Raw genomic sequence first — 57467 nt, 5'->3', positions numbered from 1 at the left:
CCGCCTCGCCGCCGACCATCAGGCCGGTGCGCTGGTGCACACCACCATCGATGGCGATCTGCAGCGCTGGCTGGAGGGACGGGTGGCGAGCTATATCCGTCGTTTCCCCGAGCAGACCTCAGCGGCGTTGCTCTTGGTAGACAACAAAACCATGGCGGTGCGCGCCTATGTGGGCAGCGCCGAGTATGGCAATTTGCGCCGCCACGGTTACCTCGACATGGTGCAGGCGATCCGCTCTCCCGGCTCCACCCTCAAGCCCTTTATCTACGGTCTGGCCATGGATGAAGGGTTGGTGCACTCGGCCTCCCTGCTCTCCGATGCGCCAAGGCTGGGCTCTGATTATCGCCCCGCCAACTTTTCCGGCGCCTTTCAGGGGCCGGTGACGCTAGCCCAAGCGCTGCAGCAATCCCTCAACGTGCCGGCGGTGCAGGTGCTGGAGGCGCTCGGGCCCGACAAACTGGTCAGCCGCCTCGACAACGCCGGAGTGCGGCTGGCGCTCTCCGACAAACCCAATCCGGCCATAGCGCTGGGGGCGGCGGGGATTCGACTCGAGCAGCTTGTGGCGCTCTACAGTGCGCTGACCCGGCAGGGGCAGGTGGCGATGCCGGTCTGGCTGGCGGGGCAGCAGGCGGTGTCGCGCCCCTTGCTGAGTCCGGGATCGGCCTGGATCATCTGGCAAATATTGAGCGCACAGGGGCGGGCGGATCAGCCTTTTGCCAGTGAGGCGACCGGCCGGGTCAATCGGCTGGCCTGGAAGACCGGTACCAGCTATGGCTATCGCGACAGCTGGGCGATGGGGGTCTCTGGTCGCTGGACCATCGGCGTCTGGCTGGGGCGCCCCGATGGCACCCCCATGCCCGGTTTCTACGGCCAGAGTGCGGCAGTGCCACTGCTGCTCTCTGTCTATTCGCGGCTGGCTGACAACAGCCCTCTGCCGGCACAACCCAACACGGTGAGCGAAGCGGAGATCTGCTGGCCGCTGGGGCGCAAGGCGAACGCGACCCTGCCTGAAGCCTGTTTGCAGCGCCAGAGCGCCTGGTTGCTGGAAGGGCGCGATCCTCCCACCTTGCCGGATCCCATGGACTGGCCCTCGCCGCTGCGGCAAGTTGCACTCACTGCCGAAGGCAAGCCGACGCTGACCCGTTGCCCCGATGCGGCACAATCCGGTTTTCGGGCGCTCTGGCCATTGTCGCTGGAGCCGTGGCGGTCCCCCGGTGAGCGGCGGCAGTCGCTGCTCGCCAGCAGTTGTGCAGGGGAGGGGCAGAGCGCCGAGCTGCAGGCCCCCATTCGCATCGTGGCGCTGGGGGAGGGCAACCTTATCCGCAGCCAGCGCTATCGGTTGCAGCCCAAGGTGCTGGGCGGTGTCGGCAAGTCGGCTTGGTTTCTCAACGGCCAGCGACTGCGCTGGGACGGGGATCAGGTGCTGAGTGTGGCGGGTCGTTATCAGCTGGTGGTGGTGGATGAAGCGGGCAACAGCGATCGTATCGAGTTTCGCGTGGTGCATCCTGACAGTGATGCCGGCACCATCACCCGTTGATCGTTTTGCCGACAGCCATTGAGGTGAATGTAATTAACCATTTGAAATGCATCAATATTTGATTGGATGAATTAATTTGTGAATAATTACGAGTTCATTCAAATCCAATCGGGAGTTCTCTTTTGCTGCGTGTTCTGTGTCCCTTGCTGGTGCTGATGAGTTCGGGTTGTGCCACAACCAATCATGGTGATCACCATGTTTCTCCTGAACGTACCGGGTTCTATTCACCTTTCGAACCTGCTTCCGATAGTTTTGCGCGTTGCTATCAGAAACAGTTTGCCTGTACCCCTGCCAATATCCGCCGTGACAGGGCGATGGAGGCGCGCAGGCAGGCGCAAGAGCAGGCCAATCAACGGGGTGATGATTGGTAGGCCGCAGAAAACGAGAGGGGTTGGTAGATGCCAACCCCTTTTTCATTCCATCGGTTCAGCCCAGGTGGCGCAGATGGCCGAGCCGGGTGAAGAAGTGCTGGCTCTTGCGCTGGTGAAAGTGGCTCTTCTTGATGGGATGGAAGATAAGGTTGCTTTCGGGGTGGCTCGCCTTTAACTGGTGGAGCATCGCCACGGCGGGCAGGCTGGTGCTGACCAGGGTGGTGAGTGGCATGCTGAGGGTCTCGGGGCCGAGCAGTTGATTGAGCCCTTGCTGAGCCTGTTCAAAGCGGGTCAGGGCCGCCGGGTCGGCATAGCCGCTACCCAGCATGGTGAGCAGGTTGTCGAGGGCCAGATGAAATTCGGCCAACTGCTGGCGAAAGCCGCTGCGCCCGCGCAGGGCAATCAGCTCTGCAAACGGAATATCGGCCAGGTGAGTGGGCACTTGCAACGGGATTTCGAGGTGGAAGCAATCCTGACCGCCGCGATTGTGGTAGCGGGATTCGAGCAGATGGAGCAGTCGGTCGAGATAGTCGTGATCGGTAATAAGCGCCCCGTCATTGGCGAGTGCCCACTCACGGGCGAGACGCATGGAGAGCAGATTGGCAAAGCGCCGTGCCATTCTGATCCCACCCTCATCCCGGGTCGCAAAGCCGTGAGTCAGGCAAAAGCCGTGCAGCCGCTCCAGCCCCGCCTGCTCCGGGCAGAAGCAGTCGTGGTTGGCCTCCTGACGCCAGCGACCAATCAGCTCCTTGTTGCCAAACACCTTGTGGCGGACGAAATCGGGGGCCACCAGACCGCTTATCTGGCTCTCCAGCTGCGGGGTAATGGCGGCAAAGAAGGCGGCATCGGGCCGCTCGGCCAGCAGATCGGTCTGCTGTTGCAGGGTATCGAGCAGGGCGGTGAGGCCGCTCTTTTCGCTGACGGTGAAGACAAAGGCGAGCCGCTCCAGATAGAGCAGGGCAAATTTGAGCCAGAGCTCGTCGCGTACCTCCATGCCGGGGTAGTAGATGTAGGTCTTCATCGGATCAGTCTGTTGTCAAAAATCTGGCGAGGCGCAGGGTCGGGAATATACGCAAGATTGGCGCTGCACGGCAAACACTGCGTGGGGTAATGTGAGCAAACGCTCATCCAGTAGGCGCTGGCCACAAAGTTCTGATATAATTCGCGCCCTTAAATCAAGGTCACCCGAGTCATTACCATGAAGTTCATTATCAAGCTGTTCCCGGAAATCACCATCAAGAGCAAGTCGGTTCGCCAGCGCTTTATCAAGATCCTGCAGGGCAATATCCGCAATGTCCTGCGCCGCTTCGACGACGATGCCCGCGTACGGATGGATTGGGACAAGCTGATTGTGAGCTCCCGCAATGACCAGTTCCGCGAGCAGGCTATCGAAGCCCTGGCTTGTATTCCGGGCATTCAGGCTTTCCTCGAGGTTCAGGCCAGCAAGTTTACCGATCTGCACGACATCTTCGAGCAGGTGAAAGCCGTATGGGGCGACCAGCTCAAGGGCAAAACCTTCTGCGTGCGCGCCAAGCGCCACGGCAAGCATGAGTTCTCCTCCCTCGAGGTTGAGCGTTACGTGGGCGGTGGATTGAATCAGCACTGCGAAAGCAATGGTGTGCGCCTCAAGAACCCGGATGTGAAGATCAACCTCGAGATCGACGGTGAGGAGCTCTTTATCGTCAGCGCCATCCATCAGGGCCTGAGCGGCATGCCCATCGCGACCCAGGAAGATGTGCTGAGCCTGCTCTCCGGCGGTTTTGACTCCGGCGTGGCATCGTTCCAGTTCATCAAGCGCGGCTGCCGCGTGCACTACTGCTTCTTCAATCTGGGCGGTGCTGCCCACGAAATCGGCGTCAAGCAGGTGGCCTACCACCTGTGGAACCGTTTCGGCTCCTCCCACCGGGTACGTTTCACCGCTGTGGACTTCGAGCCGGTGGTTGCCGAGATCCTCGAGAAGATCGACAACGGTCAGATGGGCGTGGTGCTCAAGCGGATGATGATGCGTGCTGCCGCCAAGGTGGCCGATGAGTTCCAGATCCCGGCGCTGGTGACCGGCGAGTGTGTGGGTCAGGTATCCAGCCAGACTCTCACCAACCTGAACGTGATCGACCGGGTCACCGACAAGGTGATCCTGCGCCCGCTTATCACTTGGGACAAGCCGGATATCATCAGTGAAGCCCGCCGCATCGGCACCCTGGAGTTCGCCGAGACCATGCCGGAGTATTGTGGGGTCATCTCCAAAAAGCCGACTGTGAAGGCCGAGCTCTCCCGCATTGAAGAGGAAGAGGCCAATTTTGACTTCTCCATTCTGGACAAGGTGGTCTCCGAGGCCCGTTACCTCGATATCCGTCGTATCGGTGAAGAGACTGCTGCTGAAGTGCAAGAGGTGGAAACCACCCAGGTGCTGGGCGCTGACGAGGTGATCCTGGATATCCGCTCTGCCGACGAACACGACGAGAAGCCGCTGGTGGTGGAAGGTCGTGAAGTACTGCATATCCCCTTCTTCAAGCTGGCCACCGCCTTTGGCGATCTGCCCAAAGAGAAGACCTACCTGCTCTACTGCGATCGCGGCGTGATGAGCAAGCTGCAGGCGCTTTACCTGAAAGAGAAAGGCTTTGCCAACGTCAAAGTTTACCGTCCGTAATTTGACGCTCAATCTCCCATAAAAAATCCGGCCAATGTGCCGGATTTTTGTTTTATAGCTCGGAGCTTGGATTTATGGACAGGGAACGGGAGTGAAGGAGTGCTCCCCCAGGCAACGCCAACCCATTTCCGCTCCCCTCATTTGCCAAAGGTTATCGCTGCGATAGAGAGTCAGGATATAGAGCATGTCGTTCTTGCTGCCATCGAGGGCAACCGAGAGTACCAGATCATTATCCAGTTGCTGTGCATGGATGCGACTGGGGATGTCGCTATGACCGACAAAACGAAGTGCTACCTCACGGTAGTCATTGACCCATTTCTGATGTAGCTCGTTCGCCTGACGTATCTGCTGGTTGAACTGCTGCACTGGCGCCGATGCCAGTCGTCCAAAAACGGCTTGTGCTTCGGCATGTGCTGCTGTCACGTTCGCAAGGAGGAGAGTGGTAAGCATACCGATTTTGTGCATGAGAATATCCGGCTAACAACGACTGCTTCTATGACAACAGAAAAGCCCATTTGGTTCAACGCACAACCCACAGAGCCATATTCCACTGCGGGTGTGCTTTCAGTTGCGTTGCAGCGAGAAGGTTGGTAGCGACAGGTGCCAGTAGATAGCAGCTACCCGCAAACCGAACACGGCTGTCATACAGATGAGCATGGCGGTTACTCTGTCCATGTTCGCCTCCAGTGCCAGGGTGTAGAGGATTCCGCCCAAAATGCAGGCTGTTGCATAGATCTCTTTTTGCAACACCATAGGCACTTCCCTAGCCAGTACATCACGGATCATGCCGCCTGCTACCCCTGTCATGGTCCCCATCAGCACAGCGATCAGTCCCGGGGTACCGAAGTTGAGGGCTTTTTGCGCCCCAATCACCGTAAAGAGGGCCAACCCGAAGGCATCCGCGACGGGCAGTACATACCAGGGCATTCTGCGGGGCAGTTTGACCATCCACATCCCGATCAGCGCCGTTGCAATGACCACCCAGATATAGAGAGGATCGCGAACCCAGAACACCGGGGTTGCTCCCAGGATCATGTCGCGGATGGTACCACCGCCGATGGCGGTGACTGCCGCCAACACCATGACGCCAAATCCGTCCATTCTGAGCCGGCCCGCCACCAGAACCCCTGAAAACGCGAATACCGCAGTACCAAACATATCGCTGATGTAAACAATCTGCTCAACCAGTGTCTGCATGGAAAACAACTCACGCCAAATTGTTGATGGGGCCGCGATTTTAGGGGCTGGAGAGCCCAATCGCCAACTGTGCTCGACAAAATTGAGAGTCGACACCGCTTTTTTCTCGCATCATGGACAAGGAGGGGCTCGAGTGTGCCTGTTTACCTCCTTGTTGGAGGAGGGGCGCGATGAGTTTCTGCCACGTTTTAGTGGGCGTTTTTTTCCTTAAGTTTATCCCCGACCTGTCGATATATAGGTTAAGCGGCGTTAACGTGATGAAGCGTTGAAAAAAATGCTAAAGACATCGAAAAACGGGCCGTTAAATAAGACGCATCGGGCACAGAAAATAATAAAGCCAGAGCAAATAGAAGAGTAAATTTAATAGCTTAGGAGAATAGTCATGGGCCTTTATATCAACACTAACGTTTCATCACTCAACGCTCAGCGTAACCTGATGAACACGACCAAATCACTGGATACATCCTACACTCGACTGGCATCCGGTCTGCGTATCAACAGCGCCAAAGACGATGCCGCCGGCCTGCAAATTGCCAACCGTTTGACCTCCCAGATCAACGGTCTGGATCAAGGTAACCGTAATGCCAATGACGGTATCTCTGTTGCCCAAACTGCCGAAGGGGCAATGGATGAAATTACCTCCATGCTGCAACGGATGCGTACGCTGGCTCAACAGTCAGCCAACGGTTCCAATAACACTGATGACCGTACTGCGCTGCAGCAAGAGTATACCCAGTTGATGACTGAAATTGACCGGGTAGCCAAAGATACCACGTTTGGTGGTCAGAACCTGCTTAATGGCGGCTATGTGGGCACCTTCCAGGTGGGGGCAGACGCAGGGCAGACCATCACCTTCCGGATGACGACCGCCTTTACTATCTCGGGCATGGCCTCTGCCACCAGTGGTAGTGCGACAGTGGCAACCACGACCTCGGGCGAGCCGTATAACATCACGAAGACAGCAGGAACGCCGGTCACATCTACCAGTATGTCGACCATTACAGCTGCAAGCTCGGCCCAGTCGGCTATGGCCAACCTGGATTACATGATAAAGGTGGTGGACAGCAAGCGTGCTGAACTGGGGGCGGTACAAAACCGGTTTGACTCGACCATTCGCAACCAGGCGAACGTCTCCGAAAACGTTAGTGCTGCACGCTCACGTATCCGTGATGCAGACTTCGCCACCGAGACTGCAAACCTGACCAAGCAGAATATCTTGCAACAGGCCGCATCAACCATACTGGCCCAGGCGAACCAGCGCCCCCAGTCAGCTCTTTCGCTGCTGCAAGGCTAACAAAAGAAAACAGGGCGGTTGTTCAGGCCGCCCTGGTCAAGAGATGGAACAAAGGGGTGTTCGGTTCGCACTCTGTTCTATCGGGAGAGATATAATTCTCTACTAGTAATGCCAAGTGTTGTCCAGCTGTTCAGTTCTGTCACGCTTGGTCATATTCTCCTGAGCATATGCTCATCTTTAGGCCGGTTTACCGGCCTCTTTTTATTGTGTCGTCAAATCGACGTCACTCTACCCAACTTAAGCACAAATCGTGCCACAAAAATAATCCTGTCACACCATCCTGCAACCCCTCTATTACGTCTTGCACTATGTTTGCCATCTCGCTTTCCTTGCCATGTACCGGAGAAAAATTGCCGCGTTAGGCAACAATTTTCCTAAAGCTTGCCTCTGCACTGCCGTTAAACAAGGTGAAGCAATCGAGGGGTGTTCGGAATCCAACGTTTGCACTACTGCGGGTGACCTGTCCGTTCAAACAGACACCCGCCAGAAGACTCAGGCTCGTTCAACCTGTTCTTCTAACGGTGGGACGCCGCTTTGACGGCGCAACCCGCAGTCGCATGTTCTTCGGGAGAATATTTTATGGCCATGTATATCAACACGAATACTTCATCACTGAACGCCCAGCGTAACCTGATGAATACCAACAAGTCTCTGGATACCTCTTACACCAGACTGGCATCGGGACTTCGTATCAACACTGCCAAAGATGATGCTGCCGGTTTGCAGATCTCCAACCGTTTGACTTCCCAGATCAACGGTTTGGATCAAGGTAACCGCAACGCCAACGATGGTATCTCGGTTGCTCAAACGGCTGAAGGGGCCATGGATGAAGTGACCAGTATGCTGCAGCGTATGCGCACGCTGGCACAGCAATCTGCTAACGGTTCCAACAACACCGATGACCGTACTGCATTGCAGCAAGAGTTTGACCAACTGACTACAGAGATCAACCGTATCTCCAACGACACCACTTTCGGTGGCCAGAAGCTGCTGGATGGCAACTACAAGGGGTCGTTCCAGGTGGGGGCGGATGCTGGTCAGACTATCACCTTCAAGATGACTTCCGCCTTTACCATCAGTGGGATTGCGGCATCAACCAAGGGAAGCGCGACCGTTGCTACCAGTGCCTCTGGCGAGCCCTATACCGTGACCAAGGGAACATCTGCAGTAACCTCTACCAGCGTCAGCAGCATCAGCTCTGCCAGTGCTGCCCAGCTGGCCATGGCCAACCTTGATTTCATGATCAAGGCTGTGGACAGCAAACGGGCAGAGCTGGGTGCGGTGCAGAACCGGTTTGACTCCACCATTCGCAACCAGTCCAACGTCTCTGAAAACCTGAGCGCAGCACGTTCCCGTATCCGTGACGCAGACTTTGCGACCGAGACAGCCAACCTGACCAAGCAGAACATTCTGCAACAGGCTGCTTCCAGCATCCTGGCTCAAGCCAACCAAAGACCGCAATCAGCCCTGTCCCTGCTGGGTTAACAGGCTGTGATGAGATAAAAAAGGAGCGACGATATGGCCAATGAAATTGGAATTCCGTCATCGGTCACTCCTTCTTCTCTTCAGTCAAGTAGCAAGAGCGGCCAGTCGGCCGCTCAAGTGCTATCTGGCACAGCAGAAGAGCAGCGGGGGACGGCAAAGGACATGGAAAAGCAACAGGTGCTGCCTGAGCAGGAGAGGGCTGGCAAGCCGAAGATTTCAGACAAGGAAATTGAGAAAGGGGTACAAAACTTGCAAGAGTTCAGTCAGTTGCAAGGATGGACCGTCAATTTCAGTGTTGAAAAGGAACTAGAGCAGGTTGTTATCAAGGTAATGGATGCCGATACCAAATCAATGATCCGTCAGATACCAAGCGAAGAGTTGCTGGCTATCAGCAAACGAATCCAGGCTCTGCGCGAAGGTGATGTGATTGGCGGTGGCTCTCGAGTCGGGTTATTGCTTGATAAAGAGATTTAATAGTTACGTTTGCGAGGAGAGTGAGTATGGCCACAATTACGTCTGCTGGTGCGGGCTCTGGACTGGACTTGGAGTCTGTCATTGCTGCAAGTGTTGATGCCAAGAAGGCGCAGCTGTTGCAGCCAATTACCACCAAAAAGACCAACGCCCAGATCACTCTCTCAGGGGTAGGCCAGCTGAAGTCAGCGATCGCGACTTTTGTCACCACTCTGCAGGCTATGTCAAAGGATGATGCGTTTAACAAACGTGCGATAAACATCACCCAGGATAAAGATAATCCGGTTCTCAAGGTGGAGAGCAAGAGTGGCGCTTCCAACGGGCAATATGACATCAGTGTCGAAAAATTGGCGAAGACCAGCAAATTTGAAGGTAGTTTCGCCTCTTCGACCACGCCCATGATCACTCAAGATGGCACCCTGACATTCAAGGCAGGTGACAAGACCTTTGATGTGGATGTTAAAGCAGGGGATTCACTCCAGTCCATTCGCAAGCGGATCAACAATGATAGTGACAACTTTGGTCTTAGCGTCAATATCATGAATACCTCCGATGGCAAGGCGGCCCTTGTGATTGACTCCGGTGTCAGTGGAACAGGTAAAGATCTGCAGATAACCGGCAGTACACCTGAACTGACTGACAATTTCATCTCCAAGCTGACCCAGAAGCAACAAGCCCGTGATGCCGAGATAAGCGTGGATGGCAATAAATTGACCAGTGCGACCAACACCTTTGATGGCACCATTGTGGGTCTCAAGATTACGGTGTTGAAAGAGTCGGAGAGCACCACTACCACGAACCCGAGTGATGGTACCGTGACGACCACTTACAAGCCAAACAGAGTGGATGTGACGACAGACAAGGCTGGCATCAAGACCATGGTGCAGAGCTTCATCGATGGCTATAACGCTCTGGTGAAGAAGAGCACCGATCTGGGCAAACGCAGCTCTATCGTGGCCGGTGTCAGCCAGAATGATGGTGGAGCCCTGGCGGGGGATGCGACGACCAAGGCTGTGACCAACCTGATGAGTGGCACCGTCACCGAGCCTTCTAACAACTCTTCGACCTTCTCTACCATCTTTCAGTTGGGGGTCAAGATGGACAACAAGGGAGTGCTCTCACTTGATTCGACGAAATTCGATGAAGCGGTCGAGAAGAACTTCGACCAGGTAGTGGCTGTATTTGGTGGCAAGGACGGTGTTGCTGGCAAGTTGGCCAGCCAGCTTGAGACCTACTCCAAGACAGGGGGACTGCTTGCCAAGCGGGAAGAGACACTCAATTCTGATCTGCGTGATGTCAACCGCAAACAAGCAGATGTCGCGGCGCAGCTCACCAAGTATGAAGAGACGTTGAGGGCACGCTACGGCAGTCTGGATACCTTGCTGGCCAAGATGAACAAATCTGCCTCCTATCTCAACCTGCTCAATACCAACAACAAAACCAGTTAATTTGTAGTCAGGAGCTGAGTCTCGTATGTATCGAAAAACGATCAAGGCCTATACAACCCAGAGTTTGCAGTCTGAGCTGGCAGTGGCGGATCCCTATCGCGTGATCCAGTTATTGATGCAAGGGTGTCTCGAACGTCTCGCTCAGGCTCGCGGTGCAGTCGAGCGTCGCGATTTCGAGGGTAAGTCCCAATCTATCTCCAAGACGCTGGCCATTATCAATGGTCTGCAAGATTCACTTGATCTCTCTTATGGCAAGGTCCCCGAAGACCTGTTCGCACTTTATGACTATATGAAAGTGCGCATGATGGATGCCAGCCGTGACATGGATGTAGGCGCCATTGATGAAGTGATGAACCTGATGCTGACGGTCAAGAGCGGTTGGGATGCCATCCCTGTCGATGAGCGAGACAAGGCGCTGGCACAGCAAAAGGTAGGCAGACCGGCATGAATGAGGTCAATAGTACTTCTGTGTCTGCCTTGATGAGACAGGGCGAGCAGTTGCAGTCTCTACTGGTGCAAGGTGAGCTGGTTGCAGCAGAACAGCTGGCTGAACTTTATCTGCATGCTCTGGAAGAGGTATTCGGGTCACTGCCTTGGGGAGAGACTCTCAATGTGGAACAGCGGCAGGCACTGATGCAGTTCCAGCTTATTTATGATTGGGTGGGTCAGGAAAAGCAGCAGGCTGAAGCACAATTACGACAATTCTCCCAGGCCGGACGTGCATCCGGTCTTTACAAGCTGAATGCAGGTTAGTCTGACATGGATATCCATCACAAGATTCATGATGTAGAAAGTGAACTGGCACGCCTGGCTCTGCAAAAGCAGCAGGAGGCCGCCATGCTGGAAGTACTCCCCGTTCGTTATGAACTCAATATGGCTGCGTTTGCCAAATACATGCCCGCCATTCATGACTTTTTCAAGGAGTACCAGCCTGCCAGGCCTTTTCGTTTCTTCTGTAATGAAAACGGCGTTCCCAATATTCTGTGGCTCGACGAGGGTATCTCGCTTTATGGGGATGATCCATTTAGCGAGGTTCAGTCGCAGATTGCCGAGGTCATTGAACACAGTGTCTTGCAGTGCATCGATTTTGTGCCCCAGTGGTATATCGATGGCCAAATCCATATCAAATACAACAATGAAATCTCCAAATTAAAAGAGAAGTCAGCTCTGGAAGGGTTGCGTCTAAAGGCAGCATTACATACCGATATTCCTCTGGCACTGATGTATGGCATTGGTTTGGGCTACCAGCTCGGTTGCTTGTATGAACAGTGCAAGATCAAGAATCTGTTTGCTTTCGAGCCTGATCTTGACATGTTTTACGCCTCGCTCTTCTGTTTTGATTGGCATCAGCTGCTCGCCTACATGGAGGAGGAGTCGATCAGTCTGCACCTCTTTATCGGTGTTGACGAGCGATTGCTGGTCGCTGACATGATGGAGGCGCTGCATCGCAAGGGGGCATTCTGGTCGGCAAGCTATTTCTCGTTCTGTCATTACCATTCCCCCAAGCTGCACGCCTTGATAACACAGGTGGAAAGGGAGTTCTATCTGCTCAAAACGGGGTGGGGGTTCTTTGATGACAACATCTATGCACTTGCCCATAGCCACACCCATCTGCAAGACGGCACCCCCTTTCTGAAACGGTGGCGCGATAGCCGTGCCTTCGAGCAGATCCCTGTCTTTGTGGTTGGCAATGGCCCCTCGCTGGATCAGAGCATCGAGTTCATCCGGCAGCATCAGCAGCAGGCAATCATTATCGCCTGCGGTACTGCGGTCAGTGCACTCTACAAAGCTGGCGTAAAACCGGATATCTACGTTGCAGTGGAGCGCACCAAGAGCTCAGCCGATTTTCTGAGCATTCTCAATGCCGATGACTTTATCAAGGACACCGTGTTTCTGAGCGTTGATGTCATTCACCCTGAATGCAAGCGCTTCTTTCGTAAAACAGGGTTGGCGTTCAAGCCCAACGAGCCGATGTTCTCCATGCTGATTAGCGCGTTTGGTCAGGCATTTGAGTACGATACCATTGAATTTTCCAACCCGTTCGTCGGCAATACCGGCCTCAATTATGCGGCCTTGCTTGGTTTCAAGCAGGTGTATTTGTTTGGTATCGACAATGGCTATAAAACAGCCGGACAGCATCACTCCAGCCTGAGTCTCTATTACAACGACAAGCAAGAGGCGAAATACGAGGAAAATTTAAAGGATACTTTCCCGGCACCGGGTAACTTTGGCGACGAAGTGCGTATCAATCATCTGTTTGGGCTAGCCATTCACAATATGGCCAGTGTATTGCGTGATTATCCCGAGATGCAGTGCGTCAACAGTAGTGACGGCGCTTATATAGAAGGGGCAATCCCTCGTCGTGTTGAATCGTTGCAACCTGAATGGCCGGTACTCGACAAAATCCCGCTCATGGATGAAGTGATGGCCACTTGTTTCCAGTCCTTTGACATGAGCAGCGTTGATTTCGCTGCTGCATTGCAGGTGCCGCTGTTCGTTGAGCTGGTAGACAAGTTGCGCGATGACTGGCGCCAGGTAGCCTGTGAACACAATGCGGTATTGGCCATGATGCAACGCCATCACGACTATCTGCTCTATCTGCTGATGAGCCGCGAATCACATCTCTATCGTGTGTTGATTGGTTCAATTAACTATTTCTACGCCAATATCATCAGCCTAATGATGGCGCAGGTGACAGCAGAACCCGAGGTGCTGGCGGGCAAGATAAAAGAGGCGCAGGCAATTCTGGAGTTATTCTTCGAGGATAGCAAAGTGATGTATGCCGATGCGTTCGATGGCCATGATACCACCTATTTTACCGGCCTGGATGTGTTCAAGCGCTAGTCCTTGAATCGGATGGGGATGACTCTGTTCATCTCCATTCCCTAACAGTATGATATAGAAGTATTTAATCCTTTCAGGTGCATATATGGCCACCCTTTCCCTGGCATCCACCGCATTTCTCATGCCCGGTAATGTGGCATGGGCTCCTTTGGCCCGACATGCACAGTTGCAATTTTGCCCTCAAGGTCAATGGCAGCCGATGGCCGCTTGTGACGGACATCTGGTGCTCTGGTTTTGGGAGCAACTGCTGACCGACAGCGAATGCCAGCATTGGTACACCTTGGCTGAACCCGCATTGTCCGAGACCATCGACACCTGGTTGGAAGCATTGCTCTCGCCACTGCGGGGGCTCCCTCATCTTTATCTTGGTGCCTGTTCACTGCAAGGCGGTGGTGTGAGTAGCGCTCTTCATCCCTGGATGATGCAGCTGGATGTCTGCTTTACCCGAGCGCTTGCACGTCACCACATTAGGGATTTGGGGCTGGGTCGCTGGCTCTCTGAGCAGGGGCGAGCCCATTGTGTGGACGAGCGTAATCGTTACCTTCTTTCTTGTCCTCTCTCGATGCACGGCTTGACCAGCCTTGCCGACTGGATTGCCGCGCGTTGGATGCTTGATCAGGCGCCAATACGCAAGGTGCTGGTGCTCGATTGTGACAATACCCTGTGGGGGGGGGTAGTGGGTGAAGAGGGGTTGACTGGCCTTTACCTTGGTCAGGACGGTCTCGGCAAACTCTATCAGTCGTTTCAGGATGCGGCGCTCTACTGGTATCAGCGCGGCGTGTTGTTGGCATTGTGCTCTAAAAACGAGCCTGCAGATGTTTGGCTGGTGTTTGAGCAGCATGGCGCCATGAGACTCAAAAGGCGAAATATTGCAGCATCTGCCATTGGTTGGGGCTCTAAATCTCAAGGTTTGCGACATATTGCTGCCAGCCTCAATCTGGGGCTTGAGGCCTTGGTCTTCTGGGATGATTCCCCCCTGGAAAGGGCTGAAGTTCGCCATGCCCTGCCACAAGTCGATGTCATTGAACCACCAGCAGATATTTGGGCATGGCCTACAACCTTGCTCACTTATGGGGGGTTCTCGCGCATATTCAGTGGTGATGATGCTCTTCGTCAAGCCTCCTATCTGGCATTGGCAGACGCCGCCCGGTTACGTAGCGAGGTTGGCAGTGAACAACATTTTCTCGCCTCCTTGTCGTTGCGTGCGGCGATACAGCCGTTGGCGGTGGATAACCTTGCTCGTGCCGAGCAGATCATCCATAAAACCAACCAGTTTAATCTCTCCTGTCTGCGATATGAGGCGAGCGAGCTCAAACGGCTGGCGCAGTCTGGCTGGTGCTGGCTAGTGTCGTTGCAGGATCGCTTTGCCGATCATGGCTTGGTTGGCTTGGTGCTGATCATAAACATCACGCCCAAACTGGCATTGCTCGATACGCTGGCTCTGAGTTGCAGAGTGTTGTCCAGAGGACTCGAATATTGGTTACTGGATAGCGTCTCGGCTGCATTGCGCGAGGCGGGGATCGAGCGTCTGGTTATTGGCTCGAATCGTTGTGCACGTAATGAACCTGCGCTGACATGGTTGGCATCCCTGCCGTTGACCCCCTGTGATAATCCGGATCCCGCCCGTTTTTCCCATGAGCATTACCATAGTCTGGCGCTCGAACAGCTGAATTTGCCTTTTTTGGAGTTTTATCACCATGACTGATCTCTTCACTTTGTTGGAACAGCAGTTTCCTTCTGCAACCGTCACGCGAGGCGACTATCAGTTGGGACTTGGGGCCTTTCCGGAATGGGATTCGCTTGGTCATTTCAATTTTCTGCTGCTGGTTGAGCAGACGTTCTCGGTACGCTTCGAGCCTGAAGAGCTGGCGAAGATGAAGCAACTTCAGGACATTCGTGATGCGCTGTTGCGGCGTGGTCTTGTGCTGTGATTGAAGCTCTCTCTCATGTTCTTGGCTCCCTTGGGATCGCACGAGGGAGCGCTATCATGGTTCACACTGACGCCATGGCTGTGGCCCAGTTTCCTGGACGGGGCAATGAAGCCGGCATGCATGCTTTTTGGTTGGGGATGCAGGAGTGGCTTGGAAACGAGGGCACTCTGCTGGTGCCAACATTCACGTATAGCCTGACTCGCCAGAGCTGTTTCGACAGGGCGACATCCCCCAGTGAAGTCGGGTTGATGACGGAGCAGTTTCGCACTCTGCCAGGGGTTGCGCGGACCCGCGATCCCATCTTCAGCGTTGCGGTATGGGGCGCGGGGCGTGACCAGGTGGTTGCAGCAGGGGGTCATGACTGCTTTGGTGAAGAGAGCCCCTTCGCCTGGTTGGCGGCTCACGATGGCTGGATTGCCGGTTTTGCCTGTCATCCCGATCGCATTACCTTCACCCACTATGTCGAGCAGCAACTAGGTGTCGATTATCGCTTTATGAAACGCTTTGAGGGTGATGTCCGCGAGCAGGGAATGGTGCGCCCCTGGCATTGTGACTACTTTGTGCGAAGACTCGATCTGGCCAGCGAGATAGATCTTTCCCGTCTGGTTGAAGCCCTTAAAAATCAGGACAAATGGCACCAGGGGTTATTTGGCCGTTTACCAGTCTGGGCCGTTCGCTGCGCCGACTTTGCCGCGGTGGCAAAAGAGCTGATCGCTGTCCATCCCCATGCGCTTATCAGGGAGGGGAGATGAAACTGCACCATATTGGACTGGTGGTGGCCGAACTGGATCTTGGCGTACGTTATTGTTGCGAGACCCTCGGGCTTTCCCGCTTTAGCGAGCCGGTGCTCGATCCGTTGCAGCGGGTGCATATCTGTTTTGCCTATGATGATGCGGGGATTTGCTATGAACTGATTGCACCTGCCAGTGATGATAGCCCCGTCAGTCAGGCGCTACGAACCCGTCATAACCTGCTCAATCATCTGGCCTATGAGGTGGCAGACCTGGCAATGGCTGCCGAAAAACTGCGGGCCCAGCGTCATCTTCCCCTCGGGCCCAGCCAGCCAGCCATCGCGTTTGGCGGCGCCCACGTCCAGTTTTTCCTGAGCCCCCTTGGCCACATTGTCGAATTGATCGAGGCACCCACCCCATGAGTTTTTCACCCAAGAGCGGCTATCTGCCCACCGACTGGGACGACCAGGCACAAGTCGGTGAACAGCTGCATCGGCTGCTCACCCTGCTGTTTCCGCTCAATCGCAGCCTGACCGGGGACGGGGTTCGGCAGTCGCTGGCCCTGTGGCGCGAGCACTGCCTGCCCGAGCTGCGGATCCATGAAGTGGCCAGCGGCACCGAGTGCTTCGACTGGACAGTGCCTGACGAGTGGAACGTGCGGGAAGCCTACATAGTGGGGCCGGATGGACGCAGAGTGGTGGACTTCCAGGATCACAACCTGCATCTGGTCGGTTACTCGGAGCCGGTGCGCTGCACCCTCTCGCTTGCCGAGCTGCAGCCCCATCTCCACTCTCTGCCCGAGCAGCCGGATGCCATTCCCTATGTGACCTCCTACTACAAGCGCCGCTGGGGCTTCTGTCTGCCCCATCGGCTGCGTGAAGCGCTGCCGGAGGGAGAATATCAGGTGGTGATCGATGCCACCCTGGCCCCGGGCTCGCTCACCTATGGTGACTGGGTGCTGCCGGGGGAGAGCGAGCAGGAGATCCTGCTGTCGAGCTACACCTGCCACCCCTCCATGGCCAACAACGAGCTCTCCGGCCCCTGTGTCGGTGTATTCCTGATGGCCTGGCTTGCGTCACTGCCCACACGTCGCTACAGCTACCGGCTGATGCTGGTGCCTGAAACCCTGGGGGCCATCGTCTATCTCTCCCGTCATCTGGACCAGCTCAAGCAGCGCACCTTGGCCGGCTTCAACCTGACCTGTCTTGGCGATGACCGCAGCTACTCCTTCCTGCCCTCACGCCAGGGCAACACGTTGGCGGATCGCATCGGTCGCCATGTGCTGGGTCATCTGGCGCCGGGCTACAAGGCTTACAGCTTCCTGGAGCGGGGATCCAACGAGCGGCAGCTGTGCGCGCCCGGCATCGATCTGCCGGTCACTTCTGTGATGCGCAGTCGATACGGCTGTTATGCCGAGTACCACACCTCGCTCGATGACCTCTCGCTGGTGACGTCGGCCGGTCTGGCCGGCGGCTTCATGGCGCTGCGCCGTGCCATCGAGTGTCTGGAGCTGGACGAGCGCTGCGAGGTCACTGTGCTGGGCGAACCCCAGCTCGGCAAGCGGGGGCTCTACCCGGATTTGTCGACCCGCTATTCGGGCTGGCAAGTGAGGGAGATGATGAATCTGCTGGCCTACAGCGACGGCAAGCTGACCCTGTTCGAGATCGCCGAGACCATAGGGGCGCCGTTCTGGCGGGTGGAGCCGCTGGCGCGGATGCTGCTGGAGGCCGGGCTGCTGCGTCGTCTCAGCCCGCAACCGGACTACTCGATCACCAGATAGGCTGGTCCCGGGTTGTGCGGGGTGCGACGGATGGCGTAGCGATCCAGCCCCAGCACCTCCTTGAGGGCCAGAGTCTCCCCCGGAAAGGCGGGCCAGTTGAGCTCATCGAATGCCAGCACCGACCCCTTGGTCAGGTGCGGCTTGATGAGCTCGAGGCAGCGGCGGGTCGGCTCGTAGAGATCAAAGTCAAAATAGGCCAGCGCTATCATTGTTTCCGGCTGACGAGCCAGATAGGCCGGCAGCGTCTCGGTCACATCCCCCTTCACCAGCTCATGCTTGACGATATGGTCCAGCGGGCTTTCCGCCTCATGGGCGGCGAGCAGTTGGGCCAGATGCTGCTCATAGCCCGGCGTCACCCCGTAGGCACCGGGCTGGATTGCGGCATCACTGCCATCTTGCGGAGCGTGGGAAGGGAAGCCGCTGAAGGTATCGAATCCCACCAACTTGCGGTTGTAGTTGTAGGGCTCATACATGCCGCGAAACGAGGAGAAAAGCGCCAGGTTCTGACCCCAGCGGGTACCGAAATCCATGATGACGCCGTGGACCGGCACGATCTTCTGATACAGCTCGTGCATGAACAGGATGCGGGAGAGCGACTGGCGCTTGAGGTAGAGGCCCAGGTTGTTCTGCAGCTCGGCCGCGGGCAGCGGGCTGGCGTGCAGCAACTCGCTGAAGGTCTGGCGGCGTGACAGCTCCTGCTCGGAGGCGTTGGAAATGGCCTTGATCATCAGTGGTCTCCTGTGGTGGTGTCGCCGGCCGGGGTCGACAGGCAGTGCACCACTTCATATTCGAGGTAATCGGCCAGCCCCAGCCAGTCCTGGCGCTCCTGGCACTGCAGCAGTGCGGCTACCAGTCCGGGTGGCAGGTTGCCCTGCTCGGTGAGCACCTCTTGCAGCAGTTCCGGCAATGCCTGACTCGCTGCAACCGACTGCCCCAGCCGAAACTGGTGCGCCAGGGCGGTGAGGCGGGTGATCTGGCCGTTTTTCATTGCACGTACTCCGGGTGATAGCGGCAGCCGGCGATTTCCGCCCCTTCCCGGCTGCAGTTCCAGAACTGCACATCGGTGTGGCGCGCTATGTAGCGCTCGAGCTCGGTGCGGTAGGCGGAAAAGTTTGGATTGGTCTTGACCCGCCGGCCATGGCCGTCGAGGGCCCAGCTGAGGGCCAGCGCGGCGCTGGGGCCGAGCGCACCGTCGGCCCAGCCCGAGTGGGTGAGCTCGCCGGGAAAGGCGAAGTCAGTGCCCAGCAGGATGACCTGGCGGCAACCCATCTGCACGGCGAGATCCACGGCGGGATGAATGACGCTGCCGCCCGAGTGCAGCACGCCCTTGGGGATCGTCTGTCGCAGCTGCTGATACATGGGGCTGCGGGAGTAGGCGGTCATGCGTGGCCCCTGCCAGGCCAGCAGGGCTGCCGTGGGAACCGTGGGGTAATAGACCAGGGTGGTCTGGGCCGACTGGGCGGCGGGCAGCCGGTTGCCGTGGATGGCGTCATCGATGGTGACGACGATGTCGGGCCGGATACCGTGGCTGAGCAAAAACGCCAGCGCGGTATCGACGCTAATCAGAAGATAGTCCTGCCGACGGCGCTGCAACTGGGCCTGCAGGGTGGCCAGGTTGTGCTGCAGGGTTGGGCCACTCGCCACGATCAGCGCCTGCTTGCCCTGAGCCAGACCGAACAGGGAGGCCACATCGCCGTCGCCGGCCAGCAGATCGCGGTTTTCCGCCAGCCGCCGGGTGATGTCGGGGTGCTCGGCGTCGAACCTGGCCCGGGCGAACGGCAAATCGATTTCACTCACCAGCCGGTCGCGGATGCGGGCGGCAGCATCTTCCACCAGCAGCAGCTCGGGCGGCAGGGCGAAGAAGGGCAGCCGCACCTCCCCTTCGTCGCCGGCCATCATCAGCTCGACCCTGGGGTCCGTCAGCCAGTCCTGCTGGTCTAGCAGCCGCAGTACAAGGGCAAACAGGGCGCCATTCATGATCTTCACTTCCAGCCGCTTGAGGCTACTGCGCCCCAGCAGGGTGCGCGGCAGATCGCCGAGCCCGGTGCCGTAGAGGTGCAGCACCGGCTGCTCGGGCAGGCTGGCGGCCTGCAGCTCGGCTTCCTTCACCCGGTCGTGCCGGCTGGTGAGCTGTATGCCGTGGAGGCTTAGGGTGGAGCCGAGACCTTCGGTCAGCTCGGCCGGCAGGCTTTCAACGTCCTGTGCCAGCAAGCGGGGCCAGAGGGCGGGCCAGCGCTGGCTGATGAGCCTACCGTGCTGGTTGAAGAGATCATCACTCATCGTTGTCTATCCACTCCCAGCTCAGCGGTTGATTGGCACTCAGGCTGCGGTTGACCCGCTTGCCGATGAGCCGATCGTAATCGGCCGGGGGCAGGCCGAGGGCGGGGCGCACCGACTTGATATGCGCTGCGGTGAGCTGCTCGCCGGCGGCCATCTCCTTGACCAGATAGAGGGAGCGGCGAAATGCACGGTTACCCTGTTCACTGGCGGTGAGCTGGTAGTCAGCCACCCCAAGGGCGGCATGGGCGGTATTGACCGAGGCCACCAGCTCGGTGAGCTCGGCCGGTTCCATGGAGAAGGCGCAATCCGGTCCGCCGTCGGCGCGGGCCAGGGTGAAGTGTTTCTCGATGAGGGTCGCCCCGAGCGCGGTGGCGGCGATGGCGGTGGCAGAGCCGAGGGTGTGATCGGAGAGCCCCACCTCGACCCCGAAGCGCTGGCGCAACATGGGGATGGTACGCAGGTTGTACTCGGCTGCCGGCGCCGGATAGCCGCTGACACAGTGCAGCAGGGCCAGCTGGCCGTTGCCATGCTTGAGCGCCATCTCGACCGCGGCGGAGATCTCGGCCTCGTTCGCCATGCCGGTGGACATGATAAGCGGCTTGCCGGTCTGGGCGGCGTAGCGAATCAGGGGAAGATCCACCAGCTCGAAGGAGGCGATCTTGTAGGCAGGACAGTCAAGTGATTCAAGCAAGTCCACCGCACTGAAGTCGAACGGACTGCTAAAGACCGTTAGGCCCAGCTCGCGCCCCTTGGCAAACAGCGCCTGGTGCCACTCCCACGGGGTATGTGCCCACTCATAAAGATCGTAGAGGCTGTGGCCATCCCACAAACCGCCATGGATCTGAAATTCCGGTCGATCACTTTTGAGGGTTATGGTATCCGGGCGGTAGGTTTGCAGCTTGACGGCGCTGGCACCCGCTGCTTTGGCGGCGGTCATGATGGCCAGGGCGCGGTCCAGATTGCCATTGTGGTTGGCCGACAGTTCGGCAATCACATAGGGGGCCTGTTCCTGGTTGATGGGGCGATGATCGATCTGCATCTGTGTTCAGATTCCTGTGCCAAGTTGCCAGCCTTGCGGCGCCGGCTGCCAGGGGGCAGGGGGCGCTATCTGCGGTGGCTCGGCAAGATAGAGGGGAAATTGGGAGAAAATTGTCTGCAAGCGATGTGCCAGCTCTTGCCACTCCGCTGGTTGAAGTGGCCGGGCGGCCTGCCATGTCAGATGCTGACCGTCCAGAGTCAGGGTGAGCAGCAGTTGGTCATCATGGCGTAGTTGCCACTGTTGGCCATCTGGCAACAGTTGATAATCGGATTGTGGTAGCAGCCAGGCGGTGAGCCGATCCAGCCCCAGCCCATCCACCTGTTGCTGGCCGTGGCAGCGATAGTCATCTGCTTGCAATTCAAGTCGTTGCAGGGCTTGCAGCAGCAGCTCAGGCTCGGCCAGCTCGCTCAGAGTCAGCCGCTCGGCCAACTGGAAGCGGGCGATCACCTGGTCGTTGAACTGCTGATTGTCGACGATGGGCACCGCCAGGGTCGGCATGCCGAGACAGGCTCGCTCCCAGGTCATGCCGCCCGCAGCGCCAATGGCGAAGTCGTGTCGGCTCATCAGGTCGGCCATCTGGTCGCTCTGACGCAGCAAGGTGAGCGGCAGATCGGGCAGTTCGGCAACCCTTTGTTGCAGCTCGGGCCAGAAAGGATTGGCCCCACCGGCTACCAGAGTCCAGCTGACGGTTTTAGCCCATGGCAGTCGAGCCAGCGTATTGAGGGTGATGAGGCAGGCTCCGGCCGGATCGGCACCACCAAAGCAGATGAGGCCATGTCGCCACCGGCTGGCCTTTTGGCGTGCTAGCTGGCGATAGGCAGGGCGCAGCAGGGCATAGTCGGTGCCCAGCAGCAGCCGACAGTCGGCAGGGACGAGTGACTGGTAATCGGCTGTGCTGCGCTGTGGCCCCTGATCCAGCAGCAACTGACCATGATGAGGGCGATCGGCCAGATCGTCGATCACCAGCAACTGACCACAGTGACTTGCCAGTGTCTGCTCGATTTGCCGATCAATCTGGTAGTGATCACACACCAGCCACTCCGGGCGCAAGGTGGGCAAGGGGCCTGCATCGTCCAGATCACAGAGAGCGTGATGCTGGTGGGAGTGCAGCAGTGGCAACAGGTGCATAGGTAGCTGATGGCAGAGGAAGTGGCACTCGGCGCCAGCCGTTTTCAGCCGATCGGCGATGGCCAGACAGCGCATCAGATGACCCAGCCCAATCTCGGTGCCGGCGTCGAGCCGGAAGGCAACCTTAAACGTCATCTTGGGCCAGCACTTGATAGAGCAGTTCGGCCAGGTGCCAATCTTCCGGCGTGTCGATGTCGACCACCCTGTGTCTTGGCAGAATATGGCCAATCCCTTCTCCCCCTACCGGGCTGATCCCTCCCAGCCAGGCCGCACGGCTGCCCCAGTAGAACTGGCCGGCATCCTGATAGGCAGGCTCCAGATCCTGAGAGCGTTTCGCCATCTGCTCCGGCCAGAAGGGGGTGACCCGGCCCTGCTCGTCCATGCGCACGGCGCGCTGAATAGGGAAGCCAAACTCGGCCACGGTATAGACAAAGGGAGCATTACTTGCGATCAGTCGCTGATGGGCGGCCTTCAAGTCATCGGCTTGAATAAGCGGGACCGTGGCATAGATGCAGCAGTAGTGCTCTGCTTGGATGCCGAGCTGGTCGAGCCGCTGGATGGTGTCGATCACCACAGGGGTGGTACCTGTGTGATCATCGGCGAGGTTGGCTGGCCGCAGAAATGGTACTTCCGCGCCCAGTTGACGAGCAACTTCGGCAATCTCCTCATCATCGGTGGAGACCACCACCTTGTTGAAACAGCCTGATTGTTGCGCTGCTTGGATGGCATAGGCGAGCATGGGCTGGCCACAAAAGGGGCGGATATTCTTGCGTGGAATGCGTTTGCTGCCACCCCGGGCCGGGATAATGGCGATGGCCATGATGGGTTCTCTCTGCTGGATTAATGACTGGCCAAAGCCAGGATAATCGATGACAACTCTTTGATTATTTTTGATATTATACTGGTTTTTCTGCTTGTATTATCGATTTTTGCTACGGAATGGCGGCCGTGTGGTCGATAAGAGAGACAGGTCATGGAAGTCATGGAAACTGTATGGCGTTGAAGATGAGTTATGGCGTTGAGCTACGCCCGATAGCGCCGTGGGATCTTCCCGCTTTGCGGCGTTGGCGCAATCAGGATGAGGTGCGAATGCAGATGGTATCCCAGACGCGTATTTCGCCACGGCAACAGCGCCAATGGTTCACCGCCACCCGTGAGCGGCGGGATCAGCAGCACTGGGTGCTCTGGTGCAAAGACGTGCGAGCGGGCTACGTCAATCTTAAAGGTGAGTCTCAGGGCGAGCTGCTGGGTCAGGCGATCGCCGATGCGGGACTCTATCTGGGCAACTCAACCGTGCGGCATCCCATGCTGGCTGTCGCTGCTGCCTTATCTCAGCTTGATCAGGGTTTTGATGAGTTGCACATCGGTTGTATCCGCACCCTGGTTCGGGAGAACAATCGCTCTGCCCTGCGCTTGAATGAACAACTGGGTTATAGCCAGATAAGACAAGAGAACGGATTTTTTGCATTGGAACTGCTGCCGGCGAATTACTATGCCGCCCGTGAGCGGCTACGGAGATTTTTCAGATGACAATCGCATTGGAACAGGTTTTTGCCGAGGCGCTGGGTCTCGATATCGGTAGCGTCAGCGATGAGCTGGCCTACAACAGTATCCCGCAGTGGGATTCTGTCGCCCACATGGGGCTGATTGCCCAGTTGGAGGATAACTACGGCGTGCTGCTCGACACCGATGACATTATCGACATGAGTTCGGTCGGCAAGGCGCGCGAGATCCTGGCCAAGTACGGGGTCGCTTTCTGATGCTGGGGCTGTTGCAGGGCAAGCGGGTGTTGATCACCGGTGCCGGGCGTGGCATCGGTCTTGCCATCGCCCGCCAGTTTGCCTCTCAGGGGGCTGAACTGTGGCTGGGAGGCCGTGATGAGGTGACCATGAGCCAGCTGGTGACCGCGATTGGTACCGAGTTTGGCGTGCCTTGCCAGCCTCTCTGTTTTGATGTGGCTGATCCGTCGGCGGTCAAGCAGGCTTTTCAGCAGCTGTTTGCTCAGACTCGTCAGCTGGACGTGTTGGTCAACAATGCCGGCATGCTGGAAGAGGCGTTATTGGGAATGGCGAACCAGACCCATCTGCAAAAGACATTCAGCAACAATACCTTTAGCGTGATCTACTGCAGCCAGTATGCCGCCCGCATGATGCAGCGCAGTGGTGGCGGTAGCATCATCAATCTCGCCTCCCTGATGGGGCTGGTGGGGGCAGCCGGGCTCAGTTGCTATGCCGGCAGCAAGGCGGCGGTGATCGGTATTACCCAGTCACTGGCCAAGGAGCTGGCTGCCAGCCAGATCCGTGTCAATGCCATTGCTCCCGGTTTTATTGATACCGATATGGCGCATGCCATCCCGCAAGAGAAGTTTGCCGAGCGGGTGGCCAGCATCGCCATGGGACGGATTGGCACGCCAGATGAAGTGGCCAAAGTGGCCCTGTTTCTCGCGTCCGACTTGTCGAGCTATGTGACCGGGCAGGTGATTGGGGTCGATGGGGGGATGGTGATTTGAACCGGCCTGATTTGCTGACCCATCTGGTTGACGACAATGACGAGCCCGCCTGGCGAGACCCGCAAGAGGGGTGGCTCAGTTATGGTGAGCTGGCTCGGCGTGTGGCGCAGTTGGCCACCACCTATCCTGCTGGCCGCCATTTGGTCTACCTGCCATTTGTGACGTCTACCCTGCATCTGCTGCACTACTTGCTGGCCCTGCGTGATGGCCACGCCATCATGCTGGCCGATCCTGCACAGGATGCCCGGTTGCACAGTGAACAGTGCCAGCGCTTTGGTGTTAGTCTGCGGGTATTAGAGGATGGGGCAGTTGCGCATCTTGGCGATGCGCCCTCGCTTCACCCTGAGCTGGCCATGTTGCTGCCGACATCGGGCAGTACCGGCTCCTGCAAATGGGTGCGATTGTCGCGAACCAATCTTGATGCCAATGCCGCGGCCATCGCCGAATATCTGGCGCTGAACGGGCGTGAGCGAGCCATCACCTCGTTGCCACTTTTTTACTCCTTTGGTATGTCGGTACTTAACAGCCATCTTTTGGTTGGCGCCTCGCTGGTTTCATGCACTGCCAGTCCCCTTGAGCGCCAATTCTGGGATGAGGTCAATCGCCATCAGGTCACCAGTGTGGCGGGGGTACCCTTTACCTTTCAGATGCTAAACCGCTTGCGTTTTGACTGGGCGCGTTATCCCAGTCTGATGACACTGACCCAGGCTGGAGGACGACTTGAGCCGGCACTGGCAAAACAGTTTGCTGAGCAGGCCGCTGCACTGGGACGCCGTTTTTTCGTGATGTATGGCCAGACCGAAGCGGCACCGCGCATCGCCTGGTTGGCGCACGATGAAGTGATGATTGTCCCGGATGCCATCGGCCGTGCCGTACCGGGCGGGTGCCTCTCTCTGCGTCATGAGCCCGGCTTTCCTGACGGGGAGGGGGAGCTGGTCTACGAAGGGCCAAACGTGATGCTTGGCTATGCCGAGCGCCCTGAAGATCTGGCGCGTGGGCGTGATATGGATGCGCTCTTTACCGGAGATCTGGCTCGTTGTGATGAGGCGGGCCGCTTCTATCTGACCGGGCGACTCAACCGTTTCCTGAAGCTGTTTGGCAAACGGGTGAGCTTGGCTGAAGTGGAAACCTGGTTGCAGGGGAGGGGCTATTCCTGCGCCGCGACCGGCTGCGATGATCGCCTGCTGGTAGCCATCGAGGCAGACGCGTGCCCCTGTGACGCACTACAGCTGGAGGTGGCCCGCTGGCTGATGGTGCCACCATCAAGCGTGCGTATCTACCAACATCATTTGCCACGACGCAGCAATATGAAGATTGATTATCCGGCCCTGTTAACAGAGCTGGAGCAGCTATGAACAGGCTGTTTGATGCGCCGGTTTTCGGGCTGTCCCAACAGGAAAAAAGTGGGCTGCTCCTTGCTCGTCTGAATAAATTGACGCAGTGCCATGGGCAGGGGTGCCCAGCCTTTGCCAATATTCTGACGGCGTTTGGCTGGGGTCAGGCCTCGACCTATCAAGAGCTTCCCTATCTGGCCGCTCGCCTGTTCAAATTGGCCCAATGGCAGAGTGTGCCGCAAGAAGAAGTGTTCAAGGTGCTCACCTCCTCTGGCACTACCGGAACGCCGTCACGGATCGTGCTGGACAGGGAGACCGCCGCGTTGCAGAGCAAGGTGCTGGTGAAGATCCTGCAAGAGTTCGTCGGCAAGCAACGGCTGCCTATGCTGCTGGTGGAGCAACCCGCCCTGATTCAAAACCGCAGCGGTTTTTCCGCTCGGGGAGCCGGTGCGCTGGGGCTCTCCTTCCTTGGCCGTGACCATACCTATGCCCTCGATGAGCAGATGCGGCCCAACTGGCCTGTCATCGAGGCGTTTTGTGACAAATATGCGGGCCAGCCGGTCCTGCTGTTCGGCTTCACCTTCATGGTCTGGCAATGTTTGCTGGAGCCGCTGCGTGAGCGAGGTCTGCAACTGCCGTTGACGCACGGCACGCTTTTTCACAGCGGTGGCTGGAAAAAACTGCAACACCTCGCGGTGGATAATCCGGCTTTCAAGCAACGTTGCCATGAACAGCTGGGGCTGAGTCGGGTGCACAACTTCTATGGCATGGTGGAGCAGGTGGGGTCGGTATTTGTCGAGTGTGAGCATGGCCATCTTCATGCTCCCCTCTTTGCCGATCTGCTGGTGCGGGATCCGCTGACTCATCGACCGCTCGGGGTCGGCCAACCCGGCTTGCTGCAGGTGATCTCTGCCATTCCCCAAAGTTATCCTGGCCACAGCCTGCTGACCGAGGATCTCGGCGTGCTGCTGGGGGAGGATGATTGCCCCTGCGGCCGTCGTGGCCGTTATTTCCATGTATCAGGACGTCAGCAAGGCGCCGAGGTGAGGGGATGCAGCGACACTTTCCAGTGAGCCGATCAGATGTAGAAGATGCCATCTGGCAAGCGGGGCCAGAAGTCGCTTTCGTAGCTCCCGTCAGCGGTTGGCAAGGTTTTGTCATTCGCCCGTTGCCAAGCTTTGCGCCCGTCATCTGCGACTTTGTGGCTGCGCTCTCTGCACGTCTGCTGAAGGAGGGGCGAGAGAACCCTGATCTGGCCGCCTTTGGCTTTTTGTTGCGGCCGCGCCAGATTGAGGTACAGCGCAAACGCATGGCAGGGCGTGCACCCTTGGGGATGGTTTTTCATCTGGTCCCCTCCAACGTGCCGACCGTCGCGTTCTACTCCTGGATCATGGCGCTGCTGATGGGCAATGGGTCCGTGGTACGTCTCTCATCGCGCATCGACCCGGTGCAAGAGGCCATGCTGGCCATCCTGAACGAGCTCTTCTCCCTGCCCGAGTGGCAAGAGATTGCCTCCCGTACCCGTTTTATCCGCTATGACCACGACGAGGGCATCACCGCCTGGCTGTCGGCCCGGTGTCGGCTTCGCATTATCTGGGGAGGTGATGAAACCATCAGCCGGGTACGGGCTATTCCGCTCTCACCCCGCGCTCAGGAAATCGTGTTTCCGGATCGCCGCTCCATGGCGGTGTTGGATAGCCAATGGCTCGCCAACCTGGATGCTGCTGCGTGGCGGCAAGTGGTCGCGGCTTTGCAACAAGACTTTACCCGTTTCAATCAACAAGCCTGCGCCTCACCCACTACGATTTGCTGGTTGGGCACTCCCGCCAGCACGTTGCGCCGTCGTCTGCTCGAAGGGATCTTCGCCCCATTTGCAGATAATCCCTCCCTGATGATGGAACGCCTTATCAATAGTCAACAAAATGCCGCCCATGATGGCCAGATGCAGCTGGACACCTTTTCTGGCGTCACCTTATTGACTCCCACCGCCTCTTTGCGGCTTGCACACATCGGAGGAGGTACAGTCGCCGAATTTGTTGCCGATAACCTTGATGAGTTGCTGCTACAGCCTTGGGATATGCAGACCTGTGTCTGGGCTGGCCCGGATAAAACGCAGCTTGAGCATGCGCTCCTGGTATCGCCAGGTTGTCGTATCGATAGGGTGGCAAGTCCGGGACAGGCGCTGGCATTCGAATGGCTCTGGGACGGCATCGACATGCTAGCCGCCTGTAGCCGTCGGCTTGCCCGCATTGAATAGTGGATGCCAGGTCACATAAATCAAGTCATATCAATCAATTAGCTTGGTCAGGCACAGCTCTTGCAGTAATTATTGTGATGAAGGGCAGGAAAGGTTGACAGAGACCGTGCGGTAGCCTTGTCCATTTTCTTTGTTTTGCTTCTTTTTTACTCAAACCCTGGGTTTCCTTATGAAAATCAGCATACTGGTGCCGGTATACAACCTCGGGCGCTTCATTGAACCTTGCCTGCTTAGCCTGCTGGAACAAAAAACGGATTTCGAATTCGAGGTGATCGCCATTGATGACGGCTCGAGCGATGACTCCTGGGCCATTATGCAGCGGTTGGCGTCACAGTGGCCTCGGCTACGGGCACTACAGAACGCGCAAAATATGGGGTTGGCTAAAACCCAGAAACGCTTGTTGAGAGAGGCGAACGGCGAATATATCGCCTATGTCGACGGGGATGATCTGGCCCTGCCGGGCAAGCTGCAGCGTCAGGCCGATTATCTGGACGCGCATTCCGGTTGCACCCTTTGCTACCACGAAGCGGAGATGTTTGATGATGAGACCGATGCACGGATCAAGCTCTTCACCCGCGATTATTACAATGCTCGCTATCTCGAACTAGTGATGACGCGGGAGGCATTAATCCGCTTCGGGGTGTTCGTCAATGCCAGTTCCATTATGTTTCGCCGTTATGAAGGGATGGAGAACGCCATCGATGAGGGGTGCAAGATCATCCTCGATTATCCCTGGCATATCTTGAACCTCTCCCACAATCCGGGGACGCTGGATTTTATCCCCGAATTATTGGGCCGCTATCGCTTCCATACCCAGAGCTTTGGCGGGCAAACCCGCAAATCGGCTGAACGTCGTGAACAGTCGCTGCGCGATTTGCTGCGTGCCTGTGACAATGCGGCGGCATTCGGTGCTGATCCCGTGATCATTGCTCAGGGGCGTGCCCATCACTACTACTCTGCCGCGCTCTACTTTTTGCGGCAGGATGATGTCGTGCGCTTCACTCAGCTTATCGAGCAGTCGGTCGATGCTGTGGCAAGGTTAGCCCCGGGTTGGTTCTTCGACGAACGACATCAGTTGGCATGGGCAGAGCGGGCCCATCCCGCGCGTGTCATGCAGCAACTGTTTGGAGATAGAGCGTGAGCTATCAGGCGATCGTCATCGGCGCTGGGCTTTCGGGTGCCGTCATGGCTGAACGAATGGCCAGCCAGCTTGGCTGGAAGGTGCTGGTGCTGGAACAGCGCGATCATATCGGTGGCAACTGCTTCGACGCGTATGACGAGCACGGCGTGCTGATCCATCGTTATGGGCCACACCTGTTCCATACCGACAAGCAGGAAGTCTGGGATTACCTGTCGCAGTTCACCGAGTGGTTGTCTTATGAGCATCGCGTGCTGTCACGGATAGATGGTCAGTTGGTGCCCATCCCGTTCAACCTGACCAGCATTGAACGCTGCTTTCCGGCGGAGAAGGCAGCGGCCATGATTGAGGCCCTTCAGGCCAGATTTGGTGAGGGGGCCAGAGTGCCCATCATGGCACTGCGGCAGGAAGCTGAGCCTCTGCTGGCTGAGCTGGCCCAGTTCATCTATGAGCGAGCCTTCGTCAACTACACCAGCAAGCAGTGGGGTGTATCGCCAGAGCAGGTCTCGCCCGAGGTCACTGCGCGCGTGCCGGTTGTCGTCAATCGTGATGACCGTTACTTTATTGATCCCTGGCAGGCGGTGCCCGCGCAGGGTTATACCGCCATGTTCGAGCGCATCTTGGCGAACCCCTTGATTGAGGTGAGGCTATCCATTCCCATGGGGTCCCGCGTCTGTCTGGATTGGCAACAGAAACGGATACTGCTGGATGGCGTGCCCTTTGCCGGGCCCTTGGTCTATACGGGGATGCTGGATCAGCTGATGCCGGCGGGGCACGACGGCTTGCCGTACCGTTCACTGCGCTTTGAGCACTGTCATCTGCCGCAAGCTCAATTTCAGCCGGTGACCACGGTCAATTATCCGAATGAAGAGGCCTATACCCGCATCACTGAATTCAAGCATCTGACGGGGCAGCAACATCCCGGCACCAGCATCGTTTATGAATACCCCTGCACCTATGTGGCCGGGCAGGGGCTGGAGCCTTACTACCCGCTGTTTACCGATGCAGCCAAACAGCATTATCAGACTTGCCGCGATGAATTGGCCGAGTTCCCGCAACTGATTGCTTTGGGCCGCCTTGCCGAGTATCGCTATTTCGATATGGATGATGCAGTGGATAACGCGCTGAACAATTTCTCTCGATTGGTTTCCGATGCCTGTTTTGCCGTTTTAAATAAGTAATGAATATAATCTATTGCAGAGATAGATATTTTCATTCCGCAAAAGTATTCGAGTTTTTGAGTGTGAATGTTTTTTATGTGATTTCTTTTATTTTGATGCATGTGTAGGTATATATGAGTCATTATGCGGTGATGTCTCCCGAGTTGCGTGATTTACTAGAAAATAGCCAGTTTCTAACTGCTCTTGATCAGTATCTTTGCATTGATAAAATAACACATATTTCATTGGATGTTTTTGATACATTATTGCGTCGTGCATGTGATGAACCCTCGTGGGTTTTTGAGGAAGCAGCGAGACGGTTGCTAAATAGAGGTCTTAATCTGCCAATAGAGGCAGAAGATTATAGATTTTGCCGCCTCGAGGCTGAAGCTCGTGCTCGCAAACTAATTTCAGGTGAAGAAATTAGTTTTGACGATATTTTTGAACAGCTGCCTTTTAGTGATGAAATTAAGGCGGTGCTTAAAGTTGAAGAGCTGAAAGTAGAACGAGAAGTTCTTTATCCAGACCCGATTATTCAAGAAGTTTTGGTACGTGCACAACGTAAAAATAAACTGATTGTTTTTATTTCCGACATGTATTTGCCAGAAGTTTTTTTGCGCGACTGTATTTCAGAAAAATGCCCTGAAATTTCTTATAATTATCTGTTTGTTTCATCAAGTGTTGGGTTGACCAAGCAGAGTGGCGCTCTCTTTAGCCATGTAATTACTCAGATAAAGCTGAAACCAGAGCAAGTTTTGCATATCGGTGACAATCCCAGGGCTGATGTGCAGTCGGCACGGCAACATGGTTTGGCTTCATTGCATTTTGATATCCCAGAGAATCTGTCTGAGGTGTTGGAAAACGAGAAAGTTTATCGGGTAAATGTGCCATCGACCATGCAACATGCCAGGAAGCTGGCCGTCCTGTCGATGCCACAACAGCTTTCCGAGGAGGAGCAATTTTTCTACACATATGGCGCCTTCATCCTTGGACCCGTCCTGACGGCATTTGCCAAGTGGGTTCTGCAGTCAGCCAAACGACTGCAGGTAAAAAACATTTTGTCGCTGATGCGAGAGGGCGGGATCTTTGCTGCCTGTATCAACCGCCAGGTCGATTTTCAATCACAGCAGTACCCAGATATACGCTGTCAGACCTGTTATGCCTCACGCAAGGCAACCTATTTGCCCGCGATAGATGATAGCCAAGTGGAAGAGGCTGTTTCCCAGACCTTGATGCGCCGCAATTACACCGTTCGTGACTTTTTCAATGAATTTGGTGTTCAGGATGTCAGGTTGGCATCCTTTCTTGACACGCCACTGGCGCTTTTGGATCAAATTGCCATCGATGGGCAAGATGGTCTGCAACTGATGGCTGAAGTGTTTGAGCAAAATATCGAGCAGATCAAGAGCAGTATTCAGCAAAGCAGGCTGGACATGCGAGATTATTTTGTTGGCTTGACGGGAGATGCTCCCTATCTGCTAGTCGACTTGGGTGGCGGTGGGACGATTCCCTCTCAAATTAGCAAGGCCATGTTGCAACAGCCAATGAGCAGTCTGTTGCTCTACTGTAACCATAGAGGCAGCAAAAACTCCGTTATCACGCCGATCAGTGCCTTTATTCCGGTGCGTAACGATACCATAAAGGGGATCAAGAAGATTGCCCGTTCACCAGAGATTTTTGAAATTGTTCTCGTTGGTTTGGAAGGGAGCACACTGGGGTATCGGCGCACAGCGGAAGGGAAAGTTGTGCCGCGACAGGCAGAGGTTCGCTACAGTGTCCAGCATCAGCAAAATATCCGGAGTTTTGAGGCTGGAGTTAATGCCTATCAGTTATGGGACCAGTCGCTGGGCATCGCCGAATCCGATTTGAGTGAGCGCATCTCTTTTTTACGCATGATGGAGCGTCTGGTCGAGTGTCCGGTATCGAGCGAGGTGCACTATCTTGGTAATCTGGTTCATGAAGACAACTTTGGCTCGGAGCGTAGTTACAAGGTTATTAATTCCTCCGGGTTGGCGCGGATCCACTCAGAAGGAATAGAAACCTTCTATCGCAAGTTCAGTAAAAACATGTCTTATGGTGAGCGTTGGTTGGCTTGGCCACAAGGTTCCCTGAGTCGGCTGGATCCTGATTTGATGATGGATTTTGTCGGCTTACGCGATGCACGTTATAAGCATGCCCAAGCAATCGATAGACTTCTGGAATTGATGCAAAGTCAACATGCCACCGAAGTCATAGTGTATGGGGCGGGAGAATTCTTTGAGTGTCTGGCACCTGAACTGATTAAAAAAAGCATCCGTATCCGTACCGTGATCGATAAAAAAGCCAACTTTGGACACTACCAAGTGATGGGATATGACGTTATATCATTATCCGAGTGCTCAATTCCATCTGGTTCTGTACTGATTGTCGCGTCCGCCTCCTTTGTGGACGAAATAAAACGAGACATCTTTGCGAATATATCCAGCCAAGATGTGACCATATTGTCATTGAATTGAATTCCAAGGAAACCGACACATGCTGGATCTGTCGATGAAACATGCCCTGCCTTTTGATGCGTTATTGCATCAGGAACTGCTGTCCGGGAAACGCAAGGCGATTGCCTGGGGGGTGGCGGGAAATCTTTATTATCATGTGCTCCAATCCCCTTATCCATTCGTCGCCATCATCGATGGTCTTAACGGTCCTCAAGTCGGTCAGTTCGCCTGTGGCATTCCGATTGTAGGGCCAGAACTGCTTAATAATTACCCAGCAGAGGAGGTGGTCATTGTCATCTTTTCAGATTTACAGCAATTCGGTGGGCAGATTATCGAGCAACTAGGTCATTATGGCGACTATCCCTATATCACTCCCTATGTTGAGGCAACCTGCCAGCCATCGGCGATGTTGCAGCAAAAGCTTGAGCGGTTGATCCGCGAGCGTCGAGCACATCGGCTGCCCCAAGTAGTGCAGCGTGTCGTGCTATATATCCACTCCTTGGTCAAAGGCGGTGCTGAGCGGCAGATGGTATTGCTGGCCATCGGATTGCGCCAGCAGGGATGGGAAGTGCATTTGATCTCGGTGAAGAATAAGGGGTTGGAGGTTAATAACTGGGAGGCGCTTTTGCGTACTCATGGTGTAGAGCTCTACTTCGTGCCTTCTGCCCGTGAGTGCTGGCCGAACTTGGAGCAGGAGGAAAATAGCTACCAGTTGGCTAATCAATTGGCACCCTTCTTTGAGCCCGGACTGCTTCACGGCATTCTCACTGCCTATGACTATATGCAACGTGTTCAGCCCAAACTGGTTATCGCCTATCTAGAAGACGGTAATGTCATTGCTTCTATGGCCGCAATTTTCGCGGGAGTAGAACAGATCATTATCTCTGGAAGGAGTGTTGCACCCTCAGAGTTTCCTGAATACCTGGCCGTTTATGATGAGTCGAGGTTGGCAGCTTACTATCGTCTGATGACCGAGTTGCCAGGAATCGTTTTGAGTGTTAACTCCATGGCAGGGGCGCAGTCGTATGCTCGCTGGCTAAATTTGCCTGAATCGAGCATCCCCGTAGTGAAAAATGCGGTCATGGCCAAGCGGGTTGCGGGACAAGAGCCTTTACAGCAGTTAGATATTCATTTATCGGCCCCAATATTGATGGGGATAATGCGACTGTCTCCGGAAAAGTCCCCATGTCGCTTTATAGAGGTTGTCGCTTCTGTCATTGCCAAACTTCCTCAAACCCATGCAATTTTAATCGGTGATGGACCATTGCGCTCAGAGGTCCTTGCTTGCATTGCGCAGCAGCCGTGCCGCGATAACATTCATGTCGTGGGTGTGAAAGATAATATTTTTGAATGGTTAAGTTGTGCCAGCCTGCTCATTTCCACCTCCAGTCATGAGGGAATGTCTAATGTTATTTTGGAAGCACAGGCACTTGGTTGTCCTGTTGTAGCGACAGATATTCCAGGAAATAGAGAAACTGTACTGACAGAGTTTTCTTGTGACTTGATTCCCTATGGGGAATGGGGTTTGATGGTTGAAAAGATAGTGTCATTATTAATGGGGAGTGGAGAGAAAACATCAGTTGGTTTGGTGGAAAAGATGAGTGAGCATTATTCACCACGTATACTTGCTGAAAAAACACTGGCACTGACTAATAAAAAATAAATCGGAGACGGAATATGGATGTTATCTTTTTCGGTGCTGGTGAAGTTTGTGATTCATTTATAAAAAGACTTCCTAAACGATTTTCAATATTGGCTATTGCTGATAATAACGAAAATTTACATGGTCAGTTTAAGGGTGAGCTTCCTATTATCTCTCCTGATGAAATTCATCTATATAAACCAAATTTTATTATTCTCTCTTGTCTTCAGAGGCATGTCTCAGATATCTGTGCTCAACTCGTCAAATTGGGGCTGGATGATTTATATTTACCCTTTCCTTATGATGAGGAAAGTGAAATAAAAGATCGAGAGAAGCAGGAACTGAAAGGGCTAATCGGACGTGAGCTCGTGGATAAGATAATAGGAAGTAAAAACACTAGCGGTAGTGTATTTTATCATATATCACTTGGTAATCATTTCGAGAAATGCCGTAAACAATATATTTCAAAGCCGGTAAATCGATTTTTACATATAGGTTCTGGTCATTCCCTTGGGGTGGAGATATATAGTCTATTACGATGGGGCGGGGAGTGGACCGCGATCGAACCATTCCCGGGACTAAGCGGGAAATATCCTTTCAATGAACATGTTTCAATGATTAAAGATTTAATGGGGCTTTTCAATGTCCCATGTAAGGTAAATGATGGTATTGTATTTAATGATGATGTTGAATCATTCCATCTTCATGATCATCATGGCACTAGACTAAATTACTTCCCTGAGATAAAGCTTGAAGATTTCAATGATGATGAAAAATATGATGTATGCTATTCGTGTGCCGTAATGGAGCATGTTGTAGATATTCATTCATTCGTAGCCAAGACATTTGAGCTATTAGCATCAGGTGGTTTTGCTTTTCACTGGATTGACCTCCGAGACCACCGGGATTTTTCACGACCACTTGATTTCCTGACAATAGGCAAGTCAGAGTGGCGTGACCATTATGGTGATGCTGGCCACTTTTTACATGGTAATCAGCTGCGTTATAGTGATTATCGACAGATATTTTTACAATGTGGCTTCAGGATTGTTGCTGAAGATAAATATATGAAGAATGATAGAGAGCATATTCAGGAAGTCTCTGTCGATTTCGCAGATGAGTATGCATCACTGGGATGGGAGGATTTGGAAGTCGCTGGTGTGCTATTCGTTCTGGAAAAGCCATCGCATGATAGTTGATTATTCTATGATGTCTCATGCGTGACATCATGTGTTGGCTTACCTTTAGGGAGTTATAAAATGTGCGGTATAGCCGGAATAATGAGTATTCATGGTCAACATGATCCTGCGTGGTTGAAACAGCAGGCTAATAGAATGGCGGAGGCGATGACCTATCGAGGGCCTGACGACCGGGGTCTTTGGGAGTCGGATGACGGACGCTGTGTTCTGGCACATTGTCGATTGAGTATTCTGGATGTATCGCCTGCCGGGCATCAACCAATGCATGATGCACAGCAACGAGCCTGTATCGTATTTAATGGGGAGATCTACAACCATCTTCAGTTGGGGGGGCGTCTTAAAGACGCCGGCATATCATTTACTGGCCATTCTGATACCGAGGTATTGGTCAATGGCCTGGTACGGGAAGGTGCTGACTTTCTGACCCGGCTCGAGGGGATGTTTGCACTTGCCTACTATGATCGTGAGCGCAGGGAGTTGCTGCTGGCGCGTGATCCGTTTGGCGAGAAGCCACTCTATTATGCCGAGTTTGACGGTTTGTTGGTCTTTGCCTCCGAGCTGGCGGCTTTGACCCTGGTGCCAGGATTCCCTGCCCGCATTACGGTTGATACAGTCGCCCATTATCTGGCTTTCCAGCACCCCGTCGGGGAACGCACCCTGTATCAACACGCCAGAAAGTTGCTGCCGGGGCACTTGATGCGTGCCGTGACAGGGGCGGTCTCACAGGCAGAGCGTTACTTCCACTTTATCTGTGCCGGTGACCATATGCCGTCACGCCCGCTGGAGGAGCAGGTTGACCAGCTTGAGGATCTGTTGCTGCGTTCGTTATCGCGCCGCTTGGTCGCCGATGTGCCGGTGGGGGCTTTTCTCTCCGGTGGTGTCGACTCCTCGACGGCGGTGGCCCTGATCACCCGTTGTTTGCAACGGCCGATCCGCACCTTCTCCATCGGTTTTGAACAGGCGCCGGAGAGCGAACATGAGGAGGCTCGGGCTTTTGCCGACTTTCTCGGAACCGAACACACTGAGCAACTGCTGCGTCCCGAGGCTTTTGTTGAACAGGTTGGTGATCTGGCGCGGCGCATGGATGAGCCCAATGCCGACACCTCCTGTGTACCGACCTATATGGTCTCGCAGCTTGCTCGTCAGCAGGTCACCGTCGCGATTACGGGTGACGGTGGGGATGAGCTGTTTGGCGGTTATGGCCGTTACCTGCAGACACTGGTCGCCGCCGAGGGCAGAGAGCAACAGATGCAGGCGCGTAGCTGGCATCTTGGGCGGGAGTACTACTCTGGTCGCATCTTGCTGTATGCCGATCGCCAGTTGGAACAGTTGTTCGGTCGCATTCCGTCCGGTACTGGTGATCACTTGATGGCGCTGCGCAGGCGTATCGATATGGATAGCCGCCCGTATCTTAATCGCCTTCGTGAGGCCGATATTGCCAATTATCTGCCGTTGGTATTGGCCAAGGTAGATCGAATGAGCATGCTGCACAGCCTTGAGTGCCGCACGCCCTACCTGTCGACCGAAGTAGCTCAGTTTGCCGCAGGTTTGGCACAGTCAGAGCTGATTGCACAAGGACAGGGTAAGTTCCTGTTGCGCCAGTTGGCCAAACGCTACTTGCCGGCGGAATGGATCGACAGGCCGAAAAAGGGTTTCAGCATAGATCCGTTCAATCAACAGGCCAAACAGAGTGCGATTACGCAACTGCGTCAGCAGGCCTCTTCAGGCCAGCTCTGTCTGCATCAGTTTATCGCTCCCGACCGGTTGCGGATGTTGCTGGATAACCAGTTTGACGGTATGACCTTCTATCATGTTTGGGGTTTATTGGTGCTTGAGATCTGGTTGCAGTCCCATGAGTTCAATTTGTGAGATAATGCTTTGGGCTAAAAGTTATTAAATAATAATAATTATAATGACCGAGCCCACTATTATGAATATATTTTATGGCTATATAATAAAGGCGAGGAATTTTTGAAGTTTATAACTGTGGTTGAAATTATAGCCTTGTTTACATTGTTTGTGAAATATAACTCATTCGTGAATTGATAAGTCTTTCTTATAACTTCATATTATATGTTACGGGAGTTCTGTGATGGGTATGACGCCAGCTATGTTTAATAAAATGAAGAATCACTTTCCTGAAAATTTTAATTCGATAATTGAGTTAGGGTGCCAGCAGTTTTATTCATTAAACTCGGCAGAGATAATTGATGAAGAATTAAAGAATTATCAGGATGGTGATTTTACAAAATCTATGTATGAAAACCTAGGTTTAAAATATGATTCTGTGGATGTTTATGATGGGACAATATTTTGCGATTTTAATAATCAGATGCTCGAGTTATCTCATCAGTATGATGTGGTAACTAATCTTGGAACTAGTGAACATGTTTTTAATCAATATAATGTTTTTGCGTCAATACATAACATTACAAAGAAAAATGGATTAATGATTCATTGTTTGCCTTTGAAGCATTCCCCACATGGACTTTTTACATATAATGTTGATTTTTTCATTTCACTTTGTTTTTCAAACAACTATGAAGTCGTTGAGTTAGTATTTGGTTGGAGAGGTACTGATGGTGAGTATACATTTGGCTCATTGTCAGACGTCGTTGAGCATCAGACAACTGAACAATATGCTTTCCTAGTGGCTAGAAAATGTCTGGAAGATAAATTTGTTTCTCCGCAGCAGATAATATATAACCCTTTGATTTCTATTGATAAAGTAATAACGTTGTGCTCTGGTGACATCTATTTGTTGAGCCAAGTTGTTCAATATCCTTTCACGGATAATGTTCTAAATCATACGCTTATCTTCGATGAGGTAAGCAATAGTCATTCTGAAGTGCTTCTATATGGTGCTGGTCATATCGGACAGGCCATTTTAAAATTTTCCAAGCACAGGAAAAAAATTAATATTATTGTTGATGAACACTCACATGCTATGAATGACTTCAAGGTTAACACGTTGGGGGATTTAGATGCTATTAATTCACCAGTCTATATAGCATCGGATTTCTATCGAGAGGAAATTAGACGTGCTTTATTGATGAAATTTGATGGGAGAGTTGTTTTTTTAAACTGATAAATAGCTATAGATATTATAAGTTATTTTATTACTTTCCTTTTGTTTTTAGTCTCTAATTTTTTATGAATTACTCTTTGAATTTATCCTTTGATTCTTCCTTGACGAACCAGTTCGAGCTAGTGTATTGATTTTTAGAGATTCCTATATGTTATAGATTGTTCATTTTTTGAAAAAATGGTATTAATTGCATCAATTATTATTTTAGGCTTGTAATTTTATTCGGCGTGTTATTAACACAGGATTGTGGGGGCGGCGTGAACATTGTTGTTTTTGATTTCAATAAGAGTGTCGGTGGTGCGGAGACATTTAACTGTAGATTTATTGACTATCTTGTTGGATTAGGTGATTCCGTTGCCGTAGTTGGATACGAGGACTCTGCACTTTTTGGGCTATTGGATAACAAGAGTGTAAAGATAAAAAAGTATATCATTCCAGAAATGGATGATTTCTTTGTTTCTATTTCAAATCAATCGTATCTGGGGGCACTTGGACAGAAAATTATTGATGATTTTTTTGGGGAAGATATATATGTTCTCGCTTCATATTTTGAAGTTTTGCATAGGGCTATGCATGTCTTCAATGGAAATAAAAGAGTTCATATATTGACTGGGATGTTGCATCCAGAAGCTTGGAGTATCTGGGAGCCAGGGATTGGATTTAACGCATCTCGTGCATTCAAACCAAAGTTAATTAATGAAACTTGGCACTACCAGCGCCAATTATTATTAAAGTTGGATCGAGCACATGCAATCTGGTATCCCAATGACATATATCGTAAATATAATTCTGAGTATTTTTCTGTTCCACTTAATCATCACTCATCTGCCACTGTTCCTGTTGAGCCCGTAACACAAAAGATACGGTACAATATTTCTGCTCCAGAAGAGTTTATGAAGGTGCTCTGGCTCGGGAGATTTGACTTTTTCAAGAATGAAAGCATCTTGAGTTTTATTGACAGCTTGAATGTTGTTCTTAACAATAAACCTCAGCTGCATATACTTTTTGATTTGATAGGATATGGATATGCTCTCTATGAGGATGAAGTTGAATCATATAAAAAGCTTGCGCATGAACGCCTTGAAATTCGTATCTTAGGAAAGAGAAATGAATCTGATATATACAGCCTAATTGAATCTGAAAAATATCATTTCGGTGTTGCAATGGGCTCCTCAGCATATCATCTTGCAATGATCGGATTACCTGTGATTGCCATAGACTCTTGTGTTAAAGGATACCGTCGTCTAGTGAAAGGGGTGTGGCTTGATGAAGCTTCAGACGAGTTTGATGAAGGCTCAAGTCTTTATCTCTCGCTAATTGGGGAGCCTTCCCCACAGCGAAATGATATTCATGTTATGCTTGAAGATGTATTCCAATATGCTTTTCTCGAAAATAAATCAAGAAGCTGCTGCAACTATGTTGAACAGTTTCATAATATTGACGTTATTTTGCCGAAAATCAGAGGTTTTTTACTTGAAAGTTCATTTTCAGAGAAATTTACGTATCGATTTAAACGAAATTTGCCAGATGAGTTTTACTATCGATTTGGAAGAAAAAGAAATATTAAAATAGCTATTTTTGGCACTGGCTCTGGCGCAAAAAAATTCTATGGAAAACTTCATTCTGACCTTGTTTTTTCTGACAGGGAAATAAAGGTGAAGTGTTTTTTTGATAATGACGAGAGTAAATTTGGCGCTATATTTTGTAATGCCCCAATAGAAAAGTTTACACTGGAGGCCACCAATGAACTTGATGTGGTTATTATTGCTTCTGATTACTGGCCCGAGATTAAAGCACAGATGATTTCATGTGGTTTAACACGTTCAAAAATATTAAGAGCATACTAGCTTGCATAAAAAGATAGCAATCATTCAATCTAATTATATTCCTTGGATAGGCTACTTTGATATTATAAACAGGGTGGACGAATTTATATTTCTTGATTCTGTCCAGTATACAACAAGAGATTGGCGTAACCGCAATAGGATTATGACCACACAGGGTGCTGTATGGTTAACAATACCCGTATGTCATGTTGATAGAAATCAGAAAATATCATCCACAAAAGTTGTCGATAATCTATGGTGTCAGAAGCATTTTGCTATAATTAAAGAGCGATACAAAAAGGCGCTTTTTTTTGATAGATATATAGATGAAATTAAATCATGGTATGAAGATGCACGTGAATTTGAGTATATCTCTGATATAAATATCATGTTTATTAAAAAAATCATGCATTTATTAGGGATCACCACCCCCATCTTTACGGATAGTCATTACTTGAATGGAGGGGGATTTAGCGATGCAACGGAAAGACTGATCGTCATTGCTGAAAGAGCTGATGCAAGTATTTATTTTTCTGGGCCGGCGGCAAAAAATTATTTAGATATCGGGCGCTTTGAAGAAAGGGGTATCGGTGTTGCCTGGATGGAATATCCTGAATATGCTCGCTATCCCCAGAACGGACCTGGTTTTGATTGCCGCGTCAGTATTATCGATGCTTTATTATGTGCTGGCGGTGATTTTGTTCATAGCGAACTAAATTATTAGTAGGAGAACTCATGGCTAAATATGGTTTCTATGATCGACTGTCATCGGAGTTTCCATCACAGGTCATTGTAGATATTGCTGAAATTTGTAATTTAAGATGCATACATTGTCCACACCCTCAATTTAAAGAGTCTGAACATTATTCCGCAAGATTGTTAGACCCTGAACTAAACAAGAAGCTGATCGATGATATAAGAGACAATAGCGACGGACATTGCCAGTATATACGATATACCAGCAATGGTGAGCCACTTATGCATCCTCATGCACATGAAATGATCCAGTATGCTGTCGAGCATAGTGGCACGTTTGTCACGTTAACCACTAATGGTACAGTTCTTAATGAGAAAAAACTAAAACAGTTATTAGAAAGTGGCCTTCATATGATTGATGTCAGCATTGATGCCTTTAACGATGAGACTTATGCGAAGATTCGTGGCGGGCGTCTTGAGCAAGTGCGACGTAATATAATTAGAATGATCGAACATATCAAGACAGGGCAATACAGAACTCGTATTGTTGTGAGTTTTATTCGTCAGGCAGGAAATGAAGATGAGGTAGATGATTTTTCTCTTTTTTGGAAAAATCAGGGAGCTGATGAAGTGCTGATCAGGAATTTACATTCGGCGGCAGGTATGTTGGCTCAAGGGGAAGCTCATTCCCATGAGTCAAGGCGCCCATGCTTATATCCATGGGAGCGTTTGACCCTGGATCCAAAAGGTGAGCTTTCTTTTTGCCCGACAGATTGGGCGTATGCATCCAGTTTCATTGATTACAGGAAGACAACGCTAAAAACTGCTTGGCAGGGAGCATTTTTAAACGAACTGCGAGAGGCTCATCTTAATAACGATTTCAAATGCCATACTTTTTGTGGGCAATGTCCTGATTGGAGACTGACAACATGGCCTGATTCAGGAAGAAGTTATGCAAATCTTGTCAGTGACATTAAGGTTATTATGAAATGAAATCATATCGCAGTTGGATACCATATAATCGCCCCAATAATATTGGCCATATCACTGAAAGTGATGGAGAATGTTTAGGTATCGGTGTTAATAAAAAAAAATGTGAGGAACTATTACAAGATATATATAATGCAAGGCGAGTTTTTTTAACGCCATCCTGTAGTGCATCTTTGGAGATGGCAGCTTTAGCGATGGATTTGCAGCCAGGGGATGAGGTAATACTGCCAAGCTTTACATTTGTTACCTCTGCAAGTGCTTTTGCCTTAAGGGGCGCAAAATTAGTATTTGTCGATATCAGGCCAGACACTTTGAATATAAATGAGCAGCTTATTGAAGAGGCTATTACAGTTAGAACGAAAGCCGTAGTGGTTGTTCACTATGCCGGTGTTGCATCAGAAATGTCTTCTATAGTCGATATATGCAATCGCTATAATCTTGTATTGGTTGAAGATGCTGCACAAAGTATCATGTCAACATATAAAGGACGGCCACTTGGTTCAATTGGTCAATTTGGCTGCGTCAGCTTTCATCATACTAAAAATATTCATGCCGGTGGTGAGGGCGGGGCTTTTTTAGTAAACGAAGATAAGTACCATGGTATATGTGAAATCATTCAGGAGAAAGGAACTGATCGTTCAAGGTTTTTGCGTGGAGAGGTTGATAGATATACATGGCAAATTTTATCATCTAGTTATGTAATGTCAGAGGTTCAAGCTGTAGTCTTGTTGCAGCAATTACAAAACGCGAGAGAAATTACGAATGCTAGATTAAAAAAATGGCTTTTTTATCATACATGTTTATCTGAGTTGGCTAATGCTGGAGTGCTCACACTTCCTGCCGTTCCGGCACATGTTGAGCATAATGCTCATATATATCATATAAGAACAAGATCCCCTGACGAACAACAGGGATTATTTAAATTCATGCGCAATCTTAATGTGGAAGTTACCTCACACTTTGTACCTCTGCATTCTAGTCCGGCTGGTATTCGATATGGTAGATTTCATGGCGATGATATAAATACCACAGCGGTTTCTAGAATGCTGTTACGTTTACCTTTACATGCAAGCCTGACTGAGTCGGAGCAAGTATTCATTATTGATGCGGTCAGACACTTTTTTGTAGTCAATAATTAAAGCTAATCATAAATTTAAATGAATTAGATGCATTTTATTAATGATCTTATAAATATTCATAAGCTATAATATTTGTAATATACATATGGATATTGGCACTCAGTAAGATAATGATTTCACCTTAGCGTATAACCAAAAGCAATTTTTAACAGGTATGTCGTATGAAATATTTTGTAACTGGTGCAGCTGGATTTATCGGTGCGAAGGTGTGCGAACTACTGTGCTTGAAAGGGTATCAGGTTATAGGTATTGATAACCTAAATGATTACTATGAGGTATCTCTTAAATTAAGTAGACTTGAACAGTTAACTCCATTTTCTAACTTCAAGTTTGTAAAAATGGATGTCTCTGATAGAAAATCTATCCTGACTCTCTTTTCCAAAGAGAAGTTTGACAGAGTAATTCATCTTGCCGCTCAAGCCGGTGTTCGCCATTCAATGGAATCTCCCTTTTCTTATATTGATAGCAACGTAGACGGATTTTTGACAATTCTGGAAGGTTGTCGTCATCATCATATTGAGCATCTTGTTTATGCATCTTCTAGCTCCGTATATGGAATGAATGAGGAAATGCCATTTAGAGTGAGTGAACCCACTGACCATCCTATTTCGTTATATGCAGCGACAAAAAAAATGAATGAGCTGATGGCGCACACATATTCTCATTTGTATGGTATCCCAACCACAGGATTGCGTTTTTTCACAGTTTATGGCCCGTGGGGACGGCCGGATATGGCATTATTTAAATTTACTAAATGTATGCTGTCTGGACAGCCAATAGATGTATATAACAATGGTCTGTTAAGCCGAGATTTCACATATATAGATGACATTGCTGAAGGTGTGATCCGGGTAGCGGACGTGATACCGGTTGAAAATTCTGCCTGGCGTTGCGCAACTGGTTCTCCAGCTGATAGCAGTGCCCCTTATCGTGTATTTAACATTGGTAATGGTAGGCCGATTAAAATAGTTGATTTTATTCAATCTCTCGAGCAAGCGCTGGGGGTTAAAGCTATAAAAAATATGATGCCCATGCAGTCGGGTGATGTTTATGCGACATGGGCGGATACTGAGGATTTATTTGCTACTATTTCATATCGCCCATCAATGAAGATAGAACAGGGCATACAGAATTTTGTTGAATGGTATCGCTCTTATTATCAATTTTTGGATGTGAAGGTTCAATAATGAAAATTGCCGTTGTCGGTATAGGTTACGTAGGTTTGTCTAATGCAATATTGTTAGCTCAGAACCATCATGTTGTTGCATTTGATGTTAATCCAGAAAAAGTGTCCATGATTAACAGGCGACAATCTCCAATTATTGATTCTGATATCGATCTGTTCTTTAAACAACGGACTTTGGATCTTACCGCAACCTTGAATAAATCAACCGCTTACCAACATGCTGACTATATTATAATTGCGACGCCCACTAATTATGATCCTGATACAAATTGCTTTGATACTGCGTCGGTAGAGTCAGTTATTTTTGATATTATGGAAATTAATCCTGAGGCAGTAATTGTAATCAAGTCTACTGTTCCTGTTGGTTTTACCTCTAAAATGCGGATGACTCATAATTACGAGAATATTTTCTTTTCCCCCGAGTTTTTACGTGAAGGGAGAGCATTATATGATAACCTTTATCCATCACGTGTTATAGTCGGGGCAACAAGTGAATATGCACGAACATTTTCTAGACTTATGATTGATGGGGCAATAGAAAAAAATGTGCCAGTCATTTTTACTGAAAGTACGGAAGCAGAGGCTGTAAAATTATTTGCTAACACATATCTGGCGATGCGAATCGCATTTTTTAATGAGTTGGATACATATGCCCAAAAAAATAATCTAGAAACAAAGGATATTATTGATGGTGTTTGCCTGGACCCTCGTATTGGCCACTATTACAACAATCCATCTTTTGGTTATGGAGGTTATTGTCTGCCAAAAGACACCAAGCAGCTTCTGGCAAATTTCAACCAAGTGCCCAGCAACCTGATTAGAGCTATTGTTGATGCTAATACAACGAGAAAAGATTTTATTGCCGATACAGTTATCGCGACTAATCCTAAACGAGTAGGTATTTATCGACTAGTTATGAAGGCTGGTTCGGATAATTTTAGAGCATCGGCAATACAGGGAGTCATGAAAAGAATCAAGGCGAAGGGTATTGAGGTTGTTGTTTATGAGCCATCCTTAATGGAACCTTATTTCTTTAGGTCAAAAGTCATCACTGAAGTATCCGTATTTAAAGGTATGTGTGACATTATACTTGCCAACCGAATGAGTCCTGATTTAGCCGATGTGATTGATAAGGTCTATACACGAGACATTTTTGGCTACGACTAAAGCAGACTGCATATTTTCAATTGCTGTGCTTTTGTCAAACCAGGAAAGAGTGGCAAGGTCATTGCGCCTGCGTAAAATTGCTCAGTAGAGGGCAGGGTAGTATGAGTCCACTTTTGATACCAAGGTTGTTTGTAAATAGGTATATAGTGCACGTTGGCGCCGATATCCTGTGCACGTACTTTTTGGAAGAGCGCACAGCGTTGTTCAGGGGCTACATGGTGAACATAGAGATGGAAGGCACTACGCCGCTCGGTGTTGAAATGACGAGGTAGCTGGTGTGGTGCCAGTCTTTCGAAGTAGTACTGGGCAATCTCGTTACGCGTGTGAATCCATGTCTCCAGATTGGCCATCTGGCTCAACCCCAGCGCAGCCTGAATGTCGGTCATGCGGTAGTTGAAGCCGAGCATCTGCTGCTCATAGTACCAAGGGCCGTCCGGCTCATTGATAAAGTCTTCCGGTTCACGGGTGATGCCATGGCTGCGGAGCATGCGCATCATCTTGGCAAGCGCAGGGTCGTTGGTCATGGCCATGCCACCCTCGCCAGTGGTGATGATCTTCACCGGGTGGAAGCTGAATACTGTGATGTCGCTATAGCGGCCATTGCCGGTAGGCTCACCATGATAACGGGCACCAAGGGCGTGGCAGGCATCTTCGATGATCTTGAAACCGTACTTTTGTCCCAGGCGGTGGATCTCCTGCATGTCGCAGGGGAGGCCGGCAAAGTGCACCGGTATGACTACTTTGGGTAGCTTTCCTTCCGCCTTGGCTGCAATCAGCTTCCTCTCCAGCTCCAAAGCGCACATGTTACCGGTATCTGGTTCAATATCGACAAAATCGACTTGTGCACCGCAGTAGAGAGCACAGTTGGCGGATGCAACAAAGCTGATGGGGGATGTCCAGACCCAGTCGCCGGGGCCAACGCCAAGTGCCAGACAGGCTACATGGAGTGCTGCGGTACCTGAATTGACTGCCACCCCGAATTTGGCTCCACAGTAATCGGCTACTGCTTGCTCGAAGCGGGGGACTACGGGTCCCTGGGTCAGGAAGTCGGACTTGAGAACGTCCACAACAGCATCGATATCTGCCTGGCTGATGGATTGGCGGCCATAAGGGATCATTCAGTTCTCCCCTTTTGGTTCATTTTCAAAAGCTGTTCAATGGTAAAAAAGTGAGGGTTGCTGCGAGAGTTATATTCGAAGCCCTGTTCTACCATTTTTCCTTTTTCGCCCGCCGCTGTTTTGGAGAAATCGTTGTTGCGATTATTGAAGTTGATGGTTGGGCCAATCACGAAGAAGTCATCAAACTCGAAGGTGTGATAAGAGTCATCGGCAGGACACATCACTTCATGGAGCTTCTCTCCCGGGCGAATGCCGATGATCTTGTGTGGCAGGTGCGGTGCCATGGCACTGGCGAGCTCCGTAATTCGGACGGATGGCAACTTGGGAACAAATATTTCCCCCCCCTTCATCCGCCCAAAATTGTCCAGAACGAAATCCACCCCTTGTTGCAAGGTAATCCAGAAGCGCGTCATCTCCTCATGGGTGATGGGTAACGCATCTGCTCCCTGGTCAATCAGCTTTTGGAAGAAGGGGACGACAGAGCCGCGAGAACCGACCACGTTACCGTAGCGGACTACGGCAAAACGGGTGGGATCCTGCCCCGCGATGTTGTTTGCTGCCACGAAGAGTTTGTCTGATGCCAGTTTGGTGGCGCCGTAGAGATTGATCGGGTTGGCGGCTTTGTCAGTGGAGAGGGCAATAACTTTTTTAACCTGATTGAGCAAGGCAGCCTGGATGACGTTTTCTGCACCATGGATATTGGTTTTAATGCACTCCATGGGGTTGTATTCAGCGGCGGGCACTTGCTTGAGTGCGGCTGCATGAACCACGTAATCCACTCCACGCATTGCCATGGTGAGCCGGTTGGCGTCTCTTACATCACCGATAAAATAGCGCATGCAGGGGTCGTTAAACTCTTGCTGCATCTCGAACTGTTTCAGTTCGTCACGAGAATAGATGATAAGGCGTTTGGGTTTATAACGTTCCAGTACTGTCTTGACCAATCGTTGGCCAAACGAGCCGGTGCCACCTGTGATCAGTAGCGTTTTATCGTTGAACATTGTGGGCATCTCGTCATAAAAACAGTAGATGAATCATATGCTAGCAAATAAAGTACCAGTTTTTTTGGCAAAGAGTGTGATCCATTCACACAAAAACAGTTCTAAAGATTTGGTTGCCACCCAGAACACTTCAGGTCGATCCTCATCATTAGTGATGTATCAAGATGTGCTGGTGCTTTGCGAGCTTAGCTGGATAGCTCGGCAAATCTGCTCCACCGCATTGAGGGCTCTTGGGGTGAATCGGTGTAGTTCATCCGAGTTGATCAAATCGAGTCGCTGGTGCTGCACCGCATCGAGATTGGGCCACTTTTGCCAGTGATTCAGGGCGTCAGGATCTTGACTCCCCGCCAGGATCAGCGCGGGGTTCGCTTTGATCACCTGTTCCATGTCCACTTGAGGGTAGGGGGTCTTGGCATTTGCCATGACGTTGACCCCGCCGCAGAGTTCGATGGCCTGAGCCGGCCAGGCATTGCCACTGACGCTGGTGAGCGGTGGGTACCAGAGCTGGTAGAACACCTTGACGCCGGTTGATTGTCCATAATGCTGTTGCAGCTCATGCAGGCGCGCCAGATAGCGATCGGCGGCCTCGTTGGCACTCTTTTCCACACCCAGCAATTTGCCCAGGGCCCGCATCTCGGTGGCCAGCGAGGCAAAATCGGTAGGCTCAGAGTAGAAAACCGGGATCCCGATCTGTGCCAGTGGGGCCAGCATCCGTGATTGAGCCGAGCGCCAGCCGAGGATGAGATCCGGCTTTTGCGCCAGCAGCGCCTCGACATTGATGCTGCGATAATTGGCCACCTTGGGCTTGGTTTTCACCTCGGCGGGATAGTCTGAGGCATCGTCGATGGCAACCAGCTTGTCGCCGGCGCCAATCTCGTAGAGCAATTCGGTCAGGTGAGGAACAACACTCACCACCCGGGTTGGCGTGGCGGCCTGTAGGACACCGGGCAACCAGGCAACCAGCACGCAGGGCAGCCAGACAGCCAAGCGCAACCATCTAACCATGAAATAACCCCGCCACAGTGACAAGCAGCGCCAGTATCAACCAGCCCCAGCCGCACCCTTGCAGAATGTTGAGCACCTTGCGCGGAGTCTCGCTATCTGGCTCAGCACCTGTGCCGATGACTGGCCAGCGCTGGAGAGCCCCCTGATAGTAGCGAGGGCCACCAAGGCGGATCCGGCACTTGTCTACCAGCAGGGTGAGCAGCATCCCCATGGCGGGATAGGGCCAGAGCGCGCCACTTCGCAGCAACTGCGCTGCCTGCTTGAGACGGCTTGCCAGCAGTGGCAGCCCCAGCAACAAAATGACGGGGGCATTGAGCCCCTGATAGAGGGTGCTGGCGGCGCGACCAAAATGGTCGAAGGCGGGATCTTTGCGACTCCAGCTCAGGTTCATCAGCTGCACCAGCCGCCAGAGCAGGGCACCCTGTACGCCAGCCAGGGCAAATCCCAGCAGCGGGCCAGCCCATTGGCCCACCAGGCGCAGGGCGCAGCTCTCCGTCACTGCTTTGGCGAGCCCCATGGTCGAGAGTTTACTGGTCTCCCGCTTGAGCCAGGGAGCCACCTGCAATCTCGCCAGCGGCAGTGTCTCCTGGGTGGTGAGAGAGTGAGTGGCATGGGCGAGTTCGCGCAGTGGACGGGATTCGAGCATCAGCAGCATGAACAGCAGGTCGAAGATCGGTTCGCTCAATGCCAGATTGCGCAACGACCAGAGCCCGGTGGCGCAGGGGAGCCAGACTACCAGCATTGCCAGCAGGCCGGCCTGCATTTGCTGGCCGGGTGAACCATCGGGTCTGTGTACCTTGTGCCCCAGCCGGGTCAGCAGGGGCGTGACGGCCGAAAGACGCAGATGGGATGGCCACGGGATCACCGCCTCCAGCAGGGCTGCCCCCACCAGAATGGCCGCCATCGTAGAAAGGAGGGCGTCGGCCATCAAATCAAGCGAGCCGGTCTCGATCACAGCTTGCCGAGCATCTTGATGATCACTTCGGCGGAGTGCTTGCCAGCCACTTCGATGAAGGCATCGAAGGATTCAACCTGTTCCTTGCCGGCGATATCAGACATGGCGCGTACCACCAGATAGGGCACTTTGAACATGTGGCACACCTGACCGATGGCGGCACCTTCCATCTCGACCGCCAGCATCTGCGGGAAGTCGGCGCGAGCCTTGGCGATGGCGTCCGGTTTGCACATGAACTGATCGCCGGTGCAGATAAGGCCGACCTTGGTCTGGTGCTTGCCCTGCTCGGCGATGCAATCCTGAGCGACCGCGATGAGTTTCTCGTCGCAGGGGAAGGCGGCGGGTTGCTGCGCCATCTGGCCCATCTCGTAACCAAAGGCGGTCACGTCCACATCGTGGAAACGCATCTCGCTGGCAATCACCACATCACCGATGTGCAGGTCCTGGGCAAAGCCGCCGGCAGAGCCGGTATTGATGACGCAGTCGGGGGCAAATTTTTCCAGCAGCAGGCTGGTGGCCACGCTGGCGGCGACCTTACCGATACCGGAGCGGGTCAGGATCACCTCTTTGCCTGCCAGCTCCCCTTGATAGAACTCGCAGCCGCCCAGTTGCAGGGTGGTGGGGTTGCTCATCTGGCTGCGCAGCAGGGCTACTTCTTGCTCCATGGCGCCGATAATACCTACTTTCATTGCTGACCTCGTCTTGATAGCCGTGTGGCTGAATTTAAGTTGCTGTAGATCATAACAAAAGATGGCGTCGGCGCCGAGAGGCACAAGCGAAAGGAGAGATGAAACGCGGCGATCCATATGGAAGCGCCGCAGGTGACAAAAAGCATTGATGAGGAGGGGAGAAGGCCTTTAGCCGAGCGCGGTATCGAGGGTCATCATCAGGGCAAAGCCTGCCATCAGGCCAAGGGTGGCATAGGTCTGGTGACCGTTGCGATGAGTCTCCGGAATTACCTCGTGCGAGACCACAAACAGCATGGCGCCGGCGGCGAGCCCAAGTCCGATGGGGTAGGCGATGGCAAGGCCGCTGGAGAGCCCCACCCCGAGCAGGGCGCCAATCGGTTCGAGCAGGCCGCTGGCGATGGCGACCAGCACGGCGACAGAGGGGCGAAAACCGGCGGCGCACATGGCCAGCGCCACCGCCAGTCCTTCGGGAATATCCTGCAGTGCGATGGCGGTTGTGAGCGGCAGCCCCACCGACATATCCCCCTGCGAGAAGCTGACCCCGATGGCCATCCCCTCCGGCAGGTTGTGCAGGGCGATGGCAAAGACGAACAGCCAGACCCGGGAGCAGCTCTCATGGCCGGGGCCGCAGGGGCCGGTTTTGTCATGCTCGTGCGGGGTGAACTGGTCCAGTCCCAGCATCAACAGCACCCCGAGGGTCATGCCGACTACCACTACGGCGGCGGCACTAAAGCCGTTGCCGGTGATCCCCTCGGCAGCCTCCAGCCCCGGCAGCAGCAGGGAGAAGGCGCTGGCCGCCAGCATCATGCCGGCGGCAAAGCCGAGCATGGTGTCCTCCACTTTTTGCGGTACCGAGCGTAGAAACAGAGCGGGCAGGGCGCCGATGGCGGTGGCGGCAAACCCGGCAGCACCACCGACAAGGCCGTAGCGCACGCCGCTGGTCACCTCGCCGGTAGCGAGCATGATGAGACTCTGCAACAGCAGTAACAAGACGGCAGCCAGCGCGATAAAGAGACCGAGGGCAGTGAGCGGGCGGCTTTGCATCTGGCTACGCAGTTGCTGTGACCAGGATAACGGAGGAAGAGCTGAGAGATGGTCCATGGCATGACCTCGAGTGTGCAAAGTGGATGGTGGCATTACATCTACTTGGCCGCCCCTTGTCCATGCCTGCAAGGCGATTGCCGCTATCTGAAAATCTGGAAAGAGTTTATCCAGGCAACCACATGGGAACTCTTATCGGTAGCCAAAGGCGGGGGGCAAGAGGGGTTGTCTGCAAATGGCTGAAGTGGATGTTGAGAGGCCAGTGGGGATGCATCGCGAACTCTTTTAAATCAGCTGTAGATGTCTGCCTTGGTGTTCGGATAACAGATACAAGAAAACCGGCTTGCGCCGGTTTTGTTATCTGTCTGCTCGAAGGCTGGCTTATTTCGCCAGGGACTCCGGCAGCTCTTCACGGATCTTGCCGAGCATCTCTTTCAGGACACGCGGGTTGGCAACCACGATGTTGCCGGAGTTTTCGTAGTTGTGACCACCTACGAAGTCGGTGACGATGGCGCCAGCTTCTTTGGCCAGCAGTTCACCGGCAGCGGTGTCCCAGGGCTTGAGGCCGATTTCCCAGAAACCGTCGACGCGACCGGCAGCCACGTAGGCCAGATCCAGTGCGGCAGAGCCGGAGCGACGGATGTCGGCACATTCGATGAACATGCTCTGGAACATCTTCAGGTAGGACTCGATGTGGTGCTTTTGCTTGTAGGGGAAACCTGTGGCCAGTACGGTGCCAGCCAGTTCTTTGGCTTTGCCGACACGGATACGGTAGCCGTTGAGCTGGGCGCCGCTACCACGAGTAGCAGTAAACAGTTCGTCACGGATGGGATCGTAAACAACGGCTTGTTCGGTTTTGCCTTTTACGCGCAGGGCGATGGAAACGGCAAAGTGCGGAATGCCTTTGACAAGGTTGGTCGTGCCATCCAGTGGGTCAATGATCCATTGGTAGTCCGGATTGGTACCGGCAATCTCACCAGACTCTTCAGCAACAATGCTGTGCTCCGGGTAAGATTTTTTGATGGTGTGAATGATGGCCGCTTCGGCTTCACGGTCAACGTTGGTCACGAAGTCATTGCTGCCTTTTTGGATAGCCTCAATGTTCTCGGGCTGGGAGAAGGCTTTTACTACAACTTGACCGGCGTTGCGCGCAGCGCGCACGGCGATATTCAGCATCGGATGCATAGGTTCACCACTGGATGTTAAAGAACGGGGGATAAAAGGACGCGGTATAATACCAGTATTTTGTGCGATGGCAACTGTTATCCCCCTACGACCAATTGATTACCACTGCCAGATTTGACGGCTCCAATATAGACCAGATCTGCGCTAGTCTTATCCCAGCAGCCGGATACAGGCTGTCATGAGCATAGGGATGTGAACCATGAATTTGTCATTAGTGAGTCAGAACGTGTCAGCGGCCAGCGAGGGACTGTTGGCCATCTTGCGGTCATCACCCGAGTATGGTGATCACTTTGCCCACATCACCGTGACCCCCCTGGCCCAGTGGCAACCGGCCAAGACGGAGGCGGCGATCCTGCTGATCGACGGCGATGCGCCCTGGCAGGATGCCGGATTTGCCCGGGGAGAGGATGAGACGATCGGTTTGCCGGTCTTGCCGCTGCTGATCCGCAAGGGGGACAAGGAGCTGACGGTCTGCGGGCCGGATGTGCGTGACCCCCGTTTCTATTTTGTCTCAAACGGCATCGTGCTGGATGAGTCGGAGCTGGCCGAGCCTGCCTGCAGCCGGGTGCTGTTGCGCAAGCTGGAGTCCTACTTCCCGCTGCTTTCCCGCCTGATCATGCTGCGCCAGCGCAAGCCGGTTGCCGTGATCAACTAATATCTACCATTGCCAGAGCGCACCAGCGGCGCACCGTGGCCTTGTTTGGCCTACGGTGCGCCGCTTTTTAATGGTCTGGAGCCGGTCACTTGTTGCAAGATGAGGCGGCTATGGTGTTGCACCCTGTTCCAACCGTGCAATCTGGCTATGACCAACAAGGAGTGAATCATGATCGATTTTTACACCGCCGCGACCCCCAATGGTTTCAAAGTGGCGATCGCTCTCGAAGAGCTGGGTTTGCCCTATCGGGTCATTCCCCTCGATTTGTCGGCACTGGATCAGAAGAAGCCCGAGTTTCTTGCCATCAATCCCAATGGCCGCATTCCGGCCATCGTCGATCGGGATAACGACGATTTCGCCGTATTTGAATCGGGCGCCATCCTCATCTATCTGGCGGAGAAAGCAGGCAAGTTGCTGCCCGCTGATCCCAAACGCCGCTCTCAGGCCATCCAGTGGCTGATGTTCCAGATGGGCGGGGTAGGACCCATGATGGGGCAGGCCAATGTCTTCTACCGCTATTTCCCCGAGAAGATCCCCGCCGCCATCGAACGTTACCAGAAGGAGGGGCGCCGTCTGTTCGAGGTGCTCGATAGCCATCTGGCCCACCAAGAATATCTGGCGGACGAGTACAGCATCGCCGATATCGCCACCTGGCCCTGGGTGCGTATTTATGACTGGAGCGGCATCTCCATCGAGGGGTTACCCCATCTGCAAGCCTGGATGGATCGCATGGCAGAGAAACCTGCCTGCCAGAAGGGGATCACCATACCGCCGCGCAAGGAGCAGCCCGATGAGCTGATCAAGCAGGCGCAGCAGATGGTAACACGTTGATTTTTAACTGCTGACGGGGCGTGCAGCCCCGTAATATTAGAAAAACTAAGGCAACCCGATTATAAAGATTCGTTCGTTTTTTGTGAGCTGAATCACTATGATGCCCCCATACCACCAAGCGTCCTGTGCGGTGGCTTGGCGGGCTCCCCGCCTACTGTTTCCAACACTGTTTTTGATTGCATCACAGCCTCTGTGATCAGATTCCTCTGGGCCATTTTGTGCCAGAGGGGCGGCAGCATTTTTTCGATTTTTTGGGACTGATATGGATCGGCACAGTTTTTATCCGTTGTTTTTACTGACCATTCTGATGGTCGCTGTGGGCCAGATGACCCAGACCCTTTATGTTCCCTCCATTCCCATGATGGCGGGGGACTTCAATGTGGCCTCGGGCCAGTTGCAGGCGGTGATGGCCTGTTACCTGATCCCCTATGGCCTCTCCCAGTTTGTCTATGGGCCGTTGTCGGATCGTATCGGCCGTCGCCCGGTGCTGATCGTCGGCATGATGGTGTTTCTGGTGGGCACCCTGATCATTCAGGTCATCCCCCATTTTGCCGCCCTGCTAGTGGGTAGCTTTATTCAGGGGCTGGGTACCGGTGCCGGTGGCGCCATGAGCCGTACCGTGATGCGCGATCGCTACAACGGCGCCGAGCTCAACCGCGCCAACAGTCTGGTGAGCATGGGGGTGATCTTCTCCCCGCTGCTGGCCCCGGTGCTGGGTGGCTGGCTGACCGAGCTGTTCAACTGGCGCGCCGGTTACTGGTTCCTGTTCGGTTTTGGTGCCGTAGCCACTCTGGCGATCATGGCCTGGTTTGGTGAGACGCTGCCTGCTGCTGCTCGTCAGCCGCTGCGCGTCGGTGCTGCCTATCGTCATGTGCTGGGCAACCCCAAGTTTCAGGGCAACCTGCTTTGCCTGATGGCGACCTTTGCCGGTTTGGCTGTGTTCGAGGCTGCGGCCGGTGTGCTGCTGGGCGATGTGCTGAAACTGAGCGCCCGTACCGTGAGCGTGCTGTTCGTGCTGCCTCTGCCCGGCTATCTGTTCGGGGCCTGGCTCTCTGCCAAGCTGAGCTTCCGTTTGACTCAGGGCAAGCTGATGCGTCTGGGGATCGCCTTTCTGGCGCTCGGCTCCCTCATCATTCTGGTGCCGGGGCTGTTCGGGGTGGTGAGTGCCGCCTCGCTGGTTGGTGGTGCGGCTGTCTACTTCATCGGTAGCGGTATTCTCTACCCGACCGCCACCTCCTGTGCCATCGAGCCCTTCCCGGGTCAGGCCGGCACCGCGGGGGCCATTCTCGGCGGGATGCAGAATCTGGGGGCCGGTGTGGTGACCCTGCTAGCGGCCGGTTTCCCGATGACCGGTCAGGTGACCCTGGGGGCCATCATGACCCTGATGGTGCTGATCGTGGCGCTGAGCTTTGTCTGGCTGCGTCACCATGGTTCGCCCCACGAGCAGATGGCAATTTGATCAGCCGCTCTCTTTGCATCTGGAGCAAGCCCACCCTCAGCGGTGGGCTTTGTTTTATCCGAAGAACGGGCTGGGAGATAGCATTAGCTTGATGTAGTGATCGATGTTGTGAGGTTAACTTCAGTGTCTAGTCCTGAAATAGGTTTACACATTTTCAACTTCAACTCGCATTTCTCTACTCAGAACCCCCTATGTACCGCATCGGGGGTTCTGTATTTCAATGCATGATGCGGCCGCTCCTCGTTGTAAATATCTACTGCTTCACGCACCATTTCCCGCGCGTGCGTCAAATCCTGCGGGCTTTGCAGCAATAACTCTCCTTTCAAAATCCCGTTCACCCGCTCCGCCAACGCATTCTGATAACAGTCATACCCATCCGTCATCGAGCATTTCACCCCGTACCGTTCATGTAGTGACTGATACAGCCCAGAGCAATACTGCACGCCGCGGTCCGAGTGATGGATGAGTTCACCGCCGCCACGCCGTTGCTTCAGTGCTTTCTTGAACGCCATCGCAACCGACTCCGCGTGCATTCCTTCGTGTACGTGGTGGCCTACTATCTTGCGTGAGTACGCATCCGTCACCAGGCTCAGGTACAGCGGCCCGCTCCTGGCTGGCAGATAGGTGATATCTGCGACCCAGACCTGCTCCGGGGCCACCGGTGTGACCTGCTCTGGCCCCGCCTTGAGCAAGTTGGGATGACGGTAGAAACGGTGAAAACTGTGGGTGGTCTTGTGATACGCCCGCTTAGGCTGCACTAGCAGGCGGTGCTCGGCCAATATCCGAAACAGCCTGTCACGCCCGACTTTGAGCCCGCCATCATCCTGACCCTGGAGCAGATAATGCAGCTTGCGAGTGCCCACCCGAGGTTGTCGCAGTCGAACCTGACGCACAAAGCGCACCACCTGCAGCCCTTGAGCATGGCGCTCGTCGGCGACCCGATTGCGCTTGTAGTAAGCCTGCCGGCTTATCCCCAGAAACAGGCAAGCCCTGACAATGGTCAGCCTCTCGACTTGCCGCTGCGAGAGGACTTGCCGGGTCGCTTTTTTACGATGGAGACGCCGTAGTCATTCTTCAGCACATCGACGACGGCCTCAAAGAACTGGGCCTTCTGACTCATCAGCGCCAGCTGTTGCTCAAGTTCCTTGATGCGCTGTTCGGGCGTCTGGTTGTCGGGGTCAGGCATGGTGATGCTCCTGCCGGCGCGCACAGAAGCCCCCTGGCTCCAATCTTGCCGACCATGTTTACGCAACCATACCAGAACGGTGGAGCGGCCCTGAATGCCATAACGCACCTGAGCCTGTTTGTAGGTGAGCTCGCCTTTTTCAATCTGCTCGACCAGTGCCAGTTTAAAAGTCAGCGAGTAATCGCGCTGTGTCCGTTTCACACCTTGTCCCATCGGGTTCTCCATTTATTGGGGGGAAAGGTGTAAACCATATTCAGGACGGGACACAGGCAAAGAAAAAGGCTCTGTCCCAATTACGTGTTGAAAGGCTAATCTTGAAGTAGGCCATCACCTTGAGGTCTACCATCATGGATA

The 57467-nt window shown here is 53.2% G+C and carries 54 protein-coding genes (1 of these 54 running past the window's edge); 37 read left to right on the top strand and 17 right to left on the bottom strand.

The window, feature by feature from the left end; translation table 11 throughout:
• Both pbpC and G5287_RS14450 read left to right on the top strand, forming a co-directional pair.
• A protein-coding gene (gene pbpC, locus G5287_RS14455; RefSeq protein WP_421231501.1) for a penicillin-binding protein 1C crosses the window boundary here: on the top strand, positions 1 to 1537 show its 3' portion. The gene continues 860 nt to the left of window position 1, outside the view; 1537 of the gene's 2397 nt are visible here — the last part of the coding sequence; the start codon falls outside the window, past its left edge; its stop codon occupies positions 1535 to 1537.
• Between the two features lie 122 nt (positions 1538 to 1659).
• Positions 1660 to 1908, top strand: a complete 249-nt coding sequence (locus G5287_RS14450) for a hypothetical protein (RefSeq protein ID WP_421231490.1) — start codon at positions 1660 to 1662, stop codon at positions 1906 to 1908.
• Between the two features lie 55 nt (positions 1909 to 1963).
• Here the strand turns inward: G5287_RS14450 and G5287_RS14445 are convergent, their stop codons facing one another.
• Positions 1964 to 2929, bottom strand: coding sequence for a hypothetical protein (locus tag G5287_RS14445; protein WP_042053187.1), 966 nt, complete (start codon positions 2927 to 2929; stop codon positions 1964 to 1966).
• Between the two features lie 177 nt (positions 2930 to 3106).
• Here G5287_RS14445 and thiI point away from each other — a divergent pair, with 177 nt between their 5' ends.
• Positions 3107 to 4555 carry a tRNA uracil 4-sulfurtransferase ThiI gene (thiI, locus tag G5287_RS14440; RefSeq protein ID WP_421204693.1) on the top strand — a complete coding sequence of 483 codons (1449 nt, stop codon included), beginning with the start codon at positions 3107 to 3109 and terminating at the stop codon, positions 4553 to 4555.
• 72 nt (positions 4556 to 4627) lie between these two features.
• Here the strand turns inward: thiI and G5287_RS14435 are convergent, their stop codons facing one another.
• On the bottom strand, positions 4628 to 5020 hold the full coding sequence (locus tag G5287_RS14435; RefSeq protein WP_042053183.1) for a hypothetical protein: 393 nt from the start codon (positions 5018 to 5020) through the stop codon (positions 4628 to 4630).
• 99 nt (positions 5021 to 5119) lie between these two features.
• The gene (locus G5287_RS14430; protein ID WP_129503709.1) at positions 5120 to 5752 is read right to left on the bottom strand and encodes a trimeric intracellular cation channel family protein; all 633 of its coding nucleotides are present in this window, start codon (positions 5750 to 5752) and stop codon (positions 5120 to 5122) included.
• A 382-nt stretch (positions 5753 to 6134) separates the two neighbouring features.
• Here G5287_RS14430 and flaA point away from each other — a divergent pair, with 382 nt between their 5' ends.
• The 12 genes from flaA to G5287_RS14370 all read left to right on the top strand — a co-directional run bounded on the left by flaA (position 6135) and on the right by G5287_RS14370 (position 17736).
• Positions 6135 to 7046: a flagellin A gene (gene flaA / locus G5287_RS14425; RefSeq protein ID WP_129503710.1), complete on the top strand. Its 912-nt coding sequence runs from the start codon at positions 6135 to 6137 to the stop codon at positions 7044 to 7046.
• A 579-nt stretch (positions 7047 to 7625) separates the two neighbouring features.
• Positions 7626 to 8531 (top strand): flagellin B, encoded by a 906-nt coding sequence (gene flaB / locus G5287_RS14420; protein WP_129503711.1) that lies wholly within the window; start codon positions 7626 to 7628, stop codon positions 8529 to 8531.
• A gap of 33 nt (positions 8532 to 8564) precedes the next feature.
• Entirely contained in the window at positions 8565 to 9005 is a 441-nt protein-coding gene (locus G5287_RS14415) for a flagellar protein FlaG (protein ID WP_227340798.1), read from the top strand.
• A 26-nt stretch (positions 9006 to 9031) separates the two neighbouring features.
• A complete protein-coding gene (gene fliD, locus G5287_RS14410) occupies positions 9032 to 10450 on the top strand; it encodes a flagellar filament capping protein FliD (RefSeq protein WP_216954022.1) in 1419 nt (472 codons plus the stop codon).
• A gap of 25 nt (positions 10451 to 10475) precedes the next feature.
• Positions 10476 to 10898: a flagellar export chaperone FliS gene (gene fliS, locus G5287_RS14405; RefSeq protein ID WP_005346697.1), complete on the top strand. Its 423-nt coding sequence runs from the start codon at positions 10476 to 10478 to the stop codon at positions 10896 to 10898.
• A complete protein-coding gene (locus tag G5287_RS14400; RefSeq protein WP_129503714.1) occupies positions 10895 to 11203 on the top strand; it encodes a hypothetical protein in 309 nt (102 codons plus the stop codon). Before fliS ends, G5287_RS14400 begins: the two co-directional genes overlap by 4 nt.
• A gap of 6 nt (positions 11204 to 11209) precedes the next feature.
• A complete protein-coding gene (locus G5287_RS14395; RefSeq protein ID WP_421173043.1) occupies positions 11210 to 13294 on the top strand; it encodes a 6-hydroxymethylpterin diphosphokinase MptE-like protein in 2085 nt (694 codons plus the stop codon).
• Positions 13295 to 13379: 85 nt separating this feature from the next.
• Complete coding sequence (locus G5287_RS14390) at positions 13380 to 14999, top strand: HAD-IIIC family phosphatase (RefSeq protein ID WP_421173044.1); 1620 nt, start codon at positions 13380 to 13382, stop codon at positions 14997 to 14999.
• Positions 14992 to 15225: an acyl carrier protein gene (locus G5287_RS14385; protein WP_227340795.1), complete on the top strand. Its 234-nt coding sequence runs from the start codon at positions 14992 to 14994 to the stop codon at positions 15223 to 15225. Before G5287_RS14390 ends, G5287_RS14385 begins: the two co-directional genes overlap by 8 nt.
• On the top strand, positions 15222 to 15977 hold the full coding sequence (locus G5287_RS14380; RefSeq protein ID WP_408082949.1) for an AAC(3) family N-acetyltransferase: 756 nt from the start codon (positions 15222 to 15224) through the stop codon (positions 15975 to 15977). Before G5287_RS14385 ends, G5287_RS14380 begins: the two co-directional genes overlap by 4 nt.
• The gene (locus G5287_RS14375) at positions 15974 to 16378 is read left to right on the top strand and encodes a VOC family protein (RefSeq protein ID WP_005346679.1); all 405 of its coding nucleotides are present in this window, start codon (positions 15974 to 15976) and stop codon (positions 16376 to 16378) included. The genes G5287_RS14380 and G5287_RS14375 overlap by 4 nt, the downstream gene beginning before the upstream one ends.
• The gene (locus G5287_RS14370; protein ID WP_227340793.1) at positions 16375 to 17736 is read left to right on the top strand and encodes a DUF4910 domain-containing protein; all 1362 of its coding nucleotides are present in this window, start codon (positions 16375 to 16377) and stop codon (positions 17734 to 17736) included. The genes G5287_RS14375 and G5287_RS14370 overlap by 4 nt, the downstream gene beginning before the upstream one ends.
• On the opposite strand, the gene G5287_RS14365 is transcribed toward G5287_RS14370, so the two are convergent.
• From G5287_RS14365 to pseF, 6 genes are read right to left on the bottom strand one after another with little or no spacing between them, the layout of a single operon-like run.
• Entirely contained in the window at positions 17718 to 18464 is a 747-nt protein-coding gene (locus tag G5287_RS14365; protein WP_005306746.1) for a crotonobetainyl-CoA--carnitine CoA-transferase, read from the bottom strand. The genes G5287_RS14370 and G5287_RS14365 overlap by 19 nt on opposite strands.
• Positions 18464 to 18724 (bottom strand): hypothetical protein, encoded by a 261-nt coding sequence (locus G5287_RS14360; RefSeq protein WP_010635733.1) that lies wholly within the window; start codon positions 18722 to 18724, stop codon positions 18464 to 18466. The genes G5287_RS14365 and G5287_RS14360 overlap by 1 nt, the downstream gene beginning before the upstream one ends.
• Entirely contained in the window at positions 18721 to 20016 is a 1296-nt protein-coding gene (locus G5287_RS14355; protein WP_227340792.1) for a motility associated factor glycosyltransferase family protein, read from the bottom strand. The genes G5287_RS14360 and G5287_RS14355 overlap by 4 nt, the downstream gene beginning before the upstream one ends.
• Positions 20009 to 21055, bottom strand: coding sequence for a pseudaminic acid synthase (gene pseI / locus G5287_RS14350; protein ID WP_227340791.1), 1047 nt, complete (start codon positions 21053 to 21055; stop codon positions 20009 to 20011). The genes G5287_RS14355 and pseI overlap by 8 nt, the downstream gene beginning before the upstream one ends.
• A gap of 6 nt (positions 21056 to 21061) precedes the next feature.
• Positions 21062 to 22318, bottom strand: coding sequence for a UDP-2,4-diacetamido-2,4,6-trideoxy-beta-L-altropyranose hydrolase (gene pseG, locus G5287_RS14345; protein ID WP_227340790.1), 1257 nt, complete (start codon positions 22316 to 22318; stop codon positions 21062 to 21064).
• A complete protein-coding gene (pseF, locus tag G5287_RS14340) occupies positions 22308 to 23003 on the bottom strand; it encodes a pseudaminic acid cytidylyltransferase (RefSeq protein WP_227340789.1) in 696 nt (231 codons plus the stop codon). Before pseF ends, pseG begins: the two co-directional genes overlap by 11 nt.
• A gap of 173 nt (positions 23004 to 23176) precedes the next feature.
• Between pseF and G5287_RS14335 the strand changes: the two genes are divergently transcribed.
• The 19 genes from G5287_RS14335 to G5287_RS14245 all read left to right on the top strand — a co-directional run bounded on the left by G5287_RS14335 (position 23177) and on the right by G5287_RS14245 (position 45988).
• Positions 23177 to 23713 carry a GNAT family N-acetyltransferase gene (locus G5287_RS14335; RefSeq protein ID WP_227340788.1) on the top strand — a complete coding sequence of 179 codons (537 nt, stop codon included), beginning with the start codon at positions 23177 to 23179 and terminating at the stop codon, positions 23711 to 23713.
• Positions 23710 to 23943: an acyl carrier protein gene (locus G5287_RS14330; protein WP_144715547.1), complete on the top strand. Its 234-nt coding sequence runs from the start codon at positions 23710 to 23712 to the stop codon at positions 23941 to 23943. The genes G5287_RS14335 and G5287_RS14330 overlap by 4 nt, the downstream gene beginning before the upstream one ends.
• Entirely contained in the window at positions 23943 to 24692 is a 750-nt protein-coding gene (locus G5287_RS14325; protein ID WP_227340787.1) for an SDR family NAD(P)-dependent oxidoreductase, read from the top strand. Before G5287_RS14330 ends, G5287_RS14325 begins: the two co-directional genes overlap by 1 nt.
• Positions 24689 to 26047, top strand: a complete 1359-nt coding sequence (locus tag G5287_RS14320) for an AMP-binding protein (RefSeq protein WP_421231489.1) — start codon at positions 24689 to 24691, stop codon at positions 26045 to 26047. Before G5287_RS14325 ends, G5287_RS14320 begins: the two co-directional genes overlap by 4 nt.
• Positions 26044 to 27099 (top strand): acyl-protein synthetase, encoded by a 1056-nt coding sequence (locus G5287_RS14315; protein WP_323912157.1) that lies wholly within the window; start codon positions 26044 to 26046, stop codon positions 27097 to 27099. The genes G5287_RS14320 and G5287_RS14315 overlap by 4 nt, the downstream gene beginning before the upstream one ends.
• On the top strand, positions 27078 to 28283 hold the full coding sequence (locus G5287_RS14310) for an acyl-CoA reductase (protein ID WP_421223459.1): 1206 nt from the start codon (positions 27078 to 27080) through the stop codon (positions 28281 to 28283). Before G5287_RS14315 ends, G5287_RS14310 begins: the two co-directional genes overlap by 22 nt.
• Positions 28284 to 28452: 169 nt before the next feature.
• The gene (locus tag G5287_RS14305; RefSeq protein WP_421173049.1) at positions 28453 to 29424 is read left to right on the top strand and encodes a glycosyltransferase family 2 protein; all 972 of its coding nucleotides are present in this window, start codon (positions 28453 to 28455) and stop codon (positions 29422 to 29424) included.
• Complete coding sequence (glf, locus tag G5287_RS14300; protein WP_227340782.1) at positions 29421 to 30602, top strand: UDP-galactopyranose mutase; 1182 nt, start codon at positions 29421 to 29423, stop codon at positions 30600 to 30602. Before G5287_RS14305 ends, glf begins: the two co-directional genes overlap by 4 nt.
• Positions 30603 to 30715: 113 nt before the next feature.
• On the top strand, positions 30716 to 33076 hold the full coding sequence (locus G5287_RS14295) for an HAD family hydrolase (RefSeq protein WP_421223461.1): 2361 nt from the start codon (positions 30716 to 30718) through the stop codon (positions 33074 to 33076).
• 19 nt (positions 33077 to 33095) lie between these two features.
• Positions 33096 to 34718 carry a glycosyltransferase gene (locus G5287_RS14290; protein WP_421231488.1) on the top strand — a complete coding sequence of 541 codons (1623 nt, stop codon included), beginning with the start codon at positions 33096 to 33098 and terminating at the stop codon, positions 34716 to 34718.
• Positions 34719 to 34732: 14 nt separating this feature from the next.
• A complete protein-coding gene (locus G5287_RS14285; RefSeq protein ID WP_421231487.1) occupies positions 34733 to 35896 on the top strand; it encodes a hypothetical protein in 1164 nt (387 codons plus the stop codon).
• 60 nt (positions 35897 to 35956) lie between these two features.
• A complete protein-coding gene (gene asnB / locus G5287_RS14280) occupies positions 35957 to 37765 on the top strand; it encodes an asparagine synthase (glutamine-hydrolyzing) (RefSeq protein ID WP_421223467.1) in 1809 nt (602 codons plus the stop codon).
• Between the two features lie 220 nt (positions 37766 to 37985).
• The gene (locus G5287_RS14275; protein WP_421231486.1) at positions 37986 to 38984 is read left to right on the top strand and encodes a hypothetical protein; all 999 of its coding nucleotides are present in this window, start codon (positions 37986 to 37988) and stop codon (positions 38982 to 38984) included.
• Between the two features lie 257 nt (positions 38985 to 39241).
• Positions 39242 to 40831, top strand: a complete 1590-nt coding sequence (locus tag G5287_RS14270) for a hypothetical protein (RefSeq protein ID WP_421231485.1) — start codon at positions 39242 to 39244, stop codon at positions 40829 to 40831.
• Position 40832: 1 nt separating this feature from the next.
• Complete coding sequence (locus G5287_RS14265) at positions 40833 to 41534, top strand: WbqC family protein (protein WP_129503725.1); 702 nt, start codon at positions 40833 to 40835, stop codon at positions 41532 to 41534.
• A gap of 11 nt (positions 41535 to 41545) precedes the next feature.
• Positions 41546 to 42499, top strand: coding sequence for a radical SAM/SPASM domain-containing protein (locus tag G5287_RS14260; RefSeq protein ID WP_216953974.1), 954 nt, complete (start codon positions 41546 to 41548; stop codon positions 42497 to 42499).
• On the top strand, positions 42496 to 43635 hold the full coding sequence (gene rffA / locus G5287_RS14255; RefSeq protein ID WP_227340776.1) for a dTDP-4-amino-4,6-dideoxygalactose transaminase: 1140 nt from the start codon (positions 42496 to 42498) through the stop codon (positions 43633 to 43635). The genes G5287_RS14260 and rffA overlap by 4 nt, the downstream gene beginning before the upstream one ends.
• Positions 43636 to 43796: 161 nt before the next feature.
• Positions 43797 to 44822, top strand: coding sequence for an NAD-dependent epimerase (locus G5287_RS14250; protein WP_216953972.1), 1026 nt, complete (start codon positions 43797 to 43799; stop codon positions 44820 to 44822).
• Positions 44822 to 45988, top strand: coding sequence for a nucleotide sugar dehydrogenase (locus G5287_RS14245; protein WP_216953971.1), 1167 nt, complete (start codon positions 44822 to 44824; stop codon positions 45986 to 45988). The genes G5287_RS14250 and G5287_RS14245 overlap by 1 nt, the downstream gene beginning before the upstream one ends.
• Here the strand turns inward: G5287_RS14245 and pseC are convergent.
• The 7 genes from pseC to suhB all read right to left on the bottom strand — a co-directional run bounded on the left by pseC (position 45985) and on the right by suhB (position 52982).
• Positions 45985 to 47106 (bottom strand): UDP-4-amino-4,6-dideoxy-N-acetyl-beta-L-altrosamine transaminase, encoded by a 1122-nt coding sequence (pseC, locus tag G5287_RS14240; RefSeq protein WP_227340775.1) that lies wholly within the window; start codon positions 47104 to 47106, stop codon positions 45985 to 45987. The two genes, G5287_RS14245 and pseC, sit on opposite strands and share 4 nt — an antisense overlap.
• Positions 47103 to 48107 (bottom strand): UDP-N-acetylglucosamine 4,6-dehydratase (inverting), encoded by a 1005-nt coding sequence (gene pseB, locus G5287_RS14235; RefSeq protein WP_227340774.1) that lies wholly within the window; start codon positions 48105 to 48107, stop codon positions 47103 to 47105. Before pseB ends, pseC begins: the two co-directional genes overlap by 4 nt.
• A 159-nt stretch (positions 48108 to 48266) precedes the next feature.
• The gene (locus tag G5287_RS14230) at positions 48267 to 49112 is read right to left on the bottom strand and encodes a cobalamin-binding protein (protein WP_227340773.1); all 846 of its coding nucleotides are present in this window, start codon (positions 49110 to 49112) and stop codon (positions 48267 to 48269) included.
• Positions 49105 to 50067: a cobalamin biosynthesis protein CobD/CbiB gene (locus G5287_RS14225; protein WP_421173053.1), complete on the bottom strand. Its 963-nt coding sequence runs from the start codon at positions 50065 to 50067 to the stop codon at positions 49105 to 49107. The genes G5287_RS14230 and G5287_RS14225 overlap by 8 nt, the downstream gene beginning before the upstream one ends.
• A complete protein-coding gene (gene mtnN, locus G5287_RS14220; RefSeq protein ID WP_021230869.1) occupies positions 50064 to 50756 on the bottom strand; it encodes a 5'-methylthioadenosine/S-adenosylhomocysteine nucleosidase in 693 nt (230 codons plus the stop codon). Before mtnN ends, G5287_RS14225 begins: the two co-directional genes overlap by 4 nt.
• Positions 50757 to 50924: 168 nt before the next feature.
• Positions 50925 to 51857 carry a ZIP family metal transporter gene (locus G5287_RS14215; protein WP_103251745.1) on the bottom strand — a complete coding sequence of 311 codons (933 nt, stop codon included), beginning with the start codon at positions 51855 to 51857 and terminating at the stop codon, positions 50925 to 50927.
• Between the two features lie 321 nt (positions 51858 to 52178).
• Complete coding sequence (gene suhB, locus G5287_RS14210; protein WP_005352992.1) at positions 52179 to 52982, bottom strand: inositol-1-monophosphatase; 804 nt, start codon at positions 52980 to 52982, stop codon at positions 52179 to 52181.
• 199 nt (positions 52983 to 53181) lie between these two features.
• Here suhB and G5287_RS14205 point away from each other — a divergent pair, with 199 nt between their 5' ends.
• The 3 genes from G5287_RS14205 (at position 53182) to emrD (ending at position 55927) form a co-directional block, all read left to right on the top strand.
• The gene (locus tag G5287_RS14205; RefSeq protein ID WP_005352991.1) at positions 53182 to 53637 is read left to right on the top strand and encodes a hypothetical protein; all 456 of its coding nucleotides are present in this window, start codon (positions 53182 to 53184) and stop codon (positions 53635 to 53637) included.
• 168 nt (positions 53638 to 53805) lie between these two features.
• Entirely contained in the window at positions 53806 to 54468 is a 663-nt protein-coding gene (locus G5287_RS14200; RefSeq protein WP_118853671.1) for a glutathione S-transferase family protein, read from the top strand.
• A 262-nt stretch (positions 54469 to 54730) separates the two neighbouring features.
• Positions 54731 to 55927, top strand: a complete 1197-nt coding sequence (emrD, locus tag G5287_RS14195) for a multidrug efflux MFS transporter EmrD (RefSeq protein ID WP_005333920.1) — start codon at positions 54731 to 54733, stop codon at positions 55925 to 55927.
• Between the two features lie 179 nt (positions 55928 to 56106).
• On the opposite strand, the gene G5287_RS14190 is transcribed toward emrD, so the two are convergent.
• Positions 56107 to 57326, bottom strand: a protein-coding gene (locus G5287_RS14190; RefSeq protein ID WP_421231484.1) for an IS3 family transposase whose coding sequence is annotated in 2 segments (ribosomal slippage) — positions 56107 to 56978 and positions 56978 to 57326 — 1221 coding nt in all. Because the reading frame shifts where the segments join, the coding sequence is not laid out codon by codon here.
• Positions 57327 to 57467 lie beyond the last annotated feature (141 nt).

The organism is Aeromonas sp. 603079 (genome assembly GCF_049172135.1).
Lineage (GTDB): Bacteria > Pseudomonadota > Gammaproteobacteria > Enterobacterales > Aeromonadaceae > Aeromonas > Aeromonas veronii.
The sequence above is the reverse complement of the archived record's forward strand: the minus strand, read 5'-3'. Positions and strand labels throughout refer to the sequence as shown.

What these genes read in the sequence shown, in the direction of transcription:
- G5287_RS14445 (WP_042053187.1), bottom strand. Translation starts at nt 2,929, where the DNA reads ATGAAGACCTACATCTACTACCCCGGCATGGAGGTACGCGACGAGCTC.
- thiI (WP_421204693.1), top strand. Translation starts at nt 3,107, where the DNA reads ATGAAGTTCATTATCAAGCTGTTCCCGGAAATCACCATCAAGAGCAAG.
- G5287_RS14435 (WP_042053183.1), bottom strand. Translation starts at nt 5,020, where the DNA reads ATGCACAAAATCGGTATGCTTACCACTCTCCTCCTTGCGAACGTGACA.
- G5287_RS14430 (WP_129503709.1), bottom strand. Translation starts at nt 5,752, where the DNA reads ATGCAGACACTGGTTGAGCAGATTGTTTACATCAGCGATATGTTTGGT.
- flaA (WP_129503710.1), top strand. Translation starts at nt 6,135, where the DNA reads ATGGGCCTTTATATCAACACTAACGTTTCATCACTCAACGCTCAGCGT.
- flaB (WP_129503711.1), top strand. Translation starts at nt 7,626, where the DNA reads ATGGCCATGTATATCAACACGAATACTTCATCACTGAACGCCCAGCGT.
- G5287_RS14415 (WP_227340798.1), top strand. Translation starts at nt 8,565, where the DNA reads ATGGCCAATGAAATTGGAATTCCGTCATCGGTCACTCCTTCTTCTCTT.
- fliD (WP_216954022.1), top strand. Translation starts at nt 9,032, where the DNA reads ATGGCCACAATTACGTCTGCTGGTGCGGGCTCTGGACTGGACTTGGAG.
- fliS (WP_005346697.1), top strand. Translation starts at nt 10,476, where the DNA reads ATGTATCGAAAAACGATCAAGGCCTATACAACCCAGAGTTTGCAGTCT.
- G5287_RS14400 (WP_129503714.1), top strand. Translation starts at nt 10,895, where the DNA reads ATGAATGAGGTCAATAGTACTTCTGTGTCTGCCTTGATGAGACAGGGC.
- G5287_RS14395 (WP_421173043.1), top strand. Translation starts at nt 11,210, where the DNA reads ATGGATATCCATCACAAGATTCATGATGTAGAAAGTGAACTGGCACGC.
- G5287_RS14390 (WP_421173044.1), top strand. Translation starts at nt 13,380, where the DNA reads ATGGCCACCCTTTCCCTGGCATCCACCGCATTTCTCATGCCCGGTAAT.
- G5287_RS14385 (WP_227340795.1), top strand. Translation starts at nt 14,992, where the DNA reads ATGACTGATCTCTTCACTTTGTTGGAACAGCAGTTTCCTTCTGCAACC.
- G5287_RS14375 (WP_005346679.1), top strand. Translation starts at nt 15,974, where the DNA reads ATGAAACTGCACCATATTGGACTGGTGGTGGCCGAACTGGATCTTGGC.
- G5287_RS14370 (WP_227340793.1), top strand. Translation starts at nt 16,375, where the DNA reads ATGAGTTTTTCACCCAAGAGCGGCTATCTGCCCACCGACTGGGACGAC.
- G5287_RS14365 (WP_005306746.1), bottom strand. Translation starts at nt 18,464, where the DNA reads ATGATCAAGGCCATTTCCAACGCCTCCGAGCAGGAGCTGTCACGCCGC.
- G5287_RS14360 (WP_010635733.1), bottom strand. Translation starts at nt 18,724, where the DNA reads ATGAAAAACGGCCAGATCACCCGCCTCACCGCCCTGGCGCACCAGTTT.
- G5287_RS14355 (WP_227340792.1), bottom strand. Translation starts at nt 20,016, where the DNA reads ATGAGTGATGATCTCTTCAACCAGCACGGTAGGCTCATCAGCCAGCGC.
- pseI (WP_227340791.1), bottom strand. Translation starts at nt 21,055, where the DNA reads ATGCAGATCGATCATCGCCCCATCAACCAGGAACAGGCCCCCTATGTG.
- pseG (WP_227340790.1), bottom strand. Translation starts at nt 22,318, where the DNA reads ATGACGTTTAAGGTTGCCTTCCGGCTCGACGCCGGCACCGAGATTGGG.
- pseF (WP_227340789.1), bottom strand. Translation starts at nt 23,003, where the DNA reads ATGGCCATCGCCATTATCCCGGCCCGGGGTGGCAGCAAACGCATTCCA.
- G5287_RS14335 (WP_227340788.1), top strand. Translation starts at nt 23,177, where the DNA reads ATGGCGTTGAAGATGAGTTATGGCGTTGAGCTACGCCCGATAGCGCCG.
- G5287_RS14330 (WP_144715547.1), top strand. Translation starts at nt 23,710, where the DNA reads ATGACAATCGCATTGGAACAGGTTTTTGCCGAGGCGCTGGGTCTCGAT.
- G5287_RS14325 (WP_227340787.1), top strand. Translation starts at nt 23,943, where the DNA reads ATGCTGGGGCTGTTGCAGGGCAAGCGGGTGTTGATCACCGGTGCCGGG.
- G5287_RS14315 (WP_323912157.1), top strand. Translation starts at nt 26,044, where the DNA reads ATGAACAGGCTGTTTGATGCGCCGGTTTTCGGGCTGTCCCAACAGGAA.
- G5287_RS14310 (WP_421223459.1), top strand. Translation starts at nt 27,078, where the DNA reads ATGCAGCGACACTTTCCAGTGAGCCGATCAGATGTAGAAGATGCCATC.
- G5287_RS14305 (WP_421173049.1), top strand. Translation starts at nt 28,453, where the DNA reads ATGAAAATCAGCATACTGGTGCCGGTATACAACCTCGGGCGCTTCATT.
- G5287_RS14295 (WP_421223461.1), top strand. Translation starts at nt 30,716, where the DNA reads ATGAGTCATTATGCGGTGATGTCTCCCGAGTTGCGTGATTTACTAGAA.
- G5287_RS14290 (WP_421231488.1), top strand. Translation starts at nt 33,096, where the DNA reads ATGCTGGATCTGTCGATGAAACATGCCCTGCCTTTTGATGCGTTATTG.
- G5287_RS14285 (WP_421231487.1), top strand. Translation starts at nt 34,733, where the DNA reads ATGGATGTTATCTTTTTCGGTGCTGGTGAAGTTTGTGATTCATTTATA.
- asnB (WP_421223467.1), top strand. Translation starts at nt 35,957, where the DNA reads ATGTGCGGTATAGCCGGAATAATGAGTATTCATGGTCAACATGATCCT.
- G5287_RS14260 (WP_216953974.1), top strand. Translation starts at nt 41,546, where the DNA reads ATGGCTAAATATGGTTTCTATGATCGACTGTCATCGGAGTTTCCATCA.
- rffA (WP_227340776.1), top strand. Translation starts at nt 42,496, where the DNA reads ATGAAATCATATCGCAGTTGGATACCATATAATCGCCCCAATAATATT.
- G5287_RS14250 (WP_216953972.1), top strand. Translation starts at nt 43,797, where the DNA reads ATGAAATATTTTGTAACTGGTGCAGCTGGATTTATCGGTGCGAAGGTG.
- G5287_RS14245 (WP_216953971.1), top strand. Translation starts at nt 44,822, where the DNA reads ATGAAAATTGCCGTTGTCGGTATAGGTTACGTAGGTTTGTCTAATGCA.
- pseC (WP_227340775.1), bottom strand. Translation starts at nt 47,106, where the DNA reads ATGATCCCTTATGGCCGCCAATCCATCAGCCAGGCAGATATCGATGCT.
- pseB (WP_227340774.1), bottom strand. Translation starts at nt 48,107, where the DNA reads ATGTTCAACGATAAAACGCTACTGATCACAGGTGGCACCGGCTCGTTT.
- G5287_RS14230 (WP_227340773.1), bottom strand. Translation starts at nt 49,112, where the DNA reads ATGGTTAGATGGTTGCGCTTGGCTGTCTGGCTGCCCTGCGTGCTGGTT.
- mtnN (WP_021230869.1), bottom strand. Translation starts at nt 50,756, where the DNA reads ATGAAAGTAGGTATTATCGGCGCCATGGAGCAAGAAGTAGCCCTGCTG.
- G5287_RS14215 (WP_103251745.1), bottom strand. Translation starts at nt 51,857, where the DNA reads ATGGACCATCTCTCAGCTCTTCCTCCGTTATCCTGGTCACAGCAACTG.
- suhB (WP_005352992.1), bottom strand. Translation starts at nt 52,982, where the DNA reads ATGCATCCGATGCTGAATATCGCCGTGCGCGCTGCGCGCAACGCCGGT.
- G5287_RS14205 (WP_005352991.1), top strand. Translation starts at nt 53,182, where the DNA reads ATGAATTTGTCATTAGTGAGTCAGAACGTGTCAGCGGCCAGCGAGGGA.
- G5287_RS14200 (WP_118853671.1), top strand. Translation starts at nt 53,806, where the DNA reads ATGATCGATTTTTACACCGCCGCGACCCCCAATGGTTTCAAAGTGGCG.
- emrD (WP_005333920.1), top strand. Translation starts at nt 54,731, where the DNA reads ATGGATCGGCACAGTTTTTATCCGTTGTTTTTACTGACCATTCTGATG.